The organism is Desulfurellaceae bacterium (assembly GCA_021296095.1).
GTDB lineage: Bacteria > Desulfobacterota > Binatia > Bin18 > Bin18 > JAAXHF01.
Window position 1 is genome coordinate 4388 of sequence record JAGWBB010000009.1, and the last position, 57671, is coordinate 62058.

Annotated in this window: 46 protein-coding genes and 5 tRNA genes (1 of these 51 cut by a window edge); 23 read left to right on the forward strand and 28 right to left on the reverse strand. The window is 63.2% G+C overall.

The genetic code is table 11. From position 1 onward, the window contains the following. Positions 1–476, reverse strand: a 476-nt coding sequence (locus J4F42_03645; GenBank protein ID MCE2484584.1) for a DUF1329 domain-containing protein, incomplete at its 3' end; no start/stop codon positions are given. A 144-nt stretch (positions 477–620) separates the two neighbouring features. Beyond that, positions 621–1301 carry a DsbA family protein gene (locus J4F42_03650; GenBank protein MCE2484585.1) on the reverse strand — a complete coding sequence of 227 codons (681 nt, stop codon included), beginning with the start codon at positions 1299–1301 and terminating at the stop codon, positions 621–623. 159 nt (positions 1302–1460) lie between these two features. Between J4F42_03650 and J4F42_03655 the strand changes: the two genes are divergently transcribed. Continuing rightward, positions 1461–2024: an OmpH family outer membrane protein gene (locus J4F42_03655; GenBank protein MCE2484586.1), complete on the forward strand. Its 564-nt coding sequence runs from the start codon at positions 1461–1463 to the stop codon at positions 2022–2024. Positions 2025–2070: 46 nt separating this feature from the next. On the opposite strand, the gene acnA is transcribed toward J4F42_03655, so the two are convergent. Beyond that, positions 2071–4773, reverse strand: a complete 2703-nt coding sequence (gene acnA, locus J4F42_03660; protein ID MCE2484587.1) for an aconitate hydratase AcnA — start codon at positions 4771–4773, stop codon at positions 2071–2073. Positions 4774–4990: 217 nt separating this feature from the next. Here acnA and rfbC point away from each other — a divergent pair, with 217 nt between their 5' ends. Next, positions 4991–5533 carry a dTDP-4-dehydrorhamnose 3,5-epimerase gene (gene rfbC, locus J4F42_03665; protein MCE2484588.1) on the forward strand — a complete coding sequence of 181 codons (543 nt, stop codon included), beginning with the start codon at positions 4991–4993 and terminating at the stop codon, positions 5531–5533. Between the two features lie 10 nt (positions 5534–5543). Here the strand turns inward: rfbC and J4F42_03670 are convergent. Together J4F42_03670 and J4F42_03675 are read right to left on the reverse strand one after the other, a co-directional pair. Then, a tRNA-Glu gene (locus J4F42_03670) sits at positions 5544–5618 on the reverse strand. Positions 5619–5638: 20 nt separating this feature from the next. Further along, positions 5639–5711: transfer RNA gene (locus tag J4F42_03675), tRNA-Lys, on the reverse strand. Positions 5712–5820: 109 nt separating this feature from the next. Here J4F42_03675 and gltX point away from each other — a divergent pair. From gltX to J4F42_03705, 6 genes are all read left to right on the forward strand, one after another. Further along, positions 5821–7245: a glutamate--tRNA ligase gene (gene gltX, locus J4F42_03680; protein MCE2484589.1), complete on the forward strand. Its 1425-nt coding sequence runs from the start codon at positions 5821–5823 to the stop codon at positions 7243–7245. Between the two features lie 34 nt (positions 7246–7279). Continuing rightward, positions 7280–7352 (forward strand) — tRNA-Gln (locus J4F42_03685). 6 nt (positions 7353–7358) lie between these two features. Continuing rightward, positions 7359–7430, forward strand: a tRNA-Glu gene (locus J4F42_03690). A gap of 234 nt (positions 7431–7664) precedes the next feature. Further along, positions 7665–9599 (forward strand): hypothetical protein, encoded by a 1935-nt coding sequence (locus J4F42_03695; GenBank protein ID MCE2484590.1) that lies wholly within the window; start codon positions 7665–7667, stop codon positions 9597–9599. A 53-nt stretch (positions 9600–9652) separates the two neighbouring features. Continuing rightward, positions 9653–10882, forward strand: a complete 1230-nt coding sequence (gene yhbH / locus J4F42_03700) for a sporulation protein YhbH (GenBank protein ID MCE2484591.1) — start codon at positions 9653–9655, stop codon at positions 10880–10882. 23 nt (positions 10883–10905) lie between these two features. Then, complete coding sequence (locus J4F42_03705; GenBank protein ID MCE2484592.1) at positions 10906–12336, forward strand: SpoVR family protein; 1431 nt, start codon at positions 10906–10908, stop codon at positions 12334–12336. Between the two features lie 11 nt (positions 12337–12347). Here J4F42_03705 and J4F42_03710 read toward each other — a convergent pair whose 3' ends face one another. After that, on the reverse strand, positions 12348–12833 hold the full coding sequence (locus tag J4F42_03710; protein MCE2484593.1) for a 2-C-methyl-D-erythritol 2,4-cyclodiphosphate synthase: 486 nt from the start codon (positions 12831–12833) through the stop codon (positions 12348–12350). Positions 12834–12843: 10 nt separating this feature from the next. Next, the gene (gene htpG, locus J4F42_03715; GenBank protein MCE2484594.1) at positions 12844–14796 is read right to left on the reverse strand and encodes a molecular chaperone HtpG; all 1953 of its coding nucleotides are present in this window, start codon (positions 14794–14796) and stop codon (positions 12844–12846) included. A gap of 146 nt (positions 14797–14942) precedes the next feature. Between htpG and J4F42_03720 the strand changes: the two genes are divergently transcribed. The 5 genes from J4F42_03720 to mpl all read left to right on the forward strand — a co-directional run bounded on the left by J4F42_03720 (position 14943) and on the right by mpl (position 21471). Next, complete coding sequence (locus J4F42_03720) at positions 14943–15950, forward strand: hypothetical protein (GenBank protein MCE2484595.1); 1008 nt, start codon at positions 14943–14945, stop codon at positions 15948–15950. Between the two features lie 92 nt (positions 15951–16042). Next, positions 16043–17848: a threonine--tRNA ligase gene (gene thrS, locus J4F42_03725; protein ID MCE2484596.1), complete on the forward strand. Its 1806-nt coding sequence runs from the start codon at positions 16043–16045 to the stop codon at positions 17846–17848. A gap of 11 nt (positions 17849–17859) precedes the next feature. Next, positions 17860–18780 (forward strand): LD-carboxypeptidase, encoded by a 921-nt coding sequence (locus J4F42_03730; protein ID MCE2484597.1) that lies wholly within the window; start codon positions 17860–17862, stop codon positions 18778–18780. A gap of 98 nt (positions 18781–18878) precedes the next feature. Beyond that, positions 18879–20024 (forward strand): beta-lactamase family protein, encoded by a 1146-nt coding sequence (locus J4F42_03735; GenBank protein MCE2484598.1) that lies wholly within the window; start codon positions 18879–18881, stop codon positions 20022–20024. Further along, a complete protein-coding gene (gene mpl, locus J4F42_03740) occupies positions 20017–21471 on the forward strand; it encodes a UDP-N-acetylmuramate:L-alanyl-gamma-D-glutamyl-meso-diaminopimelate ligase (protein MCE2484599.1) in 1455 nt (484 codons plus the stop codon). Before J4F42_03735 ends, mpl begins: the two co-directional genes overlap by 8 nt. 19 nt (positions 21472–21490) lie before the next feature. Here the strand turns inward: mpl and J4F42_03745 are convergent, their stop codons facing one another. From J4F42_03745 to J4F42_03755, 3 genes are read right to left on the reverse strand one after another with little or no spacing between them, the layout of a single operon-like run. Further along, positions 21491–22387 carry a cation transporter gene (locus J4F42_03745; GenBank protein ID MCE2484600.1) on the reverse strand — a complete coding sequence of 299 codons (897 nt, stop codon included), beginning with the start codon at positions 22385–22387 and terminating at the stop codon, positions 21491–21493. 35 nt (positions 22388–22422) lie between these two features. Continuing rightward, a complete protein-coding gene (locus J4F42_03750) occupies positions 22423–23244 on the reverse strand; it encodes an SDR family oxidoreductase (GenBank protein MCE2484601.1) in 822 nt (273 codons plus the stop codon). After that, entirely contained in the window at positions 23232–25355 is a 2124-nt protein-coding gene (locus J4F42_03755) for a transglycosylase SLT domain-containing protein (protein ID MCE2484602.1), read from the reverse strand. Before J4F42_03755 ends, J4F42_03750 begins: the two co-directional genes overlap by 13 nt. Before the next feature lie 52 nt (positions 25356–25407). Between J4F42_03755 and J4F42_03760 the strand changes: the two genes are divergently transcribed. Next, entirely contained in the window at positions 25408–25851 is a 444-nt protein-coding gene (locus tag J4F42_03760; GenBank protein MCE2484603.1) for a hypothetical protein, read from the forward strand. On the opposite strand, the gene J4F42_03765 is transcribed toward J4F42_03760, so the two are convergent. Beyond that, positions 25825–28041, reverse strand: coding sequence for a copper-translocating P-type ATPase (locus J4F42_03765; GenBank protein MCE2484604.1), 2217 nt, complete (start codon positions 28039–28041; stop codon positions 25825–25827). The two genes, J4F42_03760 and J4F42_03765, sit on opposite strands and share 27 nt — an antisense overlap. 129 nt (positions 28042–28170) lie before the next feature. Between J4F42_03765 and J4F42_03770 the strand changes: the two genes are divergently transcribed. Further along, positions 28171–29604 carry a DUF2088 domain-containing protein gene (locus J4F42_03770; protein MCE2484605.1) on the forward strand — a complete coding sequence of 478 codons (1434 nt, stop codon included), beginning with the start codon at positions 28171–28173 and terminating at the stop codon, positions 29602–29604. 9 nt (positions 29605–29613) lie between these two features. Here the strand turns inward: J4F42_03770 and J4F42_03775 are convergent, their stop codons facing one another. From J4F42_03775 to truA, 10 genes are all read right to left on the reverse strand, one after another. Then, on the reverse strand, positions 29614–30384 hold the full coding sequence (locus tag J4F42_03775) for a hypothetical protein (GenBank protein MCE2484606.1): 771 nt from the start codon (positions 30382–30384) through the stop codon (positions 29614–29616). A 22-nt stretch (positions 30385–30406) separates the two neighbouring features. Beyond that, a complete protein-coding gene (locus J4F42_03780) occupies positions 30407–31048 on the reverse strand; it encodes a nitroreductase family protein (GenBank protein MCE2484607.1) in 642 nt (213 codons plus the stop codon). 70 nt (positions 31049–31118) lie between these two features. Continuing rightward, positions 31119–32429, reverse strand: coding sequence for a sodium-dependent transporter (locus tag J4F42_03785; GenBank protein ID MCE2484608.1), 1311 nt, complete (start codon positions 32427–32429; stop codon positions 31119–31121). An 83-nt stretch (positions 32430–32512) separates the two neighbouring features. Next, complete coding sequence (locus J4F42_03790) at positions 32513–32989, reverse strand: hypothetical protein (GenBank protein ID MCE2484609.1); 477 nt, start codon at positions 32987–32989, stop codon at positions 32513–32515. 16 nt (positions 32990–33005) lie between these two features. Then, complete coding sequence (locus J4F42_03795; GenBank protein MCE2484610.1) at positions 33006–33500, reverse strand: peptidyl-prolyl cis-trans isomerase; 495 nt, start codon at positions 33498–33500, stop codon at positions 33006–33008. Positions 33501–33536: 36 nt separating this feature from the next. Continuing rightward, complete coding sequence (locus J4F42_03800) at positions 33537–34136, reverse strand: peptidyl-prolyl cis-trans isomerase (GenBank protein ID MCE2484611.1); 600 nt, start codon at positions 34134–34136, stop codon at positions 33537–33539. A gap of 153 nt (positions 34137–34289) precedes the next feature. Next, the gene (locus tag J4F42_03805) at positions 34290–34922 is read right to left on the reverse strand and encodes an isochorismatase family protein (protein ID MCE2484612.1); all 633 of its coding nucleotides are present in this window, start codon (positions 34920–34922) and stop codon (positions 34290–34292) included. Positions 34923–34931: 9 nt separating this feature from the next. Then, positions 34932–35261, reverse strand: coding sequence for a cupin domain-containing protein (locus tag J4F42_03810; GenBank protein ID MCE2484613.1), 330 nt, complete (start codon positions 35259–35261; stop codon positions 34932–34934). 20 nt (positions 35262–35281) lie between these two features. Next, a complete protein-coding gene (locus tag J4F42_03815) occupies positions 35282–36700 on the reverse strand; it encodes an amidohydrolase family protein (protein ID MCE2484614.1) in 1419 nt (472 codons plus the stop codon). A gap of 78 nt (positions 36701–36778) precedes the next feature. Then, positions 36779–37510 carry a tRNA pseudouridine(38-40) synthase TruA gene (gene truA, locus J4F42_03820; protein MCE2484615.1) on the reverse strand — a complete coding sequence of 244 codons (732 nt, stop codon included), beginning with the start codon at positions 37508–37510 and terminating at the stop codon, positions 36779–36781. A 150-nt stretch (positions 37511–37660) separates the two neighbouring features. Between truA and J4F42_03825 the strand changes: the two genes are divergently transcribed. The 5 genes from J4F42_03825 to J4F42_03845 all read left to right on the forward strand — a co-directional run bounded on the left by J4F42_03825 (position 37661) and on the right by J4F42_03845 (position 47586). After that, the gene (locus tag J4F42_03825) at positions 37661–38812 is read left to right on the forward strand and encodes a CoA transferase (GenBank protein ID MCE2484616.1); all 1152 of its coding nucleotides are present in this window, start codon (positions 37661–37663) and stop codon (positions 38810–38812) included. Positions 38813–39435: 623 nt separating this feature from the next. Beyond that, the gene (locus tag J4F42_03830) at positions 39436–41595 is read left to right on the forward strand and encodes a TonB-dependent receptor plug domain-containing protein (protein MCE2484617.1); all 2160 of its coding nucleotides are present in this window, start codon (positions 39436–39438) and stop codon (positions 41593–41595) included. Positions 41596–41813: 218 nt separating this feature from the next. Then, positions 41814–44117, forward strand: a complete 2304-nt coding sequence (locus J4F42_03835) for a GspE/PulE family protein (GenBank protein MCE2484618.1) — start codon at positions 41814–41816, stop codon at positions 44115–44117. A 222-nt stretch (positions 44118–44339) separates the two neighbouring features. Continuing rightward, positions 44340–46127, forward strand: coding sequence for a DUF1302 family protein (locus J4F42_03840; protein ID MCE2484619.1), 1788 nt, complete (start codon positions 44340–44342; stop codon positions 46125–46127). Positions 46128–46143: 16 nt separating this feature from the next. Next, positions 46144–47586, forward strand: a complete 1443-nt coding sequence (locus tag J4F42_03845) for a hypothetical protein (protein MCE2484620.1) — start codon at positions 46144–46146, stop codon at positions 47584–47586. Between the two features lie 38 nt (positions 47587–47624). Here the strand turns inward: J4F42_03845 and J4F42_03850 are convergent, their stop codons facing one another. The 4 genes from J4F42_03850 to J4F42_03865 form a co-directional block, all read right to left on the reverse strand. Then, positions 47625–47846 (reverse strand): YgiT-type zinc finger protein, encoded by a 222-nt coding sequence (locus tag J4F42_03850; protein ID MCE2484621.1) that lies wholly within the window; start codon positions 47844–47846, stop codon positions 47625–47627. Between the two features lie 141 nt (positions 47847–47987). Next, positions 47988–49814 carry a glutamine--fructose-6-phosphate transaminase (isomerizing) gene (glmS, locus tag J4F42_03855; protein ID MCE2484622.1) on the reverse strand — a complete coding sequence of 609 codons (1827 nt, stop codon included), beginning with the start codon at positions 49812–49814 and terminating at the stop codon, positions 47988–47990. An 11-nt stretch (positions 49815–49825) separates the two neighbouring features. After that, on the reverse strand, positions 49826–51193 hold the full coding sequence (glmU, locus tag J4F42_03860) for a bifunctional UDP-N-acetylglucosamine diphosphorylase/glucosamine-1-phosphate N-acetyltransferase GlmU (protein ID MCE2484623.1): 1368 nt from the start codon (positions 51191–51193) through the stop codon (positions 49826–49828). Between the two features lie 134 nt (positions 51194–51327). Beyond that, positions 51328–52452 carry a hypothetical protein gene (locus J4F42_03865; protein MCE2484624.1) on the reverse strand — a complete coding sequence of 375 codons (1125 nt, stop codon included), beginning with the start codon at positions 52450–52452 and terminating at the stop codon, positions 51328–51330. An 83-nt stretch (positions 52453–52535) separates the two neighbouring features. On the opposite strand from J4F42_03865, the gene selA reads away from it, so the two are divergent. Further along, a complete protein-coding gene (selA, locus tag J4F42_03870; GenBank protein ID MCE2484625.1) occupies positions 52536–53948 on the forward strand; it encodes an L-seryl-tRNA(Sec) selenium transferase in 1413 nt (470 codons plus the stop codon). Positions 53949–53955: 7 nt separating this feature from the next. Here selA and J4F42_03875 read toward each other — a convergent pair. Then, a tRNA-Sec gene (locus J4F42_03875) sits at positions 53956–54050 on the reverse strand. Between the two features lie 130 nt (positions 54051–54180). On the opposite strand from J4F42_03875, the gene hisS reads away from it, so the two are divergent. Then, positions 54181–55536: a histidine--tRNA ligase gene (gene hisS / locus J4F42_03880; protein MCE2484626.1), complete on the forward strand. Its 1356-nt coding sequence runs from the start codon at positions 54181–54183 to the stop codon at positions 55534–55536. 10 nt (positions 55537–55546) lie between these two features. Then, positions 55547–56281, forward strand: coding sequence for an MBL fold metallo-hydrolase (locus J4F42_03885; GenBank protein MCE2484627.1), 735 nt, complete (start codon positions 55547–55549; stop codon positions 56279–56281). Positions 56282–56314: 33 nt separating this feature from the next. Here J4F42_03885 and J4F42_03890 read toward each other — a convergent pair whose 3' ends face one another. After that, positions 56315–57535 (reverse strand): Nramp family divalent metal transporter, encoded by a 1221-nt coding sequence (locus J4F42_03890; protein MCE2484628.1) that lies wholly within the window; start codon positions 57533–57535, stop codon positions 56315–56317. 6 nt (positions 57536–57541) lie between these two features. Further along, positions 57542–57671, reverse strand: partial view of a hypothetical protein gene (locus J4F42_03895; protein MCE2484629.1) — the 3' portion only. Its footprint extends 32 nt past the window's final position; 130 of the gene's 162 nt are visible here — the last part of the coding sequence; its start codon lies off the right edge, out of view; it ends in the stop codon at positions 57542–57544.

A 57671-nucleotide genomic window follows, 5' to 3' on the forward strand; every position in this document is an offset into this window, starting at 1 on the left:
TCACCCTTGCTGTTGACCAGCTCGGTGATCCACTCGGTGCCGACGTTGTCCACATACTGGGGCTTCTGTTCCTGATTCCACATCAGCTTGGCCCCGGCCAGCGGATCGTTGGGGTCGATATTGGGGAAGGGCACCCCAGCCACATAGTTGAACATCTCGCGCCCGTCGGGCGAGATCTCGACCTGGCCGGAGTATTTCTCGGTCGCCTCTTGGAACAGCTTGGGCAGCGGGATCGGGATTGTCTCGATGACCTTGATCTCCATGCCCTGCTCGACATACCATGCCACGCCGGGGATGATCAGCTCGCCGGCTTCGGCCATATTGTCTTTGGTGAACACCTCGCCGGTGTATTTGTGCTCGGGGCCGATACATTCGACCAGGGTGCATTGGTCATAGGCGTTGACTGGAGCCGCCAGACCTAGTGCGCCGACGGCCAGCGCGGCACAGGCGGTTCCCAGGAACTTTCTTAGCTTCATGATATTCCCTCCTTGGGTGGGATTGTGCGATGACGGCAGTGCGGCGTGCAGACAGGGTGGACCACGTTCCATACCTTTTCCTCTCCGTACTGCCAGACGATAGCAGACAAGCCGGAAGGTCAATAGTCCGATCAGAGGCTTTTTTCACCGTCCTGGGGAGGGCTCTTCTCGGCTTTTCCGTTCCAGCATCCCGTCGATGATGGTCTCAAGATTGGTCTGGGAAACGGTCGTGACCCGGATCCAGCCGTCAAGAACGAGGCCGGGCACCGAATCGATCTGGTAGCGACGCCCCAGGGCCAGGCTGCGGGCGACCTCGGCCTGGCCGTCTTCGCCCGCCAGGCGGGTCAGCAGCAGTTCCGGGTCAAGCCCAACCCTGTCCGCCACGCGGGCCAGGCCGTCCCGGCTGGTGATGTCGAGCCGCTCTTCAAACTGAACCCGGAAGAGTGCCTGTTGCATTTCGGGGCCTAAGCCGAACTCGTCGGCCACGGCATAGGCGCGGGCCGGGATAGAGGACTTGGGGTCGACGATCGGGTAGCCGAAGAATTCGACCCGCAAACGCGCGCCATATTTTTTTTGGAGGCTGGGGATGAGCTGGCTCACCGTCTGGTAGCAGGCCGGGCACAGAAAATCCTCGAAGACGGTCAGTCTGATCGAATCCGGTCGCGCCTCCTCGGGAGCGCGCCGGACAAAGAGGTAGGAGCCGGGGATGGAAGCGTAGTGGTCGAGCAGGTGCTCGTCGGCCCACCTCGGCTGGGCCAGGCACAAGACGGTCAGCAGGCCGAGTCCGAGGCGGATGAGCCGCCGTCTCCAGAGGGAGCGAGACATGGGTGTGACACTCCGATTGCGCGGGTAGGTTTGCCCCAGGCTTGGAGCATACCCGGCCGCTCGGTGCAAGAGGCGGAGAAGCAGGTTCTTGTCTGCTCCTGCGCTGGCGGGCTATAGTGCCGGGGTATTTGCCAGTCTTCATGGAGTGAGGAGGATATCATGCGCCGGTTGTCGTTTGTGATGTTATCAATCTTTTTGGCCTTTTCCTTTGCCCTGGTCGCACTCGGTGGGGCAGCTCAGGAGGAGGGCCAGAGTGCCCTGAACGGCGTCAAAATCGGCTATGTTGACTTGGTTCGGGCCATGGCCGAGTGCGAGGCCGGCAAAAAAGCCCAGGACCAACTCAAGAAGGAAGTCGAGAATTCAGAGCAGCGTTTGCTGAAGCAGCGGGAGCGGGTCGAACAGATCAAGGAGGAGCTCGAAAAAAAGGCCATGGTCCTGCGTGAAGAGGAACGCGACGCCCTGGGACAGGACTACCGTCAGAGTCTGCGGGACTTTGAACGGCGCTATAAAGATGCCGAAGAGGATCTGAAGATCAAGGACAGGCAGCTGACCGGTCGGATCATGATGCAGCTACAACAGATTGTGGCCGAGCTGGGCGAAAAGGGCGCCTATACGGTGATTCTGGAGGGTAATAACACCGTCGTTCTCTACGGCCAGCAGAATATCGACCTGACCGACCAGGTCATCCAAGAACACAATAAGCGTTTCTCCCAACAGAGTTAGGAGCCCAGGGGCGGGCTCTCAGTCTCCCGCCCCCCAGGCCGGCCGCCTAGGCCCGGGCGACCAGCTGTCGCAACACATAGTGCAGAATGCCGCCGTGCCGATAGTATTCGACCTCTATCGGCGTATCGATCCGGACGCGGACCGTGACCTCCTGGCTCTGTCCATCGGCCCGGTGGATGGTCAGCGTCGCGTCCTGCTGAGGGCTGAGGTCGTCGCCGATGCCGGTCAGATCAAAGGTCTCGCTGCCGTCCAGACCCAGCGCCTGGGCGCTGGTGCCGTCTGTAAACTGACACGGCAAGACGCCCATACCGACCAGGTTGCTGCGGTGAATCCGCTCAAAGCTGTGGGCAATTACGGCTTTGACGCCGAGCAGGGCCGTGCCCTTGGCCGCCCAGTCGCGTGAGCTGCCGGTCCCGTACTCCTGGCCGGCAATCACGACCAGCGGTGTCCCGGCCGCCTGGTAACGGACCGCCGCGTCATAGATGTCCATCTGCTGCCCGTCGCCATTGGCGTAGTAGTGGGTCACCCCGCCCTCGGAGCCCGGCACCATCAGGTTTTTGATGCGGACGTTGGCAAACGTGCCCCGCGTCATCACCCGGTCGTTCCCCCGCCGCGAGCCGTAGCTGTTGAAGTCTGGGACGCCGACCCCGTTGTCTTGCAGATATTGGCCGGCGGGCGAACTGGGTTTGATCGCCCCGGCCGGACTGATGTGGTCGGTAGTGACCGAATCGCCCAGCACGGCCAGCGGCCGGGCGCCGATAATCGGGCTGATGGTCCCCGGCTCGGGTCCGAACGCGGCAAAAAACGGCGGCTCTTGAATATAGGTCGAAGCCGGATCCCAGTCGTACAGGGTGCCGGTGGTGCTGGCGATGTCGTTCCACAGGGGGTTGTCGGCGCTCAGGTCGGCGTACAAACCGCGATAGGTGTGCGGCTCGCGTGCGGCCTGGATGAGGGTCTGGATTTCTGCGGAGCTGGGCCACAGATCGCGCAGGTAGACCGGCTGGCCGTCGGTGCCCGTGCCCAGCGGCTCGGTATTCAGGTCGATATCGACCCGACCGGCCAGGGCGAAGGCCACGACCAGAGGCGGGCTCATGAGAAAATTGGCCTTGATGTTCTGGTGCACCCGCGCCTCGAAGTTCCGGTTGCCGCTCAACACGCTGGCGGTGATCAGGTCATGGCTGGTCACCGCCGCCTCAATGTCGGGATCGAGCGGGCCCGAGTTGCCGATGCAGGTCGTGCAGCCGTAGCCGACCAGATGAAAGCCGAGCCGATCCAGATAGGCCTGGAGCCCGGTCTCGTCCAGATACTCGGTCACGACCCGCGAGCCCGGACCCAGGGACGCTTTGACCGTGGGGCGAATCGTCAGGCCCTTTTCAACCGCTTTTTTGGCGACTAGGCCGGCCGCCAGCATGACGCTCGGGTTTGAGGTGTTGGTGCACGAGGTAATGGCCGCAATCAGCACATCGCCGTGGCCGATATCGCCTGAGCCGTTGATGTTGATGGGATAGCGCGTGCCCAGCTCGTCCGGCGACTTGGCATAGCCGTTCTCGCTCGCCGGCTGCTGAAACAGGTCGGCAAAGGTCTGTTTCAGGTCCGGCAGATTGATCCGGTCCTGGGGGCGTTTGGGACCGGCCACCGCCGGCTGGACATCGGCCAGGTCGAGTTCCAGAACCTGGCTGTAGCTGCACTGGTCTTTGCCTGGGATGCCGAACATGTCCTGAGCCTGGAAGTAGCGCCGAAAGGCATCGACCTGCTCTTCGCTGCGACCGGTTGCTGTGAGATACCGGCAGGTCTCTTCATCGACTGGGAAAAAGCCCATGGTCGCCCCATATTCCGGGGCCATATTGGCAATCGTGGCGCGGTCGGTCAGCGGCAGCTGGGCTGCGCCTTGGCCGTGGAATTCGACAAACTTGCCGACGACTTTTGCCGCCCGCAGCAGCTCGGTGCAGTGCAGCACCAGGTCGGTTGCGGTCACGCCCTCTCGCAGCGACCCCGTCATATGCAGACCCACGACATCCGGGGTCAGAAAGTAGACCGGTTGGCCCAGCATGCCGGCTTCGGCCTCAATACCACCAACGCCCCAACCGACTACGCCCAGGCCGTTGATCATGGTGGTGTGCGAGTCGGTTCCGACCAGCGTATCCGGGTAATACACCCCGTCTTTTTCCAGCACGCCCTTGGCCAGGTATTCGAGATTGACCTGGTGCACGATGCCGATACCGGGTGGCACGACCTTGAAGCTGTCAAAGGCTTGCATACCCCATTTGAGAAACTGATAGCGCGCCTGGTTGCGCTCGAATTCTCTCTGCATATTCCGCTCAAGGGCGTTGCCGACACCGGCATAATCGACCTGAATCGAGTGATCGACCACCAGATCAACCGGCACCAGCGGCTCGATCAGCTTGGGGTCTTTGGCCAGCTTGGCGACCGCCGAGCGCATGGCCGCCAGGTCAACCAGCAGGGGCACGCCGGTAAAATCCTGCAACACAATCCGGGCCACGGTGAACGGAATTTCTGCCGTCCGGGTGTCGTGGGGTCCCCAGCCGGCGAGATTGCGCACGTCGCCTTCCTCGATACGCGTCCCGTCGTAGTTGCGCAGCACCGATTCGAGCACGATGCGGATGCTGACTGGCAGGCGCGAAATCTGCCCCAGGCCGTGGCGTTCCAGTTGGGGCAGGGAGTAAAACCGGGCCGTCTGACCGTTGCCCAGCTTGAATGTTTGCAGGCTCTCAAAAAGATTATGCGGCATGGCTCTTCCTTTTCTGGACAGGAATAAAATACGGCACCCGAGGCACCTGGGTTCGGCCCGTTTTGTATACGGCTTGGGGGGCACAAGGCAAGCTGGTGGTCTTTTCCCTGCTATGGATTTCACGTACATCCAAGGGGAACGATGATCTCTTCTTGATGAGCTGGTCATCGTCGTTCCCCTTGCAGGCAAGAGCCCTGAGCCCGGCGGAGGAGGCGCGATGAAAGTCCGTATTACTGAACTGCCCGAGGTCCTGATTGTTGAACCCGAAGTCTTCGAGGACGAACGGGGATTTTTCCTCGAAACCTATCACGCTCGCAAGTATGCAGAGGCGGGTATTCCGGCGGTCTTTGTCCAGGACAATCATTCCCACTCGCGGCGACATACCCTGCGCGGCCTGCACGCCCAGGGGCGGCATCCGCAGGGCAAGCTGGTCCGCGTGGTCCAGGGTGAAATCTTTGACGTGGCGGTCGATATCCGTCCCCGCTCGGCCACCTTCGGGCGCTGGGTCGGGATGCGGCTGTCGGCTCAGAGTTTCCACCAGGCGTATATCCCGCCCGGCTTTGCCCACGGCTTTTGTGTACTGAGCGAGAGTGCCGAGGTGGTGTATAAGTGCACCGAGTTTCACGATCCGAGCGACGAAATCGGGATTGTGTGGAACGATCCTGCCATTGGTATTGCGTGGCCGGTGGTGGAGCCGATTGTGTCCGACAAGGACAGACACGCGCCGCGTTTGGCCGAGGTGGCCGACAGGCTGGGCTGACAGGACAGGACGTCCCCGACGGGATTTGAACCCGTGTCGCCGGCGTGAAAGGCCGGTGTCCTAGGCCAGGCTAGACGACGGGGACTTGTAGCGGAGCGGAGGGTATGAGCCGACCGGGGCTCGAACCCGGGACCCTCTGCTTAAAAGGCAGATGCTCTACCGACTGAGCTATCGGCTCGGTCTGGCCAAAAACATAGCTGATGAGAGCGTATAACTCAAACCCCTGCGGTGGGTTTCCTGGCCGTCCGGCGTTGACTTGCTCCGCGGCCGCCTGTTAGCGTTCGGCCATGACACGCGTTCGTTCACGTTTTGCCCCCAGTCCGACCGGGTATCTGCACATCGGCGGTGCGCGCACCGCGCTGTTTGCTTATCTGGCCGCCAAGGAGCACGGCGGCACCTTCGTGCTGCGTATCGACGATACCGACCGGCAGCGCTCGACCCCGGAATTCCAGGCCGACATGCTCGACGCGCTGGGCTGGCTTGGGCTGGAAGGCGACGAAGGCCCCTATTTTCAGAGCCAACGCACAGCACTGTACCAGGAGGCGAGCGAGCGGCTGCTGGCCCAGGACAGGGCCTACCGCTGTTACTGCACGCCTCAGGAGCTGCAGGCCAAACGCGAGGCTGCCCTGGCAGCGGGCCGTCAGCCGGCCTACGACGGAACCTGTCGCACGTATACCCCGCAGCCCGGTGACCGGCGGGCGTTTACGCTCCGCTTCAAGGGACCCAGGGAAGGCCAGACGGTCGTTGACGACATCATCAAGGGGCGGGTCGTTTTCGAGAATCAGGAACTTGACGATCTGATCCTGGTCCGCTCGGACGGCTCGCCGACCTATAATTTCTGTTCCGTGTGTGACGATGCCGACCTGCGGATCAGCCATATCGTGCGCGGCGATGACCATCTGACCAATACCCCGCGCCAAGTTCTGATCTTTCAGGCGCTTGATGCCGACCCGCCGGCCTTTGCCCACCTGCCCCTGATTCTCGGCCCCGATCGGGTACGGCTCAGCAAACGGCATGGGGCAACCGCGGTACGCGCCTATCGTGAGCTGGGCTATCTGCCCGACGCTCTGGTTAATTTTCTGGCCCGTCTGGGCTGGTCACACGGCGATCAGGAGGTGTTTTCGTGGGCCGAGCTGCTGGATACCTTCCGTCTTGCCGATGTCGGCAAATCGGCCGGGGTGTTTAATGCCGAGAAGCTGGAATGGCTCAATTTTCAGTACCAGCAGGCCCGCTCGCCGGCCCAGATTCGCCAAGAGGTCCAGCCCTTTCTGGCCGACAAAGGCTATCGTTTGCCCGATGACGAGCGGCTCGAACAGATGCTGGCCACGCTCCAGCCCCGGGCCAAAACTCTGTGTGAGTTAGCGGAGGCGGCGCATTTTTATCTCACCGACGCCCTGACCTTTGAGGACAAGGCGGTCAAGAAATTTTTGACGCCGGACGGCTTGGTCCTGCTCGAACAGGTGCGCCGGCGGCTCGCCGGTGTTGCGGACTGGACCGAACCCGGACTGCAGACCGTCTTCGGCGGTCTGATGCACGACCTCGACCTCAAGCTGGGCAAGATCGCCCAGCCGGTGCGGGTGGCGCTGACCGGCGGGACGGCCAGTCCAGGTATCTTCGAGGTCATGGTCGCCCTGGGCCAGGACCAGACGCTGGCCCGCCTGGATGCCGCCCTGACGACGCTGGGGACGGGAAAAGGGCAGATTTCGGCTTGACTTCGGCCCGGCGGTTCTTTATTTTCTGGGCTGTTGAGGTGTGGGCTAATTGGTAAGCCACCTGACTCTGGATCAGGCGATTGTAGGTTCGAGTCCTACCACCTCAGCTTCCAGGTCCCATCGTCTAGCGGTTAGGACGCCGGCCTCTCACGTCGGTAGCACGGGTTCGAGTCCCGTTGGGACCATTCTCCTGTTCGCTCTCTGGCTACTCGCCCCATTTCTCGGCAGACCAATCTGTGCCCCGGGCTGCTCGCCCGGCAGCGGCGCGTGCTAAGAATTTCCAGCCAAGACAACCGGCCACGTCCGGCGCATTCCCCGGCTCTGGTATTCCTCGCTCGCTGTGCTAATGCTAATTGGTATAAGAAATGCCTCAGAGCCGACAACCTGTAACATAACCATTCAGTGTTCAGGGGGTGGAGATGGATGAAAACAGCAAGCATGAATTTGAGCGACTGATCCAGGAAGACCGCGAGAACCGCGAGAGCAAGCACTGGAGCGGCACCTTCATCGACTACCTGGAAAAGGTCAGACAAGACCCCTCTATCGTCAAGCACGCCCACGCGCGCATCTACGATATGATTGTGCAGGAGGGGGCGACGGATATTAACGAAACCGACGACCCGCGTGTCAGCCGCCTGTTCAAGGACGAGTCCCTGAGAGTCTACAATTTTTTCAAGGACGAATTCTTCGGGATCGAAGAAACGCTGGCCCAGATTTCCCGCTACTTTCAGTCCGCAGCCATGCGGGGCGAGGAGAATCGTCAAGTCCTGTATCTGATGGGACCGGTCGGGGCGGGCAAGAGTTCGCTGGTTGAAAAATTGCAGCGCGGCCTCGAGGGCCTCGATCCGATCTACATGATTGAGGACTCTCCGATGTTTGAGGAGCCGCTGCTCCTCATCCCCCGCCATCTGCGTCAAGAGTTTGAAAAAATGCTCGACGTGCGGATTGAGGGCGACCTGTGTCCGGTGACCCGCTGGCGGCTGCGCGAGGAGTTCAACAACGCCTACGAGAAGATGTCGGTGACCACGGTCGGGTTTTCAAAACGCAACCGCCGCGGCGTCGGTATCGTGCCGCCGGTCGATCCGAATAACCAGGACACCTCGGTGCTGATCGGGTCGGAGGATATCTCCAAGCTCGACCGCTACTCCGAGGGTGACCCGCGCGTGCTCGAACTGAACGGGGCGTTCAACGTCGGCAACCGGGGCATGGTGGAGTTTATCGAGGTCTTCAAAAACGAAACCGAATACTTGCACGCCATGATCACGGCCACCCAGGAGAAGTTTGTTCCCGCGCCGGGCCGTCACGGCACCGTGTACGTGGACACGGTCATTGTCGCCCACTCCAACGAGGCCGAGTGGCAGAAGTTCAAGGCCGACCATACCAACGAGGCGATTCTGGACCGCATCGTGGTGGTCAAGGTGCCCTACAACCTGCGTCTGTCCGAAGAGGTCAAGATCTACCAGAAGATGCTGCACAACTCGGACTTTCGGGCCAGCGTCGCGCCGCATACCCTGGAGGTGGCGGCCATGTTCGCCATTCTGTCGCGTCTCGAACCCTCGGCCAAGTGCGATCTGATGACCAAGCTCCACCTGTACAACGGGGAAGAGGTGGTCGAAAAGGGCCGGACCAAGAAAATCACGGTCAAGGAGCTGCGCGAGGACGCCAAGCGGGAGGGCATGTTCGGGATCTCGACCCGTTTCATCATGAAGGCGCTCGACAACGCCCTGTCTGAAGGCGGCTCGTCGATCAATCCGATCAGCGTCCGTGAGGCCCTGATCCGCATGGTTAAGGCCATGGACGCCCCGGACGATACCCGTAAACAGTATCTCGAATTCCTCCAGGACGTGATTCACAAAGAGTATCTCGAACTGCTTGAAAAGGAGATCACCAAGGCGTTTGTCTACTCCTACCAGGAGCAGGCCGAAACGCTCTTCCAGAACTACCTTGATCATGCCGAGGCCTACGTCAACCAGACCAAGGTCATGGATCGCAACACCAAGGAAGAGCTGTTGCCGGATGAGGGCTTCCTCAAGTCTATCGAAGAGCAGATCGCCATCATCGGCTCGGCCGCGGACGGCTTTCGACAGGAGGTGATCGCCTATCTGTGGGCCTCGTCGCGGCGCGGCGATCGGGTGACCTACGAGAGCTATGAGCCGCTCAAGGATGCGATCGAGAAAAAGCTGATGGGCTCGGTCCGGGATATCAGCCGGGTCATTACCAAGGCCCGGACCCGGGACCAGGACCAGCAGCACAAGCATGGCGCGATGGTCCAGCGGCTGATCGAACTCGGCTATCCCGAGGACAGCGTGGATATCGTGCTGAAGTATGCGGCCAACCATCTGTGGAAGGACTGAGCCGGCCAGAGCGCATACCATCCGCCCACGGATAGGGGCCGGAGTGGAAGACTATGTCAGACACCATCTTTCGTCCCTACTCGTCCTCTGACTCCCTGCGGTCCGACCGGAGCGCGACCGACCGTCAGCGCCACCGTCAGAAGGTCCGTGAGGCGGTCAGGGAGAACATTGCCGACCTGATCGCCGAGGAGTCCATCATCGGCAAAAACAAGGACAAGATCATCAAGGTGCCGATCCGGGGGATGAAGGAGTACCGCTTCATCTATGGCGAAAACGCCCCCGGCGTCGGCCAGGGGGATGGCAGCTCCCAACCCGGTCAGGTGGTCGGCAAGGCCAACGGCGAGGGCCAGGGACCGGGTGAGGGCCAGGCCGGTGATCAGGCCGGGGTCGATTATTATGAAACCGATGTGACGCTCGAAGAGCTGATCGACATCATGTTTGAAGACCTCGAACTGCCCGACCTCGAACGTAAGACCCTGCGCGAGATTCCGTCCGAGCGGGTCAGCAAGCGCAAGGGCTTCCGCAAAATGGGAGTGCGGGTCCGGCTCGACAAACGGCGGACGGCGATGGCCCGGATTCGGCGCAAGGTGGCGGTCATGCGGCGCGACGGCCTGAGCGAGTGGGATCCCGAACAGCGCTTTCCGTTTCACACCGACGACATGACCTACCGCCACCTGGTCGAGGACGTGCGCCCCGACTCGAACGCGGCAGTGGTGTGTATCATGGATACCTCGGGGTCAATGGACACGATGAAGAAGTACCTGGCCCGTAGCTTCTTCTTTCTGCTCTATCAGTTTGTGAGCACAAAATACGACAAGGTCGAACTCGCCTTTGTCGCCCATCACACCGAGGGCCGTGAGGTCACCGAAGACGAGTTCTTCTACAAGGGCGAGTCGGGCGGCACCTTCATTTCATCGGGCTACAACAAGGCGCTGGAGATCATTCAGGAGCGCTATCACCCGAGTCTGTGGAACGTCTACGCCTTTCACTGCTCGGACGGCGATAATTTCGAGTCCGACAATCCGGCCACCCTCAGGGCTGCCCAGGAGCTGTGCGAGATGTGCAATCTGTTCGGCTACGGGGAGATCAAACCCCTGGGCTCGCGCTATTACGAGAGTTCGATGCTCAATATTTTCCGGCGTCTGGAGGCCGACAATTACCAGACGGTCCTTATCGAGCGCAAGGAGGACATCTGGCCGAGTTTCCGGGCCTTCATGTCAAAAGAACAGGGCGAGCGGACGCAGGCCAGCGCCAGGTCGGCCGCCGAGCAGCCGGCCGAGTGAGGGGCCGTCGAAGGGAACAGGCTATGGCAGACTGGGACGTGCGAGAGCTCGAGCGCTGGAACGAGAAGATCCAGGCCAAGGTCGAGGACTTCGGCCTGTCCTGCTATCCGCAGGAGTTTGAGGTGTGTGACCATTCTCAGATGCTGGGCTATATGGCCTATCACGGCATGCCGTCACACTATCCGCACTGGTCGTTCGGCAAGAGTTACGAGAAGCTGAAGACGATGTACGACTACGGGGTGTCGGGCCTGCCCTACGAGATGGTCATCAACTCCAGCCCGGCCATCGCCTATCTGATGCGGGATAACTCCCTGTGTCTGCAGATCCTGACCATCGCCCACGTGTACGGCCACAACGACTTCTTCAGGAACAACTTCACCTTCCGCCAGACCGGGGCGGAATCGACGATCACCCGCTGCAAAATCCACGCCGAGCGGGTTCGGGCGTACAGCGAAGATCCGTCGATCGGGGTGGAGAAGGTCGAGGTCTTGCTCGACTCCGCCCACTCCCTGGCCATGCAGTGCCGGCGCAATCTGGCCATCAAAAAGCTCGCGCCCGAAGAGGAACGCAAACGCGCGCTGGAAGACGCTCAGCCCAAAGACGACCCCTTCCGCGCCATTCATAAACCGCAGGCCTATACCCAGCCCGATCTGCACAAAGTCCCGCTCTCGCCGGAAGAGGACATCCTGTTGTTCATCCGCGACTATAATCCGTATCTGAGCGAGTGGGAGAAAGACCTGCTGACCATCGTTCACGAGGAGTCGCAGTATTTCATTCCGCAGATGGAAACCAAGATCATGAACGAGGGCTGGGCCAGCTTCTGGCATCGTGAGATCATGAACAGCCTCGGGCTGCCCCAGGAGTTGTACCTCGAATTCCTGGTCCGTCACAATCAGGTCGTCCGCCCGCACCCCCAGGGCATTAACCCCTATCACCTCGGCCTGAAGCTGTGGGACGATATCAAGCGTCGCCATGACGAGCCCACGCCGGAAGAAATCGAGAAGTACGGCCAGCCCGAAAAGACGGGCCTGGAGGCGATGTTCGAGGTCCGCGAGGTTGACCGCGACGTGTCCTTCCTGCGGCGCTTTTTGACTGAAGAGTTGATGCGCGAGATGGACATGTTTCAGTACGAGCCGCGCGGCGACGAGCTGGTCATCTCACACGTATCGGATAAGGACGGTTGGCGGGAGGTCAAAGAGACCCTGCTCAAGACCGTCGGCATGGGCACCGTCCCGGTGCTCAAGGTCGAGGATGCCGACTACAGCCAGAACCGGACCCTGTATCTGAAGCACCACCACGACAGTCGAGACCTCCAACTCGAACACGCCGAGCGCTGCTTGTCCTACCTGCACCGGCTGTGGGGCCATGAAGTCGTGCTCGAAACCGTTGTCAACGGCAAGCGGATCATGCTGTCCCACAGCGACAAGGGCTTTGCCGCCCGGCCGCTCAAATAGGCCGCACGAACTCACCCTTCTTCTGATTCCAGCAGCACCACGGCCTCGGCCAGCATGCCTTCTCCACGCCCGATATAGCCCAGCTTTTCGCCTGTCGTGGCCTTGATGTTGACCGCTGCCGGCTTGGCGTCGAGGGCTGCGGCCAGTTGCTCGCGCATCGCCTGTCGATACGGCGCCAGTTTGGGCTGCTGGGCAAAGACCGTAATATCGGCATTGCCCAGGCGAAAGCCGTGCTCCTTGACCAGGGCCATGACGACGCGCAGCAGCCCGAGGCTTGACGCCCCCCGATACTGCGGGTCGGAGTCGGGAAAGTGCTGGCCGATATCCCCCGCCCCAATCGCGCCCAGCAGAGCATTGCTCAGCGCGTGACACACCACGTCGGCGTCCGAGTGGCCGGCCAGACCCGTGTCCCACGGAATATGGATGCCGCCCAGAATGAGTTTGCGACCCGGCTCAAGACGGTGAATATCGGCGCCGTGACCCACGCGAAATCGCATGCCCCGCCTCCTAGAGGCTGCGGACCATCAGGTCTGCAACGCGCCGGTTGAAGGCTGCCGGGTCGGGCAGTTCCGAACCCTCGGCCAACAGGCCATAGCCAAACAACAGCTGGGCATACTCGCCAAGCGCGACATCCTGGTTGTCGTGCTGGAACCGCTCGTAGAGCTTGGTCAGAATCGGATGGCTGGGGTTTAGCTCCATGACCCGCTTTTGTTTGGGCAGATCAGCCTGGGTCTGGGCCAAGAGTCGTTCGAGCTGCGGGCTATGGTCGTGCTCGGCGCCGACCAGACACACCGGTGAGCTGGTCAGGCGGGTCGACAGCCGGACTTCCTTGACGTGCTCATCAAGCTCCTTGTGGAGAGTTTCAAGCAGACCGGCATAATCCTGGGCCTGCTCTTTGAGGGCTTTTTCGGCTTCTTGCCGCTCGCTTTCGCTGCCCAGCTGGACCGTGCCCTTGCCGACCGACTGTAAGGGTTTGCCCTCGAACTCGGTCACCGCCTGGACGACCAGCTCATCCACCGGATCGACCAGGTACAAGACCTCATAGCCCTTGTCCTTGAAGGCTTCGAGGTGGGGTGAGTTTTCCACGCTGCGACGCGACTCTCCGGTCAGATAGTAGATTGCGGTCTGCTCGGTCCGCATGCGCTCGACATAGTCCTTGAGGCTGGTCAGCTTTTCCGGGTCGTGCGAGGACGGGAAACGCAGCAGCGGCAGCAGGCGGTCCTTGTTCTCGGGATCTGCGCTCACGCCCTCTTTGAGCGTGCGGCCGAACTGCTCCCACACCGTGGTGAAGGTATCGCCGTCCTTGGCGGCCAGGTCGGTCAGGGCGTCCAGCACCCGTTTGCTCAGCCACTGGCGGATCTGGCTGATATGGCGATCCTGCTGAAGCCGCTGGCGCGAGATATTGAGCGGCAGGTCGGCCGAGTCGACCACGCCTCTGAGGAAGCGCAGATAGCGCGGCAGCAAGTCCTCGCAGCGCTCCATGATCATCACCCGTTGGGCGTACAGTTGCAGGCCGAACGGGGCGGTGTGGTAGTACAGATCGAACGGCGCCTGGGATGGCACGAAGACCAGCGCCTGGAATTCAAAACGCCCCTCGGCGCGGAAGGTCAGCGTCTTCAGCGGCGGGTTCCAGTCGTGGGCGACATGGGTGTAGAACTGGCCGTACTCTTCCTCGCTCACCTCTGACTGCGGCCGGGTCCAGATCGGCTTCATGGAATTGAGGGTCGTATCCTCAACAACCACGCGGGTGGAGCCGTCCTCTTTGGGCGTGCCGTCCGCGTCGCGTTCCGGCTCGTGACGCTCCTGTTCCATTGTGATCGGGTAGGACACAAAGTCGGAGTGGCGTTTGACGATGCTGCTGAGCGTCCACTGCTGGGTGAAGTCGTCGAGGCCGTTTTCCGGGTCGGCGGGCTTCAGGTCGAGGCTGATTGAGGTGCCGTGCTGGGCGCGCTGGGCCGGGCTGAGGCGATATTCCCCGTCGCCGCTCGATTCCCAGGCGGTGGCGCTGTCCTGGCCGGCCCGGCGGGTGATCAGGCGCACCCGGTCGGCGACCATAAAGGCAGAATAAAATCCCACCCCGAAGCGCCCGATCAGCTCGGCCAGAGCCTGCTCGGATTGCCCCTCGGCCCTGGCCTGATCGAGCAGGTTGCGGGTGCCGGACTGGGCGATTGTGCCGATGTTGGCAATGAGTTCCTCACGGCTCATGCCGATGCCGTTGTCGTGAAGGGTCAGGCGGCGCGCATCGCTATCGACCTCGATCCGGATTTCGGGCGTGTGGTTTTCGGCCACCAACTCCGGCTGGGTGAGGGCTTCGAAACGCAGGCGGTCGATCGCGTCCGAGGCATTTGAGATGAGTTCGCGCAGAAAGATTTCCTTGTCGGTATACAAGGAATGGATCATGAGCTTGAGGAGTTGGGTGGTTTCTGCCTCAAAGCGATAGGTTTCGGCCTGAGCTTCCACGGTGTCTGCCTCCTTTGCGCTGCCGGACTGTTCCTGCTTGAATAATCATTCCTGGGCTCACGTCAATCGTGCGCTTTCTTCCCGGGGTCACTTCCTGCTATGAGCAGGGCATGTCGCAGGAGGAGCGAGCAAAAAAGGGGGAGTTCATGCACACAGCGGTCTGGAGTCTGGCAGGTATGGCCGGTCTGGTTTTGGCAGTCGCCGGCGGTGGACTGGCCACCGCTGCGCAACAGACCACAGAGTACGATATCACCGAAGCCGAGATGGGCTGTGAAGAGGCGCACCAGATCACCCGTCGGGCGCTCGAACGGCTGCACTACCAGGTGGCCGACGGCCCTCCGACGACCGACACGGGGAGCACGATTACCGCCCAGCGGATGGGCTTCTGGGGAGAGCCGGAGCCGGTGTCGGTCGCCATCTCGTGTACGGCTGACGGCGTCCAGCTTGCCCCTCGGGCCGCTATTCCGCCATGCGAGCAGGCCAACCGGATCATGCGCAAGGCGGTTGAAAAGGCCGGCTATGCGGTGACGACCTATCAGCCCGCGGCCCTGGGCGGGATGGGTCGGGTTCGGGGCGAGAAGCCCGAGCACGAGCCCCTGGAACTGATCATTACCTGCGAGGTGGAGCGCAACCGGGTTATTGTCGATACCAGTTCCGAGAGCCCGCTGATGGCTGCCGATACTGGCTTCTATGACGCCTTTTCGGACTTCCAGCGTGGCTTTTACGCCATGTTTCGGGCGGTGGTGGACGAATTTGCCTACCGCCAATCCGCCCACCACCAGGCTCAGGTCGCCAACATGGATCAGGTCCAGATCGGCATCGTGCCGATGATCCCGGCCGATGTCCAACGCCAGTTTGGCGAGAGTCTGACCGAGCTGCTGCCTGTCCGCATTACGCTTTTCAACTCAACCACCAACGCCTATGTTCTGGAAACCGACAACATCGTGCTGCTGGCCGATTCGGGCCGGCGGGTCAAGCCGGCCGCCCCGTCCGACCACGCCCTGCCCCAGCCGCCTCTGGCCAACCAGACGCTGCCGCCTGGCGGCTATGTCGAGGGCTATCTGTTCTATCCGTCCGGGGTGTATACGGGCGCGCGCGGTTTTCTGACCGAGCAGAAACGCCAGGAGCGCGAGGGATTCAGTGTGCAGTTCTGAGGCGCTGTCTTGATCGTCGGCTTTTTTTCCCATACGCTGACGAACTGACCAAGCACTTCCCACACACTCTAGCTCAGCACTGACAGACGCCCATGAACGAAGCAAAAAACGACGTCCCTGAGAGTCCGCCCAGCCTCCAGACCGAGTCTCACGAACTCCAGCGTAAAGATTTCGCCAGCGATCAGGACTATGCGCTGCACTGCCTGCGCCACTCCTGCGCCCATGTGCTGGCCCAGGCCGTGTTGGAGTTGTTTCCGTCCAGCCGGCTGGGAGTCGGGCCGGCCGTTGAAAACGGCTTCTATTACGATATTGAAACGCCCCAGCCCCTGTCCGACGAGGATCTGGCCCGGATCGAAGAGCGGATGCGGGAGAACATTGCGGCCGATCATGCCTTTGTGCACGAGAACTGGTCGCGCCAGGAGGCCGAAGACTATTTCGGTCAGCGCGGCCAGACCTTTAAGCTGGAGATCATGCGTGATCTGGGGCTGGAGGACTGCTCGATCTATAAACAGGGCGATTTTGTTGACCTGTGCCGCGGCCCGCACGTCCAACACACCGGACAGCTGCCCCACTTCAAGCTGCTCAAGATTTCCGGCGCCTACTGGCGCGGGGACGCCCACAACGCGCAGATGCAGCGCATCTACGGCACCGTGTGGCAGACTGCGGAAGAGCTACAGAAGCACCTCGAGCGGCTGGAGGAGGCCGAGAAACGCGACCACCGGAAAATCGGTCAGGACATGGAACTGTTCGCTCTGTTTCCCTTCAGTCCGGGCTCTCCGGTTCTGCTGCCGAACGGCCTGACCGTCTACAAGCTCTTGCAGGACCGTATGGGCCGGCTGCTCAAGGCCGAGGGCTATCAAGAGGTGCGGGGACCGGTGCTGTGTCACCAGAGCCTGTGGCAGACCTCGGGCCACTGGGAAAAATTCAAAGACAATATGTTCTTGATAGAGCAGGAGGGTGGCGCGTATGGGCTGAAGCCGATGAACTGCCCGGTCCATATGAGCATCTTCAAGATGAAGACCAAGAGCTACCGCGACCTGCCGTTTCGTATCCACGACGAGAGTACCCTGCACCGCAACGAGCTGTCCGGGACCCTGGCCGGCCTTGCCCGTCTGCGCATGTTTCATCAGGACGATACGCATATCTTTGTCGCCAAGGAGCAGGTTCCGGCCGAGATCGAACGGCTGCTCAACATGGTCGCCCGGGTCTATTCCGCCTTTGACCTGGAGTATTCGTGCAAATTCTCAACCCGGCCCGATAACTTCATGGGTGAACAGAGCCTGTGGGATATGGCCGAAACCACCCTCCAGACCCTGCTCGAAGACAAGCACATCCCCTATCAGATCGACCGGGGCGGGGGAGCCTTCTACGGGCCGAAGATCGATATCGATGTCAAAGACACCCTTGGCCGGGCCTGGCAGCTGGCCACCACCCAGGTCGATTTTCAGATGCCGCAACGCTTCGAGCTGAAATACGCCGCTGCCGACGGCTCGCTGCAAACGCCGGTCGTCATCCACTCCGCCATCTATGGTGCGATCGAGCGGTTCATGGCCCTGCTGATCGAAAACTGTGCCGGCCAGTTTCCGGTCTGGCTGGCCCCCGAACAGGCCAGGGTCTTGCCGGTCAGTGATCGCTTCCAGGACTACGGCGACGAGGTGTGCCGGCGCCTGGTCGACCACGGCTTGCGGGCGACCCTGGATACCAGCTCCGAGACCCTGTCGGCCAAGATTCATAAGGCCCACCCCTACCGTATCCCGTATCTGCTGATTGTCGGCGGCAAAGAGGTCGCCAACCAGACCGTGTCGGTACGCACCAGAGCCTCGCGCAAGAACGAGGTGGTCGGCGTTGAGCAGTTCATCGCCCGACTGCAAGAAGAAGACCGCCGCGGCTTTGACTAGACGTGTCCGTCGTGCAGCCCCTCCACACACCGCCCCGGCTGCGGCCCGGTGATCGTATCGGGATCATCTCTCCGGCCGCCGGGGTGGACGCGGAACGGCTGCGCCGCGGCTGCCGGGCCGTAGAGGAACTGGGCTTTGTCGTCCGGCTCGGCGAGCATGTCCTGGCCCGCCACCGCTTTTTGGCCGGCACCGATGCGCAGCGCGCCCACGAGCTGTCGGCCATGTTCCATGACCCCACGGTACAAGCGATCTTCTGCTCCCGGGCCGGCTATGGAAGCGGACGTCTGCTGCCCCGGCTTGATTTTCGGGCTCTGGCCCAGCGGCCGAAGATTTTTCTCGGCTATAGCGATGTGACGCTGCTGCTGAACGCCCTTGTGCAACAGGCAGGACTGGTGTGCTTTCACGGCCCTCTAGTGGCGGGCGAGTTTGCCGACGGCCTGTCGGCCGGCTCCCGCTCCCACCTGCTGGGCCTGCTCAGTCACGGCACCGGCCAGGCGCGTCTGACCTTCCCCACGGCGATCCGGCCGGGGGTAGCCGAAGGGCGTTTGTTGGGCGGCTGTCTGTCCGTTCTGACGGCAAGCCTGGGCACGCCGTTTGCGATCGAGACACGGGGCTGTGTGCTGTTTCTTGAGGATGTCGGCGAGCGGCCGTACCGGGTGGACCGGATGCTGACCCAGCTCAAACAGGCCGGCAAGCTCGACGGGCTGGCCGGAGTGATCTTCGGCGAGATGAGCCGCTGCTGGGAAGAGCCGGGCGAGCTAAGCCCGCTGCTGGCCGTGGTTGAGGATGTTTTTGCCGACTCCGCCTATCCGGTTGGTTTTGGCCTGCCGGCCGGACACGGGGGGGAGAATTTTGCCCTGCCGCTCGGAACGCGGGTGCGTCTCGATACGGAGCGGCAGGAGCTGCGGTTTCTGGAGTCGGCCGTGATCTGAGAGGTGGTGCTCGGCCGACACTGCTGCCTGGGCTGGAAGAACTAGAGGGCGAGCGGCCAGACGCTTGAGGGCAGGCCGAGGCTAAGGGAGAGGCGAGGGTGGATTTCTCTTCGGTAGACAGACTGCTCACACGCGCAGTTCGACAAGGGGTGTTCCCCGGCGCCGCGCTCCTGGTGAGGCAGGCCGGCGAGGTCATCTACCGTCGGGCCTGCGGGCTGCGGTGCCGCGAGCCGCAGCCCGCGCCGATGACGGCCGAGACCGTTTTTGATCTGGCCTCGCTCACCAAGCCGCTGGCCACAAGTCTGGCCGTCTTCCTTTTGATTGCCCAAGAGCGGCTGCGCTTTACCGACCCGGTCAGCCGCTTTCTGCCCGATTTTCGGGGTGGGCAGAAAGACCGGGTGACGATCCGCCACCTGCTGAGCCACGCCTCCGGTCTGCCGGCCTGGCGTCCCTACTTCGAGGCGCTCAGCAGCGCAGAACACCGCGCTACTGAGAGACCCTTGCTGGCCACCCGCCTGGGCCGTGAATGGGTGTACGCCCAAATCCAGCGTGAACCGCTTGATGCTACGCCCGGCGAGCGGGCCGTATACAGCGATCTCGGCTTCATGCTGCTCGGCGCGCTTGTTGAACGACTGAGCGGACACGCCCTCGACGACTACTGTCGGCAGCATATTTTTGCTCCCCTGGGGCTGCCCGCCACGTCCTTTGTCAATCTGGAGGAGTCCAGTCCCGGCTTTGCGTCATGTGCCGCCACCGAACGCTGTCCGTGGCGCGGACGGGTGGTGTGCGGGCAGGTGCATGACGAGAACGCCTACGCCATGGGTGGGGTGGCGGGCCACGCCGGGGTGTTTGCAAACCTGGATGATGTGGACCGCTTGGTCGGCTGTCTGGTGGACTGCTATCATGGCCGACATGCTTTCCTGCCCGCCGCTCTGCTCCACGAGTGCTGGCAGCGTGACGCACGCGTACCCGGCTCGAGCCGAACGCTGGGTTGGGATACCCCCTCGGCTCAGGGCTCGAGCGCCGGCCAGCTGTTCTCCGTCCGCTCGGTCGGCCACCTCGGGTTTACCGGCACCTCGGTCTGGATCGACCTGGAGCGCCAGGTCCACGTTATTCTTCTCACCAACCGGGTACATCCCAGCCGTGACAATACTGCTATTCGGACCTTCCGCCCGCGCCTGCACGACGCCGTGCTGCGCGCCGTGCTGGGCAAAGATGAAGGCAGAGCGCTGAACGATGAATGAACGCACCCCCCACTCCCTGCCCCCCCAGGCTCACATCCACCTGATCGCCGTTGCCGGTGTCGGCATGGCGACGCTGGCCCTCATGCTCAAGGAACGCGGCTATCGGGTGACGGGTTCGGATCACGGTATCTACCCGCCGATGAGCGATGTGCTGGCTCAGGCGGATATTGCGGTGATGCTGGGCTATCATGCCCATAATTTAGATCCGCCGCCCGATCTGGTCGTGGTCGGCAATGCGGTGTCGCGCACCAACCCGGAAGTCCAGCGCCTGCTCGACACCCGGATTCCGTATGTGTCCTTCCCGCAGGCCGTGGCCGAGTTTTTCCTGGCCGATAAGCGTCCCCTGGTGGTTGCCGGGACACACGGCAAGACCACCACCACGGCGCTGCTGGCCTGGGTGCTGGAACGGGCCGGGCTCCAGCCCGGCTTTTTGGTCGGTGGGCTGAGTCAGAATTTCGGCCGGGGCTATCAGCTCGGGGCCGGCGCCTACTTTGCGATTGAGGGTGACGAGTACGATTCGGCCTTTTTTGACAAGGGACCCAAGTTTCTGCACTACCGACCCGAGGCGGTGTTGCTTAACGCGGTCGAGTTTGATCACGCCGATATCTACACCGATTTAGCCCACATCAAAGCGGCCTTTTGTCGTCTGCTCGACATTGTGCCGGCTACCGCCCCGGTCCTGATCTGTCACGACTTTCCCGCCGCCCTGGAGGTAGCGCGTTCGTACCGGGGTGAGTACGCCAGCTTTGGATTTCACCCCGAGGCCGACTGGCAGGTCGGCGATGCTGTTGACGACGGCAGCCGGTTTCACTTCAGCGCGATCCGCCACGGCCAGGAGCACGGCCGCTTTTCCCTGCCCTCAATGGGCCGCATGAACGTCCGTAACGCCTTGGGCGTGATCGCCCTGACCCACGCGCTGGGTCTGGCCGGCGAGCAGACCGCGCCCGGCCTGGCCAGCTTTGGCGGCGTGGCACGCCGCCAGGAACTGGTCGGAGAAGCGCGCGGGGTGACAATCATTGACGACTTCGCCCACCATCCGACCGCTGTGGCGGTGACTATCGAAGCTGTGCGGCTGCGCTACCCCGGGCGCCGTCTGTGGGCGGTCTTTGAGCCGCGCTCCAACACCTGCCGGCGACGGGTGTTCCAGCAGCCGCTCACCCGCGCCCTAGCCACGGCTGATCAGGTGGTGATTGGTCCCGTTTTCAGTAAACCCCAAGATCCGCTCGCCGGCCAGGACCTGTTCTCCCCGGCCGAGCTGGTCGCCGATCTTCGTGCGGCTGCAAAGAGCGCCTATCCGGGGCGCAGCGTGGATGAAATCTGTGCCTTTCTGACTGACACCTGCCGGCCGGGCGACGTGGTGCTGATCATGTCGAACGGGGCGTTTGGCGGGCTGCCGCGCAAATTGCTGGCTGCGCTGGAGGAAAAGACCGCCGCCGCCGACGGGTGAGAGGCCCGGGCCGGTAGCCTCAGACACTCTCCGGTGCGGCCTGTTTGCAAAAGGGTTCTTCCTCGCTCCGTTCGATCTGGAGGGTCGCGTGGTCAATGCCAAAGCGGTCGCGCAGACGGTGCGAAATCTGGTGTACGAAGCTGTCATCGGCCCAGCGACGGGGAACGACCAGATGGGCGGTCAGGGCCACCTCGGTCGTGCTCATCGCCCAGATATGCAGATCGTGGACTGTGGCCACGTCCGGCAGGCCGCTCAGATAGGTTTCGACCGCCACCGGATCAATCGTGTCGGGCACCGAATCCAGGGCCAAGTTGACCGAGTCGCGCAGCAAGCCCCAGGTGCTCATCAGAATCAGCGCACTGATGAGCAGACTGATCGTCGGGTCCAGCCACAGCCAGCCCGTCGTCATAATGGCGAGGCCGGCAATCACCACGCCCAGCGACACCCCGGCATCGGCCGCCATGTGCAAATACGCGCCCCGAATATTCAGGTCGTGTTTGCGGCCCGACACAAAGAACAGCGCCGTGGCCGTATTGATCACCACCCCAAGTCCGGCCACCATGATAATCGTCCCCCCGCTCACCGGTCGCGGAGTGGACAGCCGCCCAATCGCCTCCCAGGCAATCCCGCCCAGGACCAGCAGCAGCAGCAGGGCGCTGAGAAGCGAGGCCAGAATCGTCGCCCGCCGAAACCCATAGCTGCGTCTGGGGGTGGGTTTGCGGGTGGCCAGGATGCTCGCCCCCCAGGCCAGCAGCAGGCTCAACACATCGCTCAGGTTGTGTCCGGCGTCGGCCACCAGCGCCAGTGAGCCGGTCAGCACGCCGTAGGTCGCTTCCACACCCACAAAGACGATATTGAGCGACACCCCCAGGCTGAAAGCCCGGTTGTAGTTGGGGGTATCGTGTTGATGCGCCATAGCGAATGAGTGGTTGGCGAGCAACGAGAGACGGCTCAGTGCAGTTCCATCCCGCCGTCTACATTCATGGCCTGACCGGTCACATTTTCCGCGCTGGCCAGATACACCGCCAGCTGGCCGATGTCGGCCGGTGTCTGAGCCCGACCCAGGGGAATCAGGGTCGTCAGGTAGCGCTGCCAGGCGTCTTCTTTTGTTTCGTCGCCGCGTTTCATGGTCTCGGCCAGGTACTCCCACATCTGGGTACGGAGAATGCCGGGGCAGATCGCGTTGACCCGGATGTTGGCCGAGGCGAGTTCTTTGGCCAGGGAATTAGTAAACCCCACCACCGCAAACTTTGACCCGCAGTAGTGCGATAAGCCCGCCGCGCCGTTCTTGCCGGCCACCGAGGCAATATTGATAATGCAGCCGTCTCCCCGTGCTTTCATGGCCGGGATGGCGGCCTGGCAGGACAGAAACACGCCTTTGACATTGACGTCAAACGTCAGATCCCAGGCTTCTTCGCTCATCGTCTCGACCTGGGCGATATTCACCACCCCGGCGTTACAGACCAGGATATGGAGAGCGCCCAGCTGCTCGCGCGTGTCTGCCACCATGCGCTGGGCGTCGGCTTTTTTGGTCACGTCGGCCTGCAGGGCGACCGCCCGTCGGCCCAGGCTTTTGATCGTTTCGACCGTCTCCTGGGCGGCGCTCAGCCCGCCGACGGCCGCACTTTGGTACTGCTGAGCGGGGCTGCTCAGCTGTTCGATGTCGGCAATCGCCACGTCGGCCCCGGCCTCGGCCAGGGCCAGGCTGATCCCGCGTCCGATCCCTCGGCCGCCGCCGGTCACCAGGGCGACTTTTCCGCTCAGTTGTGCCATGTGGTCTCCTTCCTGTGGGTGAGCCGGGCCTGCGGACCCAGCGAGATGACGGTGTTTGCAGGCTCATACAGCCGTCGATAGGTGCGATAGTTGCGGAGCACTTTTTTGACATAATTGCGGGTTTCGCGGTAGCTGATGTGTTCGACAAACTCGTCGGCTGCGGCGTCCGGGAAGCGGCTACGCCACTTTTCAACCGCGTCCGGCCCGGCATTATAGCCGGCGAGGCCCAGGATCAGATTGTCCTCATAGCGGCTGAGCAGCTGGCGGAGGTAGCGCGTGCCAAGGGCGATATTGCGGTCGGGGTCGGTCAGGCGCAGTTCCGCGCCCGGCAGGGGCTGGACCAGGCGTGCTGCGGTACTGGGCAGCAGCTGCATCAGACCGTAGGCGCGGGCCCGCGATACAGCCTGCGGGTCGAACAGACTCTCCTGACGGATCAGGGCCAGGATCAGGTACGGGTCGAGCCGCTGGGCTTGGGCGTGGGCTTGGAGGACATCCCAGTAGGCCAGCGGAAAGTCGTAGCGCCGGCGTTTGCCGACCGTCAGGGCGCGGGCCAGCCGCAGGGCTCGATTATGGTCTTCCAGCCGGTGGTACTCGGCCAGGAAAAATTGACGAAAGGCCGGGCTGTTGGGGGCGGCCTGGTGGAGCCGGTCGAGTTCGCGTCGGGCGAAGTCGATGAGCCCCAGCCGGGACAGGGCTTGGCTGCGCCGGTAGTAGGTGGCCAGACGCGCCGAGAGCGCTGGATGCTTGACCGTGGGCTGGGCTCCCAAGGCCAGCGGCCGGGGCGGGTGGCCGAGGCGTTTTTCCGCCCATAAGGCGTAGTAGCCCTCGGCCTCATCCTGGACCAGCCGGCGATACAACGCCTTGGCCCGGTCGTGCTTGGCCTGTTTGTCGAGGCTGCGCGCCTGCCAGTACAGGGCGCTGCGCGCCTCCGGGCTGTTGGGGACCAGGCGGATAAGGCTGGCAAAGCCCCGCTCGGCCTGGTCGAAATCTCCACGCTGATAGGCCATCCAGCCCTGACGCCAGCGTCCGTCCCGAGCCACTGTGGTGGCGGGAAAGCGCTCGGCCAGCAGTTGGTAGATGTGACTGGCGCGCGCATCGTCCTTGTGGGTCTGATGGATGCGACCGACGGCGTACAGGGCCTCGGCCGCCAGCTTGTGGCGCGGGAATTGCTCGGCCAGGCGCTCAAACAGGGCTAGCGCCTGCTCGTCCTGATCGGTATTCCACAGCAGTCTGGCCCACGCATATAAGGCCCTGGCGCTGTTCGGGGCGCGCTCGGCCAGGGTTTGCAGAGCCGTGGCCGCATCTTCGATCCGGTCCTGGGCCTGATAGATTTTGGCTGTGGCACGGAGTTCTTTGGCCGACAGCTGGCCGAGCGAGAAGTGCTGCTCGAACTGCTGACTCAGGGCTGCCAGAGCCGGGCGGTCGGCCTCCAGGGCGAGCAGCTGCATTTCTTCAATATAGCCCGCCGAATCTGTGGGACGAAATCCCTCGGACGCCCGGCGGAGCCGCACGACGTGCGTTTTAGCGGCGTGACCGACGCTGGACAGCGCGGCCGTGCGGCGCAGCTGTTGATACAAGTCATAGGCCCTGTGGGCTTGGCCGGCGTGTTCCCGGGCCTGGGCCGCAACAAGCGTCGCCGCGTGCCGAACCGTCTCCGGTGCCGCCTCGGCGCTGCGGGCGCGGTCGGCATGGCGGACGACCGCAGTCCAGTTTTTTTTCGCCTGGGCCAGCCGGGCCAGAGCCAGGCTGGCGTGGGCCTGCCAGGGGCTGATAGGGTGCTCTTCCAGCAAACGCAGCCAGGTGTGTTGTGCCCGGGCGGGCTGGCCGGTCTCGAGCTGGGCCTGGGCCAGGTAGTACAGGCTGTAGTCGGCCAGGAGCGGGGAGGCCGCTACGGCCTGCTCCAATACAGGCAGGGCCTGGACAAAGCGGCCGTCCTGGACCGCCCGGTAGCCCTGGCCAAAGAGCTGGCCGGGGGTGGCCGGTGTCTGGCTGCGGCCCAGGTCGGCAGACCAGGCCCAGGTCAGATAGGCCAGACACATCAGGCACGCCAGCAGGGGAGTGAGCCTCAGGCCGAGGCTCGGTTTTTCTTGGGATGTTGAGGAAGATGACATTTCCTATTATTCTCGGTTCGTCATAGCAAAAAAGAGACGAGGACGCGAACGCATGTGGACGAAAAACGGTGAACACAAACCGCGACCGGGCTGGCTGGCGGTGGGCTGTGTGCTTCTGCTGCTGGGCTGTAGCTCGATCCCGGGTTTCCGATCTGAACCCGAAGACGAGGGCGCTGATGTGGGCCAGCGGCTGTATCTGCAAGTCTCGCCCGAAGAGGCACTTGATATCCTGACCGCGCTTGCCCCGGAACACGGCTGGGAGGTCAAAAGCATCGGCAACCAGTATGACCTGACCGGACCGCGCGGCAAATATTTCCGTCTCGAAACCCAACGGCTGATCGGTGGCGCGTCCGAAATGAGCGGGGTGTTTTTCGGCGACCCCAAGGGCAGCTATGTCCTGGTCGGCAAGCGGGAGATGGGCTTGCCCGAAGACCTGGTCGCTCCGCTCAAGTCGGCCATCGAGGCTGAGTCAGGCGCCGAAGCGCCGCAGCCGTAGCGAGTTGCTGATGACCGACACCGAGCTGAGGGCCATGGCCAGGGCGGCCAGCATGGGATTAAGCAAGACCTGGAAGAACGGATACAGCACGCCTGCGGCAATCGGAATACCGGCCACATTATAGGCAAAGGCCCAGAACAGATTCTGCTTGATCAGCCGCATGGTGCGGCCGGACAGGCGGAGCGCCGTCACCACCGAACCGAGGTCAGCCCGGACCAGGGTGATATCTGCGGCGTCCATGGCCACATCCGTGCCTGTGCCGAGAGCGATGCCGACATCGGCCTGGACCAGGGCCGGGGCGTCGTTGATGCCGTCTCCGACCATACCGACGACGTGCCCGTCGGCCTGCAAGCGCGTGATCTCGGCAGCCTTGTCCTGGGGCAGCACCTCGGCCACGACCCGGTCGATGCCGGCCTGGCGGGCAATCGCCTCGGCCGTGGGCTGCCTGTCCCCGCTGAGCATCACGATGTCCAGGCCCAGCTGACGCAGCTGTGCCAGGCTGGCCACAGCCTCGGGTCTGAGCCTGTCGGCCACGCCGATCAGGCCGACGGCCCGGCCGTCCATGGCTACAAACAGAGGCGTTTTTCCCGACTCGGCGAGCTGCTGGGCGTCCGTCTGAAGCCGACCGATGTCAACTGCCCGTTCGTGCAGCAGACGCTGGGTGCCGAGCAGGACGGCCCGGTCTCCGAGCCTGCCGCTCACCCCCTGACCCGGCAGGGCGGTAAAAGCCTGCGCCTCGCTCAGGGTCAGCCGCTGGGCCTGGGCGTGGCGGACAATCGCCTGGCCGAGCGGATGTTCGCTCGTGCGTTCCAGGCTGGCCGCCACCCGCAGTAGCTCGGTTTCCGCCATGCCCGGCGCAATCACGTCGGTCACCTCCGGCTGACCGGTGGTCAGGGTGCCGGTCTTGTCGAAGACCAGGGTGGTCAAGCCTTGGGCTCGCTCCAGGGCCTCGCCGCTCTTGATCAGCACCCCGTGCTGAGCGCCCCGGCCGGTGCCGACCATGATGGCGGTCGGGGTGGCCAGGCCCAGCGCGCACGGACAGGCAATAATCAGCACGGCGACAAAGTTCATGACCGCAAGAGACAGCGGTCCCCACACCAGCCAGACGACAAGGGTCAGGCCGGCCAGGCCGATGACGCTTGGCACGAAGTAGGCCGCGATGGTATCGGCCAGGCGCTGGATCGGGGCTTTGGTGGTCTGGGCGTGGCGGACGAGGCGGACGATCTGGGCCAGCCGGGTGTCCTGCCCAACATGGGTCGCCTCAAAGGTAAACGCGCCGGTCTTGTTCAGGGTCGCCCCCACCACCGGCTGTCCGGCCCGCCGGTCAACCGCCAGGCTCTCCCCGGTCAGCATGGACTCGTCAATCACCCCGGTTCCGCTGAGGATCAGACCATCGACCGGGATCTGTTCGCCCGGGCGGACCGCGATGTGGTCGCCGACCCGGACCTCGGCCAGCGGCACTTCGCTCTCGCCTCCGTGGTGGACGAGGCGGGCGGTCTGCGGCTGTAAGTCGAGCAGGCCCCGGATGGCGTCGGCCGCCCGTCCCTTGGCCCGGGCTTCCAGAAAGCGGCCCAACAGAATGAGGCTGATAATCATGGCTGCGGTTTCAAAATAGACCTGGGGCGTCTGGCCGGCGGCGACGAACAGGCTGGGCGCCAGGGCCGCCACCGCACTATAGCTGTAGGCTGCCGAGGTGCCGACCGCGATCAGTGTGTTCATGTCGCTCGTGCCGTGGCGGGCCGCGTTCCAGGCGCCAGTATAGAACTGCCGGCCGAGCCAGAATTGGACCGGCGTGGTGAGGAGCAGGAGCACCAGGGGATGACTGAGGAACGGCAGGCTCAGCATTGAGCCGAGCATGATCAGGCTGCTCAGGCCGGCGCTGAGGCCGAGCGTGCGTTTCAGCGCGGACAGCTCGGCCTGCTGGTGTTGGTCCAGACTGACCTGGTCGTGCTGCTCAAGGGCTTCAAAGCCGACCGACTGAATGGCCGAGCTGAGGGCGGCCGGGCCGGTCTGGTCGGGCTGGTATGCAATCAGCGCGTCTTCGCTGGCCAGACTGACGCTGGCCCGCACGACCCCGGGGGTAGCCAGCAGAGCGCGTTCGACCTTGCCCACACACCCGGCGCAGTGCATGCCGCGAATCCCGACGACTGTTGTTGTTGGCTCGTGCTCCACAAGCGGTTCGGCTGCCATGATGTTTCACCCTCCCTATACATCCTGCTCCCGAGCGCCAAGGTCAAGGCCCGTTGTTTGACCCGGCCTGGGGGCTGTGTCAGACTGCCGGGTCAGGTATGCAGTCCTGCCTGGAAGAGAGGACACACCATGGCCGATACCAAAACCGTTGCTGTCGTATGCGGTGATACGCGCGTCGATGCCCAGCTGCCGGACCGCACCGCGCTGCTGCGCTCCCCGGCGCCGCTGCCCGCGCTGGCCGATCCCCAGGCCGCGATTCGAGCCGCCCTGGCGCGTCCGATTCAGCATGAGCCGATCACCAAGCTGGTCGGTCCGGCCTCAAAGGTCACGATTGCCTTTGACGATCCCGTGATCCCCCAGATTCCGATGAAAGCCCCCGACTTTCGGGCCCTGGCCATTCCGATTCTGCTCCAGGAACTCGACAAGGCCGGTGTCCAGCGCCACAACATCAGCCTGATCTGCGCCAACGCCCTGCACCGCAAATGGACGACGAGCGAGCTGGCCACCATCCTCGGGCCTGAGATCGCCAATACCTTTGGGCCGAGCCGCCTGTTTTGCCATGACGCCGAAGACCCCGACAACCTGGTCGGCCTGGGCGAGACCCACCGCAGCATCGAGGTCGAGGTCAACCGGGCGGTCCTGGACTCCGATCAGGTCTTTTACGTCAACATCACCAGCCTGCCGTTTCACGGCGGCTGGAAGTCGGTGGCGATTGGCCTGAGTTCCTTTCGCTCGATTCGCCATCACCACCGGCCGTTCCGGGCGGCCAGCGGCAAGTCGGTCATGGACGCCAAGCGCTCGGCGTTCCAGAAGCTGGTGGGAGAAATCGGGGCGGTCATTGACCGGGCGCTGGCCGCCAAGGGACGCCGCATCTTCACCCTCGAATCGGTCCTCAACAGCGCCCAGCCGGCCGAGCTGACGGCGGTCTTCGCCGGCCACATCCCCGAGGTCCACGAGCGGACCCTGGACAAGCTGTACGAGCAGCAGGTGCTGTCCGTGCCCCAGCAGACCGATGTCGGCATCTTCGGCATTCCCAACCAGACCTACTATGCCAACCTGTCCACGACCAACCCGATCCTGATCCGCAACCAGGCCCTGTCGTACAGTTTCGGCCTGTACCAGCAGCGCCCCCTGATCCGTGAGGGCGGGATCGGGATTTTTGTCAATCCGTGCCGGTCCGGCTTTCACGCCCGTCACCATCCCTCTTATATCGAGCTGTACGACGAGCATCTGTCCGAGACCCAGGACCCGTTTGAGCTGTGGGAGGTGTACGCCGACGATTTTGCCCACCGGCCCGAGTATGTGCACAAATACCGCTACGCCTACGGCTTTCACGGCGCACATCCGCTGATTTTATGGGGTCAGGGCGCGTTTCCGCTCAAACATATGGGACGCGCCTTTCTGGCCGGCGCCGAAGACCCCGAGGCTGCCCGGCGGGTCGGCTTTGAGCCCTTTGCCACGCTTGAGGAGGCGGTTGCCGAGGCCGAGGCGTGTCTGGGCAAGGACTGCACGATTGCCCATCCGTCAATGCCGCCGATGTTTGTCAGCGCAGTGGGCGCCTGAGCTGCCGGCCTAGTCGAAGCGCGCGCGGTAGATGCGTTGGCGTCGGGAGCTGTCGGCCAGCTTGCGGAACAGCCGGCCCCGAAAGACCATCAGGACGTACAACAGCCCGGCGTTCAGGGCGGCTACCAGCAGGGCTGCCGGCGAGCCTGACAGCAGGCTGCCGAACAGAGTCGGAAAAGACAGCCGGCCGATCTCCAGCGGCGCGGCCAGGATCGACACCGGCAGCACGACCGCCGACACCAGAGCCAGCCCGACCAGCGGGACAAACCACTCCACCCCGTTGTCCCACAGAAAATCCAGACTTTCCTGGAGCATGGCGAAGCCGGTGCTGCGGCCCTGATAGATGATCTCGGGGATCGGGTTCAGAATGATCAGCAGGACCAGGTTGATAATGGACAAGACGGTCTGCGAAGACTGGCCCGGCACGACCAGAATGCCGAGCAGGGTACGCAGGATGAACACGAAGAACAGAATGCTGATGACCGAGCCCCAGTACGGTCGCCAGCTGTCGAGCAGCTCTCGGGGCTGGACGCGGTTGCCCTGCACGACCTCGGCAATGAAGTAGAGATACGAGCCGCTGCACATGGCCACCACAAAACCCAGGATAAAACCGCCGACCAGGCCCAGCGGGGCGGCGAAGACGGATGTCACGAGCAGGATCAGCAGATACACAAAGGGCAGCAGGACGACCCACCAGGCGCGCTGAATTCTTTGCCAGGTTTCGAGGGCGGCGGTGGCGTACAGGCGCAGCGTGGCCCGGATCAGGGCGGCCCAGTCCATAGTCTGTCCGATCTTGTCCGATCTATGGGTAGGGCGTTCCCCAGCGATCCTGGAACGTGACCTCTTCGAGTCCCAGCCGCGATACCGGACCGAACTTGCCGATGGGATAGCCGACCGGCAGGATGGCAAACGTCTCGGCGTTGTCGGGCAGTTCCAGGATGCGTTTGACCTCGTCTTCATACAGCAGGTGGCGCGTCGTCAGCGTCGCGCCCAGACCGAGGCCGCGGGCGGCCAACAGCATGTTCTGGATGGCCGGATAGATGGACGCGCCCGACATTTTTGGCAGACCGATGGACGCGGCAAAATCACCCACCAGACAGCCGACAATCAGAACCGGCGCCTCGTGAAAGTGCTCGGTCAGGTAGACGACCGCTCTCAGCATGCGCTGTTTTTGCTGCTCGGTTTTGCCGGGTGGGGGCGGGTTGGACTCGTAGCGTGCCAACACCTGGTCGAGCGCCTTTTTGTACACGGCCTGGAGCTGCTGTTTGACGGCCGCATCCTTGACCACAATGAACCGCCAGTGCTGGACATCGCCCCCGCTGGGAGCGCCGAGCCCGGCGGCGATAATCCGTCGGATCAGGGCGTCGGGCACCGGGTCGGGTTTCAAACGGCGCATCGCCCGCATGGTGTGCAGGGCTTCAAACAGTCCAATTTCGTCCGCCATACAAGGCCCTCCTGTGAGGCTCTGCTTGTATCACGCGGGACAGCGGAAAGGAATTGCCGGTCGGGTGTCCTCAGAACAGGTGCAGCGACTGGGCCAGGATGGTGGCTATGGCGATTGGCGCCACATAGCGAATCAGGAACAGCCAGCCGCTGTACAGGCGCTGGCTCATCCCCCCGACCATGAACTCCTGGCGGCGTACGGTCTGACTGAGGACCCAGCCGGTGAAGATCGCGATCAGCAGGCCGCTCGTCGGTAGCATGTAGTTGGTGACAATACGGTCGGCCAGGCCAAAGAACCCGGCGCTCAGGTCTGAGGGAATGCCGCACAGGAAAATCACCCCGCCGATGAGCCAGGTCGCCCGGCTCCGGCTCCAGCCCATCTCGTCAATGCAGTAGGCGACCACGACCTCGAGCACGGAGATGGCCGAGCTGAGGGCGGCAAAGCTCAGCAGCACAAAGAAGACCAGGGCCAGCAGCTGTCCGGCCGGCAGCTGGGCGAACGCCGTCGGCAGGGTCTGGAAGATCAGCCCCGGCCCGGCGCTCGGCTCCAGCTGGAAGGTAAACACGAGCGGAAAAATCATAAAACCGGACAGCAGGGCGACCAGCGTGTCGCCGCCCGCAATATAAAACGCGGGCCGGACGAGGTCGGTGTCTTTTTGCAGATAACTGCCATAGGTGATCATGATCCCGCCCGCGATGCTGAGCGAAAAAAATGCCTGGCCCATGGCCTCCAGCACCGACCGGGCGGTCAGCTGATCCCAGCGCGGACTCAGCAGAAAGGCGATGCCCGCCCGCGCCCCGTCCGTTTGCACGGCATACACCAGCAGCCCGCACAGCATGACGAACAATAGCGGCATCATGATCTTGTTGCCGCGCTCCAGACCGCCCGCCACGCCGCGCACGACAACCACAACCGTGGCCAGCATGAAAACGGCGTGCCAGCCCATTTGGCTCAGGCCGCTGGTGGTCAGGTCGGTGAACAGGCCGCTAATGGTCTCGGCCGACTGCCCGGCGAAGCTGTTGGTGAGGGACAGGACGATGTAGTGCAACACCCAGCCGCCGACTACGGCGTAGTAGGACAGCACCACAAAGGACGCCGCCGCCGGCAGCCAGCCGGTCGAGGCCCAGGCCGAGCCCGGCCGCAGGGCTTGGAAGCTGCCGACGACGTTACGCTGAGTGTGGCGACCGATCAGAAATTCGGCCAGCATGACCGGAATGCCCACGGCCAGCACGCAGCCCAGATAGACCAGGACAAAGGCCGCGCCGCCGTTCTGGCCGGCAACAAACGAGAAGCGCCAGATGTTGCCCAGCCCGACCGCCGAGCCGATTGCGGCCAGGATAAAGCCGAATGAACCGGACCAGTTCCCGCGTGCCTGCGCCATGCGTGTCCCTCGCGGCCCGCCCGGCTACGCAGACGGGCTACAAAAGGGCGGAGGAAGACTCCGCCCGTCTCAGGCTTGGCTCTTCAGTCGGCCGGTTGGTATTTGATCAGCACCCGCGAGCCGTCGGCAAAGCCCGACCGGAAGCCGCTCTCGAACGACTGCCAGCCGCCGGGGTATTTCTGAGCTAGGCGCTCAAACAAGAGTGCGGTCAGCTCGGCATCGTTGACAATGGAGCCGGTGGCGTCAAAGGCCGGGCCGTCAGAGCTTCCCAGGGCGACCCTGGCTTTGGTGCGGCCAGCCTCGATCCGTCTGGCCCGGTAGGTCGTCTTGGGCGTTCCGACCCACACCGCTCCGTCGTGGTACATGTACCAGATCTCGGCCGGGCGACCCAAGTCGCCGCTCTTCCGCTCGGTCGCAATATAGGCGTAGGTGCTGGTGGTGAGGGCCTGCTCAAGCTCTGCCGAGAGTTCGACGGCGGACACCGGCTGAGACATGAGCAGCAGGCCGCTGAGGGTCAGAACGGTGCCTGCCAGGATAGTGCTTGCCCACACATGCCGCATGGTCTTCCTCCTGTTGTTATTCGGCTGCGAGTTCTTTGGCCGACTGAATCACCACTGGCGTGACGGGCACGTCGTCGTGCATGCCGCTGCGCCCGGTGGCCACCGCCTCGATCTGGCGCACCACGTCGAGACCCTCGACCACTTTGCCGAACACGCAGTAGCCAAAGTTGGCCTGGCCCTGGTGGTTCAGAAAGTCGTTGTCTTTGACGTTGATGAAGAACTGCGAGGTGGCCGAATCGACCACATTGGTGCGGGCCATGGCAAGCGTGCCGAGTTCGTTTTTGAGGCCGTTGGCGGCCTCGTTCTTGATGGGCGGCTTGGTGCTCTTCTGCTGCATGTCCGAACTGAAGCCGCCGCCCTGGATCATGAAGCCGGCAATCACCCGGTGAAAAATCGTGCCGTCAAAGAAGCCGTCGTTGACATAGCCCAGAAAGTTGCTGACGGTCTCGGGGGCTTCCTTGTCGTACAGCTCAATCTTGATCTCGCCCAGTGAGGTTGACAGGAGTACCATACCTCCTCCTTTTGCGTGTGCGCGACCGGCGCGGCCCTAGCCGTCGGTCGGTTCGACTGCTGCGACGACTCTGGCCGACTGAATCACAATCGGCTCCAGGGGCACGTCATCGTACATGCCGTGGCGTCCGGTCTGGACGCCTTCCATCTGTTTGACCACATCGAGACCCTCAATCACCCGGCCAAACACACAGTAGCCGAAATTGGCCTGGCTCTGGTGATCCAGAAAGGAATTGCGGGTGACGTTGATGAAAAACTGAGAGGTCGCGGAATGGGTGGCGTTGGTGCGCGCCATGGCGACCGTTCCCTCGTCGTTCTGGAGGCCGTTATCAGCCTCGTTTCTGATTGGCCGCTTGGTGTCTTTTTGTCGCATGTCCGGGCTGAAGCCGCCGCCCTGGACCATGAAATTGGGAATCACCCGGTGAAAGATCGTGTTGTCGTAAAAGCCGTCGTTGACATAGTCGAGAAAGTTCTTGACCGTCTCGGGCGCCTCTTCTTCGTACAGGCCGATCTTGATCTCGCCCATCGAGGTCGACAGAACGACGACCGGTCCGTCCGGTGGATCGGCCTCGGAACAGGCCGGCAGGCTGATGAGTAAAGCGCCGGTCAGAGCGATGATGCAGGCAACACTCCGCATACTGTGGTTCCCCTCTCGCGTTGCGGTTCGGGGCTTCTTGTATCCCAGCCAGGGGGGGAAGAAAAGACCCTGGCTGGCTGGGCTCGCTTTTGAAGTCACAGGGCAAAAGTCACAGGGCAAAAGTCAAATGTACAGACCTGAGGCACGGGTGGGCTACAGCCGCTCCAGGTAGGCGATCACGTCGCTGGCACGGACCACATCGCCGTATTTGGCCCCAATATCAAACACGTTGGCCTCGTGCGGCTCCTCGGCGCGGTCGCCGATGGCTTCGAGCGGCACGATGGGACGGAAGCCGTTGGCCAGAGCGTCCATCACCGTTGCCCGCACACAGCCGCTGGTCGTACAGCCGGTGACAATCAGGGTATCGACGCCCTTCATGGTCAGGGTTGAGGCCAGGTAGGTGCCGAAGAAGCCCGAGGCGTACTTCTTGACGATGACCAAGTCGTGGTCCTGGCGGTCGAGGCGCGGGTCGAGTTCGACCAGCTGGCTGCCCAGGGTCAGCAGGCGCAGCGACGGCACCTTTTCCGGCCACAAACCGGCGTCGTCCTGGCGGTGGGGGTCGTAGCCGACCACGGTAAAGATGATCGGTACGGCTTTGGCCCGGGCGGCCGCAATGAGCTGGTTTGTCGCCGCTACCTCGGCGTCAAGATTGCCGGCCAGGGGCGACTGTTCCGGGGCGGTGAATCCCAGCTGCAAATCGACCACGACCAGGGCCGGCTTTTTGCCGTAGCCGAGGGTATGGCCGAGCTGGGCGCGCTGGTAGATGGCGTGTTTGTCCTGTGGCATGGCTGCTTCTCATTTCCGCTGGGGTTTGGGAGCCATGAAAACCAGGACGGTCAGCCGGCCCGGACCAGGGTTGTGGAAGCCGTGCTCGGAGCCGGACGGAGCGAGCGCGATCTCGCCCGGACCGATGTCCCGGGTCTCGCTGCCGAGTTGGACGCGGCCACTGCCTTCGAGCACGTAATAGACCTTGTCCGAACCGGCATGGGTGTGAGGCGTCTGCTCCTGGCCGGGCTCAAAGCAGTACACGTCGCAGAACATCCGCTCGGTGGTAAACAGGTTGACCTTGTTCATCTTTTCGGCCGCAAACGCGACCTGGGCTGCTACGTGTTTGACACTGTCCATAGCTGTGTTCTCTCCGAAGCTTATAATCCGCGGGGTTGGACCACCTGGCCGACAAACCGCCCGCTCGGCGCCTGGCCCACAATCTCTCCGTTTTCCATGACCAGGGCGCCCCGCAAAAAGGTCATGACCGGGATACCCTTGACCCGGCGTCCCTCCCACAGCGAGTAATCGGCTCGCGAGCGCATACGGTCCACGCCCAGCACGGCTTCTTTTTCAGGATCAATGACGACAATATCGGCGTCGGCGCCCAGGGTCAGCGCACCCTTCCTGGGGTAGACGCCGTACAGCTTGGCCGCGTTCTCGGACAAGACCTTGGCCAGCGTGACCAGATCAAGCCGTCCGGTGTTGATCCCCTCGTTGAACATCAGGGGCAGGGTGTCGGCTACCTGGAGGTTGATGCCGACCCGGCAATCCCAGAAGTCCCCGTCCGTCTTGAACGACGCCGAGTAGGTCAGGCTGTCCGTGCCGACCACCGACAGGCTGCCCTCTTGCAGACCCTGCCACAGGCGTTCCCGGTCGGTTGCAAACCGGATCGGGGGCTGGATTTTGGCCTTGCCGCCCATGCCTTTGGCGTCCATCTCGGGTGCGGTGGTGTTGAGAAAGCAGGCCACGGTCTCGCCCACGACATTCAGACCCTGGCTGCGCAGCTGCTTGACCGTCTCGACCGTATGGGCGGCGCTGATATGAACCGGATAGATGGGCACGCGCAGCTGGTTGGCAATCAGGCCATAGGTATAGACCTGGACGCTTTCGGCCCAGGCCGGGCTGGACTCGGCCCAGGCGGTGAGCTGGTCGGCGCGGCCCGTCTGCCGCAGTCGGTCAATCAGAATGCCCCGCACATAGGGGTCTTCGGCGTGAATCTTGGCAAAGGTCGGCGGCCCGCAGCGGGCCAGCTGCTCGCAGGCCTGGTGGAAGAAGGCCGGGGTGATGCCCTCGGGGTTCATACCGAAGGCCTCGGCCTGAGAACCGGCGTAGCCGGTGAAAAATTTATAGGACACGCCGCCCTTGTGGGCCACTTCCGGAATGTCGGCCACTTGGTCGAGGGTATTGACCACACAGGTGATCTTGAAATCGCACCACGAGTGGCCGGTCCCGCACTGCAGGGCCTGATCGAACAGCTGCGGCAGCGGCTCCTGGCCGATCAGGGTGGTGGTGGCGATTGTCGTCACCCCGCCGAGCAGACAGTCCTTGGTATCGCGCAGGAAATCCTCGGTCATGGCGTCATCGCCAAAGCGATCGGCAATGCCGAAGTGGACATGCGGATCGAAGGTGCCGGGGAAAATGATTTTTTCCCCTACGTCGATGGTCCGTTTTGCCTGGCCCAGACTCGGGCTGGCCCCCACGGCAACAATCTGTTCTCCCTCAATGGCGACGCCTCCCCGTATGACGCCGTTTGGAGTCACCACCAAGCCGTTCTTCAGGACGATGTCATGCGCCATGTGTGCTTCCCCCTTTTTCCCAGGCGGGGCGATTATCCCGCTACGCCTGGTCCGCTGTCAACACAAAGAAGACGCGCGCTAGTAGCTGACCTTCAGCAAAAACAGGCCCTGGGGCGGCGCCGTTTGCCCGGCCAGGGTCCGGTCGCGGGCGGCAAAGATCCGGGCGAAGCCCTCAACGCTCAGCCGGCCGCGCCCGACATCGTACAGGCTGCCGACGATATTGCGGACCATGTGACGGACAAAAGAGCGTGCCTCGACCTCATAGGCCAGCACCTGCCCGGCCCGCCTGACGCTGCTGCGCAGCACCGTCCGCACCGGGTCGTGCTCGACCGAGTCGGCGCCCTGAAAGGATGAGAAATCGTGTTGGCCGACCAGCAGACCGGCGGCCCGATCCATGGCGCCGATGTCGAGCTGCAGCGGCACGTGCCAGCTATAGCGGGCCCATACGGCCGAGCGGTCGGACCGGTTCCAGATCTGGTAGCGGTAGGTGCGGCTGTGGGCATCACGGCGGGGGTTGAAGGTCTCGCTGGTGGTTTCGAGTCGCCTGACGGCCATATCCGCGGGCAGCAGGGCGTTCAGGCTGTGTCGGAGCCGTCCAGGATCGCGTGGCTGGCTGGTGCGAAAGGCCACGACTTGGCCCAGGGCGTGCACCCCGGTATCGGTCCGGCCGGCCGCCCGCACCCGAATGGGCTCGTTGCAGAGACGGGCCAGGACGGCTTCCAGCCTGCCCTGGAGGGTTTCCGCGTTGGCTTGCAGCTGCCAGCCATGGTAAGCGGTGCCGTCGTATTCGAGAACGCATTTGTAGTGCATGGCGCGCGTCATCATAGCCAATTCCGGTGTGAGCCGACAGCGCTCGAACCGGTCTGTCTGTCGGATACCGGCTTGCAAATTCTCGACAAAATAGCATAGTCTTTCAGGCCGTTGCTCCAGCCGCCTGGAGCAGAACAGAAGGGAGAAGATATGGGTGTTTTATCCGGGTATAAGGTCGTTGAGTTTGCGGGCATTGGTCCCGCTCCGATGTGTGCGATGCTGCTCTCAGACATGGGAGCCGAGGTTCTGCGGATCGACCGGGCTGAGGATGCCAGCCTGGGCATCCCGACCGACGCGAAGTTCAATCTGCTGGGTCGCGGACGCCGCTCGGTGGCGCTCGATCTGAAGAAAGAGGACGGCACCGAGGTCGCCCTCAGGCTGGTCGGGCAGGCTGACGCGCTGATCGAAGGCTTTCGGCCCGGGGTGATGGAACGCCTGGGACTCGGACCGGACGTGTGCATGGCCCGCAACGAGCGCTTGGTCTACGGCCGCATGACCGGCTGGGGCCAGGAGGGGCCGCTCGCCCCGGCCGTGGGTCACGACATCAACTACATCTCCCTGGTTGGCGCCCTGCACTCGATCGGTCGCAAGGGTGAAGCCCCGGTGCCTCCGCTGAACCTGGTCGGCGACTTTGGCGGGGGCGGGGTGTATCTCGCTCTTGGCGTGGTCGGGGCGCTGTTGGAAGCCCACAGGTCGGGCAAAGGCCAGGTCATTGACGTGGCCATGATCGACGGCGCGGCGTCGCTGATGACGGCGATTTTCGGGCTGCGGGCGGCCGGCCGCTGGACCGACGAGCGGGGGGATAACATCCTCGATACCGGGGCGCACTATTACAACGTGTACGAAACCAGCGACGGCAAATACATCGGCATCGGCTCGATTGAACCCAAGTTCTACGCCGAACTCCTGCGGCTGACCGGTCTCGAGGGTCAGGAGCTGCCACGCCAGAACGACAAGACCGCCTGGCCGGACTTCAAGGACCGCCTGACGGCCATCTTCAAGACCAAGACGCGCGACGAATGGGACCAGATTCTGGAGGGCAGCGACGTGTGTTACGCGCCCGTCCTGAGCATGGAAGAAGCCCCCAATCATCCGCATAACAAGGAGCGCGGGACGTTCGTGGAGATTGACGGAGTGCCGCAACCCGCCCCGGCGCCGCGTTTCAGCCGCACGCCGAGCGCCATCCAACGGCCACCGGCCAACCCCGGCGAGCATACCGAGGAAGCCCTGATCGACTGGGGTTTTGAGACCGCAGATCTTGAGCGGCTGCGCACCAGCGGCGCGATCGGAGTCCGCGCTTAGCGCCGTGTGGACCGACCCGAACCGGTGAACGCCTTTTCTGGGAGCGCGACCGCTGCGTCAAGCTAGCGTCACGGCCGCGCTCCCAGACTCCAGGAACGATACGAGATTCTTCTGGCCCGATCTCAGAGATGGTGAGCTACGTATTCAGGCAGCCTGAGCGTGGCGGCCGCTGCCTCAGGCGTTCCCTTTCCACTTGAGTCCCTTGTCGAACAGGACAATAAAGAGTCCGATCAGAACAAGCACGCCGAAGACCGAGAATGCCACGGTAAATGGATTCATTGCCGGACCTCCATACCATCGAAGACATACCCTGTCCGATTTTCAGCGCAACGCCAAGATCCATCTCAAGCGGCAGCGGCCGACTTGGAAGACGCCTGCCGATAGATTGCTAAAGCTGACATGAGTCATGGTGCAATGAATAGACGCGGATTTTATACCATTGAGTCGCATGCCGGGACTGCGAGAGACTGCGCGGACAGACTTGCCGCCTTGATCCAGTCGTGGATGGAAGGGAACGACGCCGACGAGCAGGGGGAAACAATCGCATATCTCATCCATGCTCTGGACGAAGACCGGTTGTCTGACCGTAAGCTTTTCCCAAGAGAACTGAAAGGCAAGAGCTGGTGAGCCGGGTCATCCTGCTACCTGGAGAAAAGTGCCGCGCCGTGCGCCGTCTGTGCGGCTGGGCGTGGTGTGTCGTCGTGCTGCTGTGGGCGGCAGGTCTGAGCTACGGCCAGGACACAAGCGGCCGGCAAGAAGCCGGGCGGGTGTCCGCCGAGGCAACACAACGGATGCCGCTGATCACCGTCACCGAGCGCCGCCCGATCAGCGCGGCTACCGAAACACGCGTGCGCGAAAATGATTTTGCCGTCCGGCCGCATAACACGGCCTCGGAAATGCTGAATAATCTGCCCGGATTCGTGGCCGGCCAGCACGCCGGGGGCGGCAAAGCCATGCAATACTTCCTGCGCGGTTTTGATAATGACCACGGCACTGACGTGGCCATCAGCGTTGACGGTATCCCCGTCAATATGGTCAGCCATGCCCACGGTCAGGGCTATGCCGACCTGAATTTTTTGATCCCCGAAGTCGTCGAGTCCATTGATTACCGCAAAGGCCCGTATTTTGCGGACTCCGGGAATTTCGCCAACTCGGGCTCGGTCAACTTCATCACCAAAGACGATACTGTCGAAAATTCGCTCCGCGCCGTGGGCGGGTCGTTCAACACCATGCGCTATGTCGGCATCCTGTCGCCGCGCCTCGGTCCGGTGCAAAGCCTGATTGCCAACGAAGTCTACTTCACCGATGGGCCGTCCAAGCACGGCGAGCATTTCGTCAAATATAATTTCTTCGGCAAGTTTACCCTCAGGCCCAACCCACGCTCCAAGCTGAGTCTGTGGACCTCGCTGTATACCGGCGATTGGGACGCCTCGGGCCAGATCCCGCTCCGAGAGGTCAACAGCGGCCGACTGGACCGCTTCGGTTCGCTCGACCCGAGCGAGGGCGGACGCTCTGATCGGGAAAACGTGAACCTCATCTACACGGCCACCCCAAGCCTGGAGAAAAGCTGGTCCGTGCAACTCTACTTCAGCCGCTACCGGCTGCGCATGTTCTCGAATTTTACCTTTTTCAGCGGCGATCCGGTGCGGGGCGATGGCATTGAACAACTCGACACCCGGGTGCTGTTTGGCGGCCGAGCCCAGTATCGGCGCATGTGGACACTCGGCGGCATGCTGCTTGAGAGCAGCCTTGGTTTTGAGACGCGCAACGATAACGCCGATGTCGGCCTGTTCCGGCAGCAGCGCCGGCAACGGTTTTCTACCACCCAGAAAGTCGAGGTGTGGGAGAACGCTTTCAGCGGCTACACCCAGCACGAGCTGTTTTTGCGGGAGTGGCTGCGGTTCATCGTTGGTCTGCGCGGTGACTTCTTTGTCTTTGATGTTGACGGCCGGTCTCGGCCCGGCGCGACAGACGCCCCGCAGCTCCAGGGAGATGCGACCGACGGCATTGTCAGCCCCAAGGCCAGCCTGATCGTGTCGCCCTTTACCGACCCTGCGAGCCTCTGGCACCAGACCGACCTGTTTCTCAATTTTGGCATGGGCTATCATTCCAACGATGCCCGGGACGCGGTCCAGCCGGGGGGCAGCGGGCTGGCTCGCTCAAGCGGTGCGGAAATCGGGGCGCGCACCAATCTGTACAATCGGATCGAGTTGGCCGCCTCGCTGTGGTGGCTTGACCTGGGCAGCGAGCTGGTCTTTGTGGGTGACGAGGGCACGACCGAACAGCGCGGTCCCACCCGCCGCTGGGGCGTGGATGCTGAGGTCCGGGCCGAAGTCTTGCCCTGGCTGCTGCTCGACTATGATCTGACCTATGCCGATCCCCGCTTTCGCGTCACCGGCGAGGCCATTCCCCTGGCGCCGACCCTGCTGATGAACGGGGGGCTGACGGCCTACCCGGCCGAGAATCTGTCTGCCGCCCTGCGGGTGCGCTTCCTGGACGACCGGGCCGCCAATGAAGACCGCAGCGTGATTGCGCGGGGTTATAGCCTGATTGACCTGCTCCTGCGTTACCGCTGGCGCAACATTGAGCTGTCTTTTGATGTACTCAACCTGGCCGACACCGACTGGCGGGAAACGCAGTTTGCCACGGAATCCTGTGTGCGGCGCGAACTCGGCCGAGACAGCCGGTGTCCGCGCCGCGGTGGCGGACCGGGGATTCTGGACACGAATGTGGTGTCCGGCTACGGCATCAATGTCCGTGGCGGACTGACCGTGTTTTTCTAGAGGGTGTTATACACTTTTTTGCTGCGATTAATTTTCCTCAGAGAAATCACTGACTTGCAGGAGCTACCTCAGCAAGTGGTATTGTGCGGTCCTGTGAAAAACCTGCAGAAAACCAACAGCTTGTCAGAAGTTACTAACACGCTCTGGAGGGAGGATTGACAGCCGCATTCTAAGAGTGCGATACGGCACGCAAGTCCCGTTGTAGACAGGAGGCTTGTATGTCATTGCGGTCACATCCGGAAGAGCACGTCGCAGCCCTGCAGAATCGGCTCGCCTACACCGAACGTCTCAAACAGCTGATGAACCGCATCCACGCGGCCCAAAATATCGACCAGCTGCTGATCAGCCTGCAAGACGACATGCTGACCCTGTTTGAGGCCGAGCATCTCACCCTGTACGCCGTGGATTACGACACGCGTGAACTCTACTCCCGGTTTCTGGATCTGGACAGCATCCAGGAAATCCGCCTGGACCTGAACGAGGCCAGCATTGCCGGGTTTGTCGCCCGCAGCAAACGCACGGTCAATCTGGCCGACGCCTACGATAGTGCCGAGCTGGCCCGTCTCCACCCGGCCCTGCGCTTTGACCGCTCCTGGGACGAAAAAACCGGGATTCGGACTCGACAAGTCCTGACGCTTCCGGTGTGTGGTTCGGACGGCGCGTTGACCGGTGTGCTGCAACTGCTCAACAAGACGGGCGCGGCGCGTTTCTCCCAGGCCGACGAGGAAAAAGTCGGCGAGCTGGCCCGCACGCTGGGCATTGCGTTGCACAACCAGTACCAGCTGGCCAAGCGCCAGCCCCACAAGTTCGACTCCCTGCTGGCCGCCGGCCTGCTGAGTCAGGACGAGCTGAACGAGGCAAAAGACCGGGCGCGGCAGTCGGGTCGCAGCGTGGAGGCCGTCCTGCTCGAACGCTACAAGGTCAGCAAACACGAACTCGGCCGCTCGCTGAGCCAGTACTACGGCTGTCCTTTTCTCGAACCCAGCCCGCAGCTGGTGATTGACGCCGACCTGGCCAGGAAGATCAGCGTCAACTATCTGCAAAGCAACGACTGGCTGCCGCTCCAGGCGACCGATACCAGCGTCGAAATCCTGACCAGCCAGCCCCACTCGGTCCAGTACCGCCACGATATCCAGCGGCTCTTCCCGGGCCTCAAGATCGCCTACCGGATCGGCCTGGTCGAGGACATCCGCGAAATCAGCCGGGCTCTGGTCGGCGAACGCGAGCCGGCGGCCGGCGGGGACTCGCTCCAGGCTATTCTGCGCCAGCTGGCGGCGGAATCGCCGACCCACACCCCGACCGACGAGGGGCCCGACGAGAACGACAGCGCGGTCGTCCGGCTGGTCAACCGCATGATCGGCGAAGCCTATCAGCAGGGCGCCTCGGACATCCACCTCGAACCCTATGGCGAGCAGAAAGAAACCCTGATCCGCTTTCGGGTTGACGGCCGCTGTCACGAATACCTCAAGGTTCCGGCCCAGTACCGTCGTCCCCTGGCCTCGCGCCTCAAGATCATGGCCAACCTCGATATTGCCGAGCGGCGCAAGCCCCAGGACGGCAAGCTCAAGTTCCGTCTGCCGACCAGAGAGATTGAGCTGCGGGTGGCCACAATTCCGACCGCCGGCACCGACAACGAGGATGTCGCCCTGCGCATTCTGACCGCCGGCGAGGCGCTGCCCCTGGACAAGATTCAGATGGCGGACGCCAACCTCACAGCCTTTCGAGCCCTGCTCGACAAGCCCTACGGCCTGATCCTGTGCTCGGGTCCGACCGGCTCGGGAAAAACGACCACCCTGCACTCGGCGCTGGGCGCCATCAATACGCCCGACAGAAAAATCTGGACTGCGGAAGACCCGGTCGAGATCACCCAGTACGGCCTGCGCCAGAGCCAGGTCCAGCCCAGAATCGGCTACGACTTTGCCGCAGCCATGCGCTCCTTTTTGCGCGCCGACCCGGACGTCATCATGGTCGGCGAAATCCGGGATCGGGAAACCGCCCGGATCAGCATCGAGGCGTCCCTGACCGGTCACCTGATCCTGAGCACCGTGCATACCAACAGTGCCGCCGAGACCATCACCCGCCTGCTCGAAATGGACATGGACCCGTTTCATTTTGCCGACGCCCTGCTCGGCATCCTGGCTCAGCGCCTGGCCCGGACCATCTGTGCGGACTGTAAAGAACCCTACCGGCCGTCCGGGCAGGAGTACGAGGCCCTGGCCGCAGGCTATGGTCCGGCCGCGTTCGCCGAGCTGGACCTGCCCGACACCGCCGACTTCGTGCTGTACCGGGGGCGCGGCTGCGAGGCGTGTCAGCACACCGGATACAAGGGACGCCTGGGGCTGCACGAACTCCTCGTCGCCAGCGATGATATCAAACGCCTGGTCCACAGCCGCGCCACCGCTGCCGAACTCCGCCAGGTCGCGCTGGCCCAGGGCATGACCACCCTGGTTCAGGACGGCATTCGCAAAGTCCTCCAGGGCTGGACCGATTACAGCCAGGTACGGGCGGTGGCCCTACGCTAGAGCGTTTCACGTTAGGCTGTAGCCCCGCCGTTCCGCTCTCGTCAGGCCGGACGTGATCCGGCATTCCCTGCTTCGACTTCGCTCCGCTCCGCTCAGCATGAACGGGTAACGCGCCTGAAGTCGAAGGGCGACACAGCATCGTGAAGTGCGCTAGCCCGCCCCCAAACCCTACTTTCAGCAGCCCCGGCTTTTCGCTATGCTGCCCCGACTTGGGGAGCACTTATGAGAAATACCGGTAGGACCTGTTCGGTGGGGCTGGGTGTGGGCATCCTGTTCAGTCTGCTCGCCTCTTCGGCCTGGGCGATCTTTGTCGACGAGGCCGAGACCATTCGCTTCAACGGCCGGATGTATAACCGGACGGCCATGGCGGTCGAGAGCGCGGCCGACAACACCCGCATTCAGACGCCGTATAACAGCTGGAACATGCTGCAAAACCGGACCTTCGTTCAGATGGAGCTGCGTCACAACCTGACCGATCTGATCATGGGCCGGTCTGACGGTCCGCTGGCTGCGGTCCAGTCCCTGCTGAGTCCCCTGGGCTTTCTGGCGCCCGACGATTTCGAGTATTTCGTGACCTATCGCGGCGAGTACGACGGGGTGTGGGACTTTGGCCCGGACGTGTTCAGCGAGCGCTTTCCGCTGCTGAGCGACTGCGGACCGGCGAGCAAGGTCAAACAGAAACAGCCCCAGGCCTTCGGCTGTAGCCAGGTCGATACGCGCCGACGCCGGCGCAGTCGGCACCGGCTGTTTGAGGCCTATATCAACTATACCAAGGGGCCCCTGTTTGTCCGCCTCGGCCGCCAGAACCTGTCGTGGGGCGAGACCGACGTGTTCCGCCTGATGGATCAGATCAATCCCCTGGACGCCAGCTTTGGCGGCTTTCTGGTCACCCTGGACGAGCGGCGCATCCCGCTCGACATGCTGCGGGTGGTGTACGGCCTGGGCGGTGTCGGGCCGCTGTCGGAACTCAACCTGGAGGGCTTTATGGTCGTGGACGACGAGGTCTCCACGCCCACCCCGGCCGGTTCGCCGTGGTCCACGCCCAACCCGGCCGGTATTCGGTCTGCCCTCAAAAAACCGGCCCGCAATTTCACCGACCTGCGGGGCGGTGGACGCGTCGTCGGCGTGTGGGGCGATTTCATGTTCACCGTGGCCCACTACTACACCTATCTCGACGGGGCGACAGGCCGCGTGGTTACCCCGACCGGCGATTCGCCGCTCAGGCTCAGCGAGTTCCGCGAGGCGGGTCGGCAGGGTGAAGTCGGGCGCTACCTGTTTGATAATTTTCAGACCAATATCCTGTTTCCCAAGGTCCAGATCAGCGGGGCAAGCCTGACCTTTGGTCTGCCCAGCCTGTCGGCCATCGTGCGCAGCGAGTTTGCCTACTTCTACGCCGAGCCGTTTTTCAAGAACGCGTCCCCGACTCAGCTGCTCGGGCCGATTGCCGACCCGGACAACTTTGCCCTCACCCCCGGTTACAGCCAGGTCGCCTGTCCGTCCTCGGTCAGCAACGACGTGTGCCTGCGCTACAAGAGCGACATCGACCGCTCAGACGTGATCCGCTGGGCGGTGGGTATGGACATGGACCGCTATATCCAGCTGCTCAATCCCCAGCAGTCGTTTGTGCTCAGCGGTCAGATTTTCGGCACCCATATTCTGGACTTTAACGATACCAAGCTCAGCTCGGTCAGAGACAGCTTCGGCTTTGGCCACTTCGCCGTTCCGGTTCTCGATCCGAACCGAAGGAATACGTCCTTTGTGAACATGGACCAGCATCAGCTGATCAATACCCTGTCCATCTCAACCGCTTACCGCTCGGGCGCGATCTCGCCGGCCCTGGTCTTCCTATACGACTGGCAGGGCGCGTGGCTGGTGCAGCCGGGCATTACCTTTACCCGCGACCCGTTCCGTTTCATTATCCAGTACAACTACATCGACGGACAGTATAACGGCATCGGCTTTTTACGTGACCGCGACAACCTGATCGTGCAGCTCGAGGTGGTCATCTGAACAGGAGGACAAGACGATGGGTCTGCGCACACCCGAACAGTACAAAGACGCCCTGAGGGACGGCCGCGAGGTCTATTATCGGGGAGAGCTGGTGCCCGATGTCACCGCCCATCCGGTCATCGGCAAGGCGGTCAACCACGCCTGTATCGACTATCAGATGGCCGAAGACCCCCGCTACCGGGATCTGGCCGTGATCAGCGACCCCGACCTGGGCGACTATTCGCGCTTCTATCATATTCCCCGCAATACCGAGGATCTGCTGCAACGCAGCCGTCTGATTGCGGCCAGCACCCGCGAGGGCGCGACCCTGGTCGTGCTGATTAAAGAGATCGGCACCGACGCCCTGTTTGCCCTGCATGTTGTGGCCGAAGAAATGGCCAAGCGCGGTAAGCCCGAATACAAGGAACGGGTTCGCAAGTATTACGAGCTGTGTCGCGACCGGGACTACGGCGTGGCCGTGGCCCAGAGCGATGTCAAGGGCGACCGGGGGCTCGGCCCCCAGGGTCAGGCGCACGACGACTACTACCTGCGGGTGGTGGAAGAGCGCGCGGACGGCATTGTGGTGCGCGGTGCCAAGACGCATACCTCGGTCCTGACCAACACCGACGAGGTCATCGTCCTGCCGACCCGAGCGATGAAACCGGACGACGGCGCCTACTCCGTGGCCTTTGCCCTGCCGGCCGCAACCAAGGGGCTCAAGCTGCTGGCCAGCTCCTACGGTGGGACGCCAAGAGACCCGTTTGAGTTTCCGATCAGCGCCAGTCATAAAATGATGGAAACGCTGACGGTTTTTGACGATGTGTTCGTGCCCTGGGAGCGCGTGTTCCTGAACGGCGAAACCGAAGCGGCCGGCTTTCTGGCCCTGACCTTTGTCAAATTCCATCGCTTCACCGCAGTATCGTATAAACTGCCCCTGCTGGAACTGCTGGCCGGCGCGGCCCAGGCGATTGCCGAGTACAACGGCATTGAACGGGCCGGCCATATCCGGGAGAAGCTGACCAAGCTGGCGACCTATCACGCCACGGTCCAGGGTCTGATTTTCGCCGCCGCCCATAACCACGAAATCGTGGCACCGGACATTGCGGTGCCGAACACCCTGCTGACCAACGTCGCCAAGTACCAGTTCGCCTCGAACTATCACACTGCGGTGCAGATGGTGCAGGACGTGAGCGGCGGTCTGCTGGTCACCGGCCCGGCGGTCGAGGACTGGCGCAGCGAGGCGACCGGGCCGTATCTGGAAAAATACTACGGCGGCAAAAAAGGCACCTCGGCCGAAGAGCGCGTCCGGCTGCTGAACCTGATCTCTGACCTGACGGCCGGTGACTATGGCGGCTATCAGGAGGTGCTGGCCGTCCACGCCGAGGGTTCGCTGGAAGCCGAGAAACTCCAGACCTACCGCGAATACGACTTTGCGACCGCCGCCGACTATGCCCGGGAGCTGGCCGGAATCAAGAAGTAGGAGCGGGCAGCGGCCGCAGTGCTACTGAGACGCAGCGCTCAGGCTGCATACCGAAGCACCTCTAATTCCGCCGTGCTATCGGTGCGCACGAGGAGCATCTCAACACGCGCCATGACCGTGTCCTCGATGAGATATTCGCGGCAGGACGCGCATTGCAAGACCGGCAGTTGCTTGAGGATGACGATGCGCTCCTCGGAAAGTTTGAACGGCAAATTGGTCAGTGCCGAAATCATACGATCGCCACACACGCCACACTTCATGGGTTTCTCCTTCGGGTCTTATTGACGTGGTAGGTCCAGAAAATCCGGCCATCACGAAGGCACCGCCGAATAAACGCGACAGGATCATCGGGAAGCTGTCGTTCAGCCATAGCTCAAATCTAGCTGGGGTTTGCAGTAGACTTACTCCACTGTCACACTCTTGGCCAGGTTGCGGGGCTGGTCGACATCGGTGCCGCGGTACAGGGCAACATGGTAGGCCAGCAGCTGAAGCGGAACCGTCAGCATGATGGGCATCAGCAGGTGGTGGGTGCGGGGGACCTGAACGATTTCCCAGGCAATATCCTCCAGCTCGGGCGACGGCGCGTCGGTCAGGGCGATGATCCGTCCGCCACGCGCCTCGACCTCTTTCATGTTGCTGAGCGTCTTGGCGTACACGGCGTCTTTGGGAAGCAGCACGACCACCGGCAGCTGGTCGTCAATCAGCGCGATGGGGCCGTGTTTCATCTCTCCGGCCGGATAGCCCTCGGCATGGATGTACGAGAGTTCCTTGAGCTTGAGCGCCCCTTCGAGCGCGATGGGATAATTCACCCCACGCCCCAGGTATAGGAAATCGTCGGCGTGGCCATATTTTTTGGCGATTTTTTCAACGCTACGCTCTTTATTCAGGAGCTGTTGGACGAGAGCAGGCAGATTGACCAGGTCTTCGAGGAGCCGCTGACCGGTGGCTTGGTCGAGAACGCCGCGGCGTCGGCCAAGATACACCGCCAGCAGGTAGAGCGCCGTGACCTGGGTCGTAAACGCTTTGGTTGAGGCGACGCTGATCTCCGGTCCGGCGTGGGTATAGACGACCATGTCGGCCTTACGCGGGATCGAGGCGTCGACCACATTACAGACAGTGAGGGTTGTGGCCCCAGCCGTCCGGGCATACTCCAGCGCCGCCAGGGTGTCGGCCGTTTCGCCCGACTGCGACACGGTCAGGACCAGGCTGTCGGCGTCAAGGGGTGGATTGCGATAGCGGAATTCACTGCCGTAATCGACCTCGGCCGGAATACGGGCCAACTCTTCCAGGAAAAACTTGCCCAGCAGACAGGCGTGCCAGGCCGTGCCGCAGGCCAGCAGCGCAACGCGTTTGATCGAGTCCAGGACCCGGCCGTGAGCCTCGAGTTCGCCCAGCCACACATGCCCCTCCTCGGCTCGGATGCGGCTCCGCATGGTATCGATAATGGCCTGCGGCTGCTCGTGAATCTCCTTGAGCAGGAAGTGCTTATAGCCCTCCTTCTGGGCGGTCAGCGCGTCCCAGCTCACATGGCGTGGCGCACGTTCGACCGGCTGACCGTCAAAGTTGGAGAAGCGGACTCCCCCACGGCTGACCTCGGCCAGGTCGCCGTCGTCGAGGAAAGCAACCTGGCGGGTATAGTCCAACAGGGCCGGGATATCGGACGCAATGAAGTTCTCGCCCTCCCCCAGACCGACAACAATGGGCGTCGCGTTCTTGGCCGCAATAATGGTATCGGGCTGGCTCTCGCACAGGGCGACAATGGCAAACGAGCCGGCCAGGCGTTTCAGGGCGGCCCGGGTGGCCTCGGCAAAAGTCAGTCCGTCCTGGATATGCTGGTCGATGAGATGCGAGATCACCTCGGTATCGGTCTCCGAGCTGAAGCGTCGACCCCGGGCGAGCAGTTCGTGGCGCAGCTCCAGATAGTTTTCAATAATGCCGTTGTGGATGACCACCACCTGTCCGGCCCGGTGCGGGTGGGCGTTCTCCTCGGACGGTCGTCCGTGGGTGGCCCAGCGGGTATGGCCCACGCCGACCGTGCCCTGGACCGGCTCGGCGCGCAGGACGTGGTCGAGGTTCTCCAGCTTGCCGACCGAGCGCCGCAGCACGATCCCGTTGCCGGCCACCGCCAGCCCGGCCGAGTCATAGCCCCGGTAGGCCAGACGTTGCAGCCCCTGGTACAACAGCGGGGCAGCCTGACGGTGGCCGACATAACCGATGATGCCGCACATGTCCCTGGTCCCTAGCCGTCGGTGTCTTTTTTCTCGGCCTGTTTGTCTGTCTCTCTGGCCCGCTTTGCCGCAGTCCAGCCCTCGCGCGTGTGTTGTTGACGGGGGTTGAACACCAGCGCTCCGGCCGGCACATCACGACGCACGGTGGTGGCGGTGGCGATGTACACATCGTCATGAACGGTAATCGGGGCGACCAGGGTGGTATCGGAACCAACCTGGACTCGGTCGCCGATCCGGGTCCGGTGCTTGCGGAAGCCGTCGTAGTTGCACGTAATTGTGCCAGCCCCAATATTGGCGTCTCTGCCGATCTCGGCGTCCCCGATATAGGCCAGGTGCTTGGCCTTGGTGTGTTGGCCGATGACCGACTTCTTGACCTCCACGAAATTCCCCACCTCGGCCTCGGGGGCCAGCACGGCCTGACCGCGCAGATGACAAAACGGTCCGGCCGAGCTGCGGTCGGCCAGCTGGCTGTCGGACAGGACGACCGAAAACAAGACGTGGACATCGTCGCCGATCTGGCAATTCTCGATATACGCGCTGCCGTCGATCCGGCACCGGGCTCCGATCCGGGTCCGGCCCTTGAGCTGGGTGTTGGGCCCGATGACCGTATCCTGGCCGATGGTCACGTCTTCGTCAAAATAGACCGTCTGGGGGTCTTCCAGAGTCACCCCGCGGGCCATCCACTTTTTACGCAGCTGCTCCTGTTTGGTGTGTTCCATAGCGGCCAGATCCTCTCGGGAATTCACCCCACCAAGCTCTCCGGCGTCTTGCGCCAACACCGCCCGGCTGGGCAGCCCAGCCCCCACGGCCTGAGCGACGATATCGGTCAGATAGTACTCGGCCTGCGCATTGTCGGGCCGCAGGGCGCGCAGGGCGGGAAACAGAAACGCGGCCTGCGCACAATAAATGCCCGAGTTGATCTCATTGATGCGCCGTTCCTGGGCGGACGCGTCGCGCGCTTCCACAATCCTGCTCAGCCGACCGTCCGGCGTCCGCACCACCCGACCGTAATCGGCCGGGTCGGGCACACGCGTGGTGAGGACTGACACGGTCGCCCGCGTCGTCCGGTGGTCGTGAACAAAGTCGGCCAGGGTCGGCGTGGTCAGCAGCGGTGTATCGCCACACACGATCAAGACCTGCCCCTGCCAGTCAACAAACGCCGGCTGAGCGGCCAGCACCGCATCACCAGTGCCGCGCTGTTGGGGCTGAACGGCGAACCGGACATCCGCACCGCCACACGCCTGCCGCACCGCGTCGGCCTGGTGGCCGACGACGACGACCAGGCGCTCGGGGTGCAGACGCTGGGCGGCACGGATGATGTGAGCCACCAGGGGTTTGCCCGCCACGCGGTGTAGGACCTTGGCCTGTGCGGAACACATCCGCTTTCCCAGGCCGGCGGCGAGAATGACAATGCCGAGCTGACTATCCTGAGCGATATTCCACCCCACCCGTGAGACAGGTTCTGGGGAAGGTGCCGGTCAGCCCTCCCCGTCCGCCTGGCGCCTCGCCACACCTAGTCTTCAACCGAGTCTTTGGCCTGCGGCTGGCGTGACGGCAGGCTGTCGAACCAGGGCAAGACCAGGGTGTCGTTGATGGAGTAGGTATAGGCGTGGCCCCAGTCGGGCAGCTCCTTATACTCCACCTTGGTAAAGGCGCTCTTCTGGAGCAGTTCGTAGGCCATCTGTGCGGTGGCAACCGGAAACATGAAATCCTTGCCGCCGTGGACGATATAGATCGGCAAATCCTTGGCCTTGTCCAGATTGAACATGCCGACGATCATGCCGGCCGCAGCAATCGGCGCGGCGCCGGCAAACAGCTTGGGACAGCTCAGCCCGATCGCATAGCTGAACGAGCCGCCGTCAGACAGGCCGCTGACAAACAGCCGGCCAATGTCGATACTGTACTCGTCGAGCAGGGTCTCGACCATCGACAGAATAGAACGGATATCAACCCCCGGTCGCTGCAAGGACCACGTTCCGCCCAGGGACTTGGGCGACAACAGCATATAGCCCGCGCTCTTGGCCGCCCGCAGCCAGGTCAGCAGGTAGTCGTCCCCACGACCATGCCCACCGTGCAGGGTAATCACCAGGGGCCAGGACCGGCTCGGGTCGTAATATTCGGGTACGTACAGCGAATACTCGGCGTGCTTGTCGGTACTCGGCCGGTGGATGACCCCGGTCTGGGCTTCAACGCCCGCAACCGGCGTCTCCAGCTCGTCCCAACGCGCCAGGGCGTCCGGCAGCACCCAGTATTCCCGCAGCTTCGGCAGCTCGGCGCGTAGCTCGTACAGGGCGTATTTGCCGAGCGAGAAGGCGCGACGGCTCTGCATATAGGCGACAATGAAGTTCGCCTCGGAGCCGGTCAGAAAAGAGGTGTAGGCGTCCTCCAGCTGTTCCAGGGCTTCCAGCCATTTCTTGTGGAAGGCTTCACCGCCGTCCGGCACTTCGAGGCCCTCGAGTTCGGCGTTCAGGGGGGGGAAGATATCGCCCCCGACCCGGTCAAACACGTCTTGCTTGGCCTGCTTGATCTGACCCAGATGCATGTGTTCTTGCAGCCACTCGAAAGCCCGCAGGAAGACCAGGATTTTTTCTTCCTGAGCACTGATGATGGCCCGATAGTCTTCTGCTGCAATCGCCATACGGCCCTCCTTGTGTGAGGCAAAGCTAGCCTCCCCTCCATACAGTTGCAAGAGGCACACCCATATGCCAAGGTAGCCGCGCCATGAAGACCGCCAAAAACGCGACCGAGCGGGCTGCTCGCGAGTTGCTGCGCCGTCTCCCGGCGGTTGAAAAGCTGGTCTCATCGTCCGATTTCCACCCTCTCCTCCAACGCTACCAGCGAGGCTATATCACACACACCGTCCGCGACGTACTGGCCGGTCTGCGCCAAGACATCCTGGACGGCTCGCTGAGCGAGGAGCTGACCCAGTCGGCCATTGCCCACAGGGTCAGGCAGCGGCTGGCCGAGGCCGAGCAATCGCCCCTGCGCTCGGTTATCAACGCCACCGGCACCGTGCTGCACACCAATCTGGGCCGGGCGCTGCTGGCAAAAGCGGCGGTGGACGAGGTCGTCCGCGCGGCCACCACGCCAGTGACTCTGGAGTACGATCTGAGCGCGGCCGGGCGCGGCGACCGCGATGCTCTCATTGAGGCCGATCTGTTAGCCCTGACCGGTGCCGAGGCGGCCACCGTTGTCAACAATAACGCCGCAGCCGTGCTGCTGGCCCTGAATTCCGTGGCCGAAGGCAAAGAAGGTATTGTCTCACGCGGTGAGCTGATCGAGATTGGCGGTGCGTTTCGGATTCCCGACGTGATGCGCAAAAGCGGTGTCGTGCTGCGCGAGGTCGGCACCACCAACCGCACCCACGCCCACGACTACGCCGAGGCGATTGGACCCGAAACCGGCGTGCTGTTGAAAGTCCATCCGAGCAATTACCGGATCGTCGGTTTCAGCAGCGAGGTCAGCCTCGGCGATATCGTCGCCCTCGGTCACGCCCACCAGATTCCGGTCATGGAAGACCTGGGCGCCGGGGCGCTCATCGACCTGTCCGACTATGGCCTGCCCAGAGAACCGATTGTGTCCGAGCGGGTGGCGACGGGTGCCGAGCTGGTGACCTTCAGCGGCGACAAACTGTTAGGCGGCCCGCAGGCCGGGCTGATTGTCGGCCGCCGGGAGTGGATTGCGCGTATTAAAGCCAACCCGCTGAAACGCGCCCTGCGGCCCGACAAGCTGACCCTGGCCGCCCTCGGCGCAACGCTGCGGCTGTACCGCCAGTCGCCGTGTCTGAGCGTCGAGCTGCCAACCCTGCGCTGGCTCACCCGACCCGTGGCAGAGCTGGACGCGCTTGCCGCCCAGGCCGTGCCGCTCTTGCACGGGCGGCTGGGCCGCGACTTCCGCATCACGCTCGAAGACGCCACGGCTCAGATCGGCAGCGGCGCCCTGCCCGAGGAGAGCCTGCCCAGCCGGGCGCTTGTGATTCGCCATCCCCGGCTTTCGGCCGAGCATATCGCGGCCCGGTTTCGCGCCGCGCCCACGCCCATCCTGGGCCGGATTCGGGACGACGCCTTCATGTTGGATTTGCGGGGCGTCTTTCAGCCCCACGAACTGGTCCCTGCCGCAGCGCAGGCCGACTGAACGAGACTGGCGGAGAAGGGATGGAGTCGAACCATCCGCGCAACTTACGCCACGCAACTCGGTTTTGAAGACCGGTGCGGCCACCGGGCCACATCCTTCTCCGTCGGGGAAGAGAGTATAGGGTTTTTCGGTCGGAATAAAAAGCCGGGCCGGCCGGCAAGCAGACGTCGGGACCTTGACCAGCCGGCCATATCTTGATTTCCAACCGGGTAGCGCGAAGGAGTTGGAAGCGATGCCAAGTACCAAGCCCCCGAGTGGGATGCGCGATTATCTGCCCGAGGCCGTGTCCAGACGCCGCTATGTGGTGGCGACCATAGAGGAGGTGTTTCAGCGCCACGGCTTTGTGCCGCTCGAAACGCCGGCGATTGAGAACCTGTCCACCCTGCTCGGCAAATACGGCGAGGAAGGCGACCAGCTGTTGTACCGGCTGCTGCACCGGGGGGATAAGCTGAGCCGGGCGCTGGCCGAGCCCTCGGTCGATACGGCCGCCCTGGCCGAGCTGGGCCTCCGCTATGACCTGACCGTCCCGCTGGCCCGCGTGGTAGCCCACTACGGCCAGCAGCTGCCGCGCTTTTTCAAGCGCTATCAGATCCAGCCGGTGTGGCGCGCCGACCGGCCGGCCAAGGGACGCTTTCGGGAGTTCTACCAGTGCGATGTCGATATGACCGGCACCAGCTCGCCGCTGGCCGAGGTCGAGGTCATGAATGCCGTGTGCGGCGCGCTGCTGGCCCTCGGCTTTGCCGGCTTTGCCGTCGCGCTGAACCACCGCGCGCTCTTACGCAGCCTGATTGAGGCGGCCGACATCGAGCCTGCTTTGGAAGGCTCGGCCCTGATTGCCCTGGACAAGCTGGATAAAATCGGCCCAGCCGGGGTGCGCGAGGAATTGACCCAACGCGGCATGAGCCAAGCGTCGGCAGAGCGGCTGCTGGCCCTGACGACCGGCACCGAGCAGGCCGACAACACCCGTATCCTGCGTGAGCTGCGCGCCGCCCTCACCTCGCCCGAGGCCCGGCGGGCGCTCGATGAGCTGGACACGCTTTTGGCGCTCAGCGCCGACACCCCGGCCGGTCCGCTGCTGCGTCTCAGCCCGGCCCTGGCGCGGGGTCTCAGCTATTACACCGGCCCGATTTTCGAGATCATTTCGCCGGATTTCAGCGGCTCGCTGGGCGGCGGCGGTCGCTACGACAACCTGGTCGGCATGTTCAGTGGCAAACAGGTGCCGGCGGTTGGTTTCTCGCTGGGCCTGGAGCGGATTCTGCTGCTGATGGAAGACGGCCGCATGTTCCCCGACCTCCAGCTGCGGGCCCAGGTCATGGTGTGTCCGCTGCCCGACACGCCGCTGGCTGCGGTGACGGGTCTGGCAGCCCGGCTACGCCAGGCCGGGATTACCGTCGAGCTGTATCCAGAACAGGCAAAACTCGGCCGCCAGCTGTCTACCGCCGACAATCTGCATATCCCCTACGCCCTGATCATCGGACCGGACGAGGTGGCCCGGCAGACCTACAGCCTCAAGAATCTGGCCACCGGACAGCAGGACAGCCTGGACGAGGCGGGCCTGATTGCCACCCTGGGGCAGATCGGAAAATAGAGGCACAACGATGCGGGTCACGGTTCTGGGCGCGGGCGACGCCTTCAGCAGCGGCGGTCAGCGTCAGAGCGGCTATCTGGTCGAAACCGACAGCGCCACGTTTTTGCTGGACTGCGGCACGACCACGCTGCTGGCGCTGAAAACGCTGCGGATTCCGGCCAATCGGATCGACTTCGTGGCCATCAGCCATCTGCACGGCGACCACTTCGGCGGCCTGCCCTTTCTGTTCCTCGAATACCTGTACGAGCAGCCGCGCAGCCGTCCGCTGCACATCGCCGGACCGCCGGGCATACAGGAACGCGTCCTGGCCCTCCACCGCGTCATGTACGGCGAGCTGTCCACCCGCAATCCGTCCTTTGGCCCGGAATTTCACCAGCTCCCGCCGGGCCGACCGGCCCGGGTGTGTCAGGTCGAGCTGTTGCCTTTTCGCGTTCCGCATCAGGTAGACGAGATTTCCCTGGGCTACCGGGTGGCGGTTGACGGCAAATCACTCCTGTACTCCGGCGACTGTGGCTGGAACGAAGACCTGGTTCGCCACGCCCAGGGCACGGACCTGTTTATCTGCGAGTGCTGCTTTTTTGAGACCCGGACCTCGTATCACATCAGCTATCCGCAGCTGGCCGAACACGCCCCCCGCCTGGACTGCAAACGCCTGCTGCTCAGCCATCTCGGCCGCGAGGTCTTGGAACGTCTGCCCCAGCTCAGGCTGGAGTGCGCGACCGACGGCTTGGTGCTCGAGGTGTAGCGAAGCCCGGCTGCGTGGCGCAAGACCGGCCGCTCAGCCGCCCGACAACAGGCGTCCCAGCGCGGTCCACAGCTGAAACAGGCCCAAGGCTGACACCACCACCACGACCAGCGTGCCTAAGAGATTGGCCAGCCAGCCGTTGGTGTGCTCGCCCAGGAGTTCCCGGCGGTTCATCACGATCAGCAGGAAGACGGCGACGGCCGGCAGCAGCACGCCATTGATCGCCTGGGCGACAATAATCACTGCCACCGGACTCTGGCCGACCACCGCCAGCCCTGTTCCAATCAGCACGATCACGCCCCACACCGCCCGCAGCCGCCAGCTGCGTAAATCGCGCGGCCAGCCCAGGATGCCGGCCGTGGCGTAGGCCGCGGCCAGGGGAGCCGTCATGGCGCTGGTGATGCCGGCACACACCAGGCCGGCGGCGAAAAAAGACCGGGCGGCCGAACCGAGCAGCGGCGTCAGCTGGTCGGCCATTGCCCCGACATTGTCCAGCGGGATGCCGCGAACGAAGAACGCGCCGGCGGCCGTTGAGACAACCGCCAGAGTTACCACGCCCCCAATCGACACCGACAGCCAGGTATCACGCCTGGCGATGCGCAGCGCTGTCGGCTGAGGCAGTCCGTCGGCCCAGCGTTCCCGCACCGCCTCGGCGTGCAGGAACAGGTTATAGGGCACGACCGTCGTGCCAATCAGGGCCACAATGAGCAGCACGGAGTCGGCGGGCAGACTCGGCCAGGCCGCACCCCGGATCAGTTCGTCCACAGAAGGACGGGCCAGCACGGCGGCCAGGACAAACACCAGGCTCATACCCAGCACCAGGACGAGCAGGCAGCGCTCAATCGCCCGATAGGTTCCCAGGGCCAGCAGGCAGACGACCAACAGCCCGGTGCCCAGCGCCCACAGCTGGGAAGGACCCCCGCTCAGCAGCGCCAGACCGGCGGCCGCTCCGGTGATATTGCCGGTTTCAAAGGCCGCATTGCCGCCACCAATACCAACCACGACCAGAGCGCACACGGGTAGCCGCAGACGCGAGTCGGCAAAGACCGTCCGCAGGGCTTGGCCAAGACCCCGACGGCTGACAAGGCCCAGCCGGGCGGCCATCTCCTGGAGGACAATAGTGGCCAGGACCGAAAAGATGAGCGCCCACACCAGGCTATAGCCGAAGCGGGCGCCGGCCAGGCTGGCCGTTGTCACCGTGCCCGGCCCGATAAAGGCGGCCACGACCAGAAAACCCGGGCCGTAGTGTTTCATGCCAGACTACCAGCCGGCCATATCTTTTTTGGCAATGATTTGGGTCGGCGTGACCCACACGATCAGTTCTCCCGGCACGACGTGGGGATGGCCGTCGGCCCTGACCGTGACGCACTGGGCGGTGCGCGCCTGCTCG

Excerpts from the sequence above, each read along its gene's own strand:
- J4F42_03650 (MCE2484585.1), bottom strand. The coding sequence starts at position 1,301 with ATGTCTCGCTCCCTCTGGAGACGGCGGCTCATCCGCCTCGGACTCGGC.
- J4F42_03655 (MCE2484586.1), top strand. The coding sequence starts at position 1,461 with ATGCGCCGGTTGTCGTTTGTGATGTTATCAATCTTTTTGGCCTTTTCC.
- acnA (MCE2484587.1), bottom strand. The coding sequence starts at position 4,773 with ATGCCGCATAATCTTTTTGAGAGCCTGCAAACATTCAAGCTGGGCAAC.
- rfbC (MCE2484588.1), top strand. The coding sequence starts at position 4,991 with ATGAAAGTCCGTATTACTGAACTGCCCGAGGTCCTGATTGTTGAACCC.
- gltX (MCE2484589.1), top strand. The coding sequence starts at position 5,821 with ATGACACGCGTTCGTTCACGTTTTGCCCCCAGTCCGACCGGGTATCTG.
- J4F42_03695 (MCE2484590.1), top strand. The coding sequence starts at position 7,665 with ATGGATGAAAACAGCAAGCATGAATTTGAGCGACTGATCCAGGAAGAC.
- yhbH (MCE2484591.1), top strand. The coding sequence starts at position 9,653 with ATGTCAGACACCATCTTTCGTCCCTACTCGTCCTCTGACTCCCTGCGG.
- J4F42_03705 (MCE2484592.1), top strand. The coding sequence starts at position 10,906 with ATGGCAGACTGGGACGTGCGAGAGCTCGAGCGCTGGAACGAGAAGATC.
- J4F42_03710 (MCE2484593.1), bottom strand. The coding sequence starts at position 12,833 with ATGCGATTTCGCGTGGGTCACGGCGCCGATATTCACCGTCTTGAGCCG.
- J4F42_03720 (MCE2484595.1), top strand. The coding sequence starts at position 14,943 with ATGCACACAGCGGTCTGGAGTCTGGCAGGTATGGCCGGTCTGGTTTTG.
- thrS (MCE2484596.1), top strand. The coding sequence starts at position 16,043 with ATGAACGAAGCAAAAAACGACGTCCCTGAGAGTCCGCCCAGCCTCCAG.
- mpl (MCE2484599.1), top strand. The coding sequence starts at position 20,017 with ATGAATGAACGCACCCCCCACTCCCTGCCCCCCCAGGCTCACATCCAC.
- J4F42_03745 (MCE2484600.1), bottom strand. The coding sequence starts at position 22,387 with ATGGCGCATCAACACGATACCCCCAACTACAACCGGGCTTTCAGCCTG.
- J4F42_03750 (MCE2484601.1), bottom strand. The coding sequence starts at position 23,244 with ATGGCACAACTGAGCGGAAAAGTCGCCCTGGTGACCGGCGGCGGCCGA.
- J4F42_03755 (MCE2484602.1), bottom strand. The coding sequence starts at position 25,355 with ATGTCATCTTCCTCAACATCCCAAGAAAAACCGAGCCTCGGCCTGAGG.
- J4F42_03760 (MCE2484603.1), top strand. The coding sequence starts at position 25,408 with ATGTGGACGAAAAACGGTGAACACAAACCGCGACCGGGCTGGCTGGCG.
- J4F42_03765 (MCE2484604.1), bottom strand. The coding sequence starts at position 28,041 with ATGGCAGCCGAACCGCTTGTGGAGCACGAGCCAACAACAACAGTCGTC.
- J4F42_03770 (MCE2484605.1), top strand. The coding sequence starts at position 28,171 with ATGGCCGATACCAAAACCGTTGCTGTCGTATGCGGTGATACGCGCGTC.
- J4F42_03775 (MCE2484606.1), bottom strand. The coding sequence starts at position 30,384 with ATGGACTGGGCCGCCCTGATCCGGGCCACGCTGCGCCTGTACGCCACC.
- J4F42_03780 (MCE2484607.1), bottom strand. The coding sequence starts at position 31,048 with ATGGCGGACGAAATTGGACTGTTTGAAGCCCTGCACACCATGCGGGCG.
- J4F42_03785 (MCE2484608.1), bottom strand. The coding sequence starts at position 32,429 with ATGGCGCAGGCACGCGGGAACTGGTCCGGTTCATTCGGCTTTATCCTG.
- J4F42_03790 (MCE2484609.1), bottom strand. The coding sequence starts at position 32,989 with ATGCGGCATGTGTGGGCAAGCACTATCCTGGCAGGCACCGTTCTGACC.
- J4F42_03795 (MCE2484610.1), bottom strand. The coding sequence starts at position 33,500 with ATGGTACTCCTGTCAACCTCACTGGGCGAGATCAAGATTGAGCTGTAC.
- J4F42_03800 (MCE2484611.1), bottom strand. The coding sequence starts at position 34,136 with ATGCGGAGTGTTGCCTGCATCATCGCTCTGACCGGCGCTTTACTCATC.
- J4F42_03805 (MCE2484612.1), bottom strand. The coding sequence starts at position 34,922 with ATGCCACAGGACAAACACGCCATCTACCAGCGCGCCCAGCTCGGCCAT.
- J4F42_03810 (MCE2484613.1), bottom strand. The coding sequence starts at position 35,261 with ATGGACAGTGTCAAACACGTAGCAGCCCAGGTCGCGTTTGCGGCCGAA.
- J4F42_03815 (MCE2484614.1), bottom strand. The coding sequence starts at position 36,700 with ATGGCGCATGACATCGTCCTGAAGAACGGCTTGGTGGTGACTCCAAAC.
- truA (MCE2484615.1), bottom strand. The coding sequence starts at position 37,510 with ATGCACTACAAATGCGTTCTCGAATACGACGGCACCGCTTACCATGGC.
- J4F42_03825 (MCE2484616.1), top strand. The coding sequence starts at position 37,661 with ATGGGTGTTTTATCCGGGTATAAGGTCGTTGAGTTTGCGGGCATTGGT.
- J4F42_03835 (MCE2484618.1), top strand. The coding sequence starts at position 41,814 with ATGTCATTGCGGTCACATCCGGAAGAGCACGTCGCAGCCCTGCAGAAT.
- J4F42_03840 (MCE2484619.1), top strand. The coding sequence starts at position 44,340 with ATGAGAAATACCGGTAGGACCTGTTCGGTGGGGCTGGGTGTGGGCATC.
- J4F42_03845 (MCE2484620.1), top strand. The coding sequence starts at position 46,144 with ATGGGTCTGCGCACACCCGAACAGTACAAAGACGCCCTGAGGGACGGC.
- J4F42_03850 (MCE2484621.1), bottom strand. The coding sequence starts at position 47,846 with ATGAAGTGTGGCGTGTGTGGCGATCGTATGATTTCGGCACTGACCAAT.
- glmS (MCE2484622.1), bottom strand. The coding sequence starts at position 49,814 with ATGTGCGGCATCATCGGTTATGTCGGCCACCGTCAGGCTGCCCCGCTG.
- glmU (MCE2484623.1), bottom strand. The coding sequence starts at position 51,193 with ATGTGTTCCGCACAGGCCAAGGTCCTACACCGCGTGGCGGGCAAACCC.
- J4F42_03865 (MCE2484624.1), bottom strand. The coding sequence starts at position 52,452 with ATGGCGATTGCAGCAGAAGACTATCGGGCCATCATCAGTGCTCAGGAA.
- selA (MCE2484625.1), top strand. The coding sequence starts at position 52,536 with ATGAAGACCGCCAAAAACGCGACCGAGCGGGCTGCTCGCGAGTTGCTG.
- hisS (MCE2484626.1), top strand. The coding sequence starts at position 54,181 with ATGCCAAGTACCAAGCCCCCGAGTGGGATGCGCGATTATCTGCCCGAG.
- J4F42_03885 (MCE2484627.1), top strand. The coding sequence starts at position 55,547 with ATGCGGGTCACGGTTCTGGGCGCGGGCGACGCCTTCAGCAGCGGCGGT.
- J4F42_03890 (MCE2484628.1), bottom strand. The coding sequence starts at position 57,535 with ATGAAACACTACGGCCCGGGTTTTCTGGTCGTGGCCGCCTTTATCGGG.